Origin of the sequence: Geobacillus uzenensis (assembly GCF_002217665.1) — a bacterium.
Lineage (GTDB): Bacteria > Bacillota > Bacilli > Bacillales > Anoxybacillaceae > Geobacillus > Geobacillus subterraneus.
On record NZ_NEWL01000006.1, the window covers coordinates 1 to 55702 of the forward strand.

The following is a 55702-nucleotide window of genomic DNA, read 5'->3' on the forward strand; positions in this document are numbered from 1 at the left end:
TGAGTGTCTTATGCTCTAGCGGCGAAGTGGACACGCCTCAAAGAATAAGGATTGCTTGAAGCAGTCAAACTTCTTTGGAAGCCCCCACTTCAAATTTTCGCTAGAAAATTAAGTGGGGGTAGTTCACTGATCACGGCGACTTTGTTGTATTTGCCATTGATAAGCATACGGCAGGAGATCATTATCACCCGGAAACAAAGCTGTTTCCGCCGCATAATATCGAAGGGACGAAAGGGCGGAGGCTATACGGGGAGCTCGAGGAAGTATATCAGGCGAACAAGCATAAAGAACATGTGTACTGGATGGACAAGACGCGGTACAGCGCGTTCGCCGGGACCGATTTAGAACTGAAATTGCGCGAACGAGGGATCACGGAAGTGCATTTGGTCGGCTGCTGCACGGATATTTGCGTCCTTCATACGGCAGTCGATGCGTACAACAAAGGCTTTCGCATTGTCGTCCACCGGCGGGCGGTCGCGAGTTTTGACGCGGCCGGCCATGAGTGGGCGCTGCGTCATTTTTGCCATACGCTAGGTGCAGAAATAGTGGAATAATGGGGAAAACGTGATAGAATAGACGGTGAAAATGGTTGTAATTTGGCGGCGCAGTCATTTGTGTGTTGGGGGTTCTGCATTCATGAACGAAAAATATGCCGATGACAGTTTAATGCTCCATACGGACTTATATCAAATCAACATGGTTGAAACCTACTGGGAAGACGGGATGCATGAGCGCCGGGCCGTGTTTGAGGTGTTTTTTCGCAAGCTGCCGTTTGGCAACGGCTATGCCGTCTTTGCCGGGCTTGAGCGCGTAATACAGTTTTTGCAGGGATTTCGTTTTTCCGACAGCGATATCGACTATTTGCGCAATGAGCTTGGCTACCGCGACGATTTCTTGAACTATTTGCGGACGCTTCGTTTTACCGGGACGGTTCGTTCGATGCGGGAAGGGGAAATCGTCTTTGCCAACGAGCCGATTATGCGCATTGAGGCGCCGCTTGCGGAGGCGCAGCTCATCGAAACGGCGATTTTAAACATCATCAATTTCCAGACGCTCATCGCCACGAAAGCGTCGCGCATTAAACATATCCTCGGGGACGAACCGGCTTTAGAGTTTGGCAGCCGGCGGGCGCAGGAGATGGACGCGGCGCTGTGGGGAGCGCGCGCGGCGTATATCGGCGGGATTGAAGCGACATCGAACGTGCGGGCCGGCAAGCTGTTTGGCATTCCGGTCGCCGGGACGCACGCGCATTCCATGATTCAAGCGTATCAGGATGAATACGTAGCATTTCACAAATATGCACGCCGCCATAAGGACTGCGTATTTCTTGTTGATACGTACGATACGTTGAAATCGGGGGTGCCGAACGCCATTCGCGTCGCCAAAGAGCTTGGTGATCAGATCAATTTTATCGGCATTCGCATCGACAGCGGCGATTTGGCCTATTTGTCAAAAGAAGCGCGGAAAATGCTTGATGAGGCTGGATTCCCGAACGCGAAAATTTTTGCTTCGAACGATTTGGATGAAGATACGATTTTAAACTTGAAATCGCAAGGGGCGAAAATCGATGTGTGGGGAATCGGCACGAAGCTGATCACGGCATACGACCAGCCGGCGTTAGGCGCGGTGTATAAGATGGTGGCGATCGAAAACGAAGCCGGCGAGATGGTCGATACGATCAAAATTAGCGGCAACCCGGAGAAAGTGACGACGCCGGGGCTGAAGCGGGTGTACCGCATCGTCAATAAAATCAATCATAAAGCAGAAGGCGACTACATCGCCTTAGAAAGCGAGAACCCGCAGCAAGAAGAGCGGCTGAAAATGTTCCATCCGGTGTACACGTTCATCAGCAAATTCGTCACCAATTTTGAAGCGCGCGATTTGCATGAAACGATTTTTGACAACGGCAAACTCGTCTACACATCGCCGCCGCTTTCCGATATTCAGGCATACGCGAAGAAGAGTTTGCGCTTATTTTGGGAGGAGTACAAACGAACGCTCAACCCCGAGCAATATCCGGTCGATTTGAGCCAGGCGTGCTGGGACAATAAGATGGAAAACATCCGCAAAGTGAAAGAAAAGCTTGCGCACCCATCGGCGAACGAGTGAACGATTGCGTTTGTTTCAACGCTGTGAAAACGGAACCTGGCATCGTCTCAAAAGCGGAATATACCGTCACAAGGCGTTTTGCCGTCATAAGAGACAAGCCCCCGTCGAAGGAGAGGTGAGAGAATGGCGCTGTCATGGAAAAAGTGTCCCGCGGTGAAGCGGGGCACTTTTCCGTATCACGGTGATGGTTGTTGGTTTTGCAGCTGTTTGTCCAGTTCGTCAACGAGTTTGGCGAAATGGCGCAAGACGCGCTCGACCGGTTCAGGGCGTGTCATATCCACTCCGGCTCGCTTGAGCAGGCGGATCGGGTCGTCTGACGTTCCGGAACGCAAAAACTGTTTATACCGTCTCACTGCCTCGCCGCTTTTGTCAGTTTGAATCCCGCTGACGATAGCATACGAGGCGGCGAGGGAAGTCGCATATTTGTATACATAAAATGCGTCATAAAAATGGGGGATGCGCAGCCAGCCGCGTGCGGCTCCCGGGTCGGCGGCATATGCCGGGCCGTAATACGTTTTGAGCAATGTAAGCCAAAGATGGTTGAGCTCATCGGCCGTCAAGCTGCCTCCTTGGCGCACGTGATCATGGATTTGCTGCTCAAATTCGGAATACATGACTTGCGTGTACAGCGTGCCGCGAATTTGTTCGATTTGTTCGATCAGCAGGCGGAGCTTTTCCTCTTTTGTTTTCGCCTGCTTGTACAAGTAATCAAGCATCAGCCATTCATTGGCGGTGGAGGCCACTTCCGCGGTGAAAATCGAATGGCCGGAATAATGGTACGGCTGTGTGCGGTTCGTGTACACGGAATGCATGGCGTGTCCAAGTTCATGGGCCATTGTCAACACGCTGTCAAGCGAACCGTTGTAATTGAGCAAGATGAACGGATGGGTGTCGTACGCTCCCGTATTGTAGCCGCCGCTGTATTTTTTCGGGCGCGGGTAAATATCAAGCCACCGTTCGGCAAACGCGCGGCGCACATGTTCGATATAGTCGTCACCAAGCGGCTGAAGTCCTTGCAACAAGAGTGTTTTTGCCGTCTCAACCGGGATGGATTCCGCCGTTTCGCCAGCGAGCGGCACATATAAGTCATAGCTATGGACACGGTCGAGACCGAGCGCTTGTTTTCGCAGTTCAATATAACGATGAAGCGCCGGCAAGTGGCGATGGACGGCGGTGATCAAGTTGTCAAATACTTCCTTTGGCACATCATCGGCAGCGAGTGCGGCGTCTAGGCCGGACGGGTAGCGGCGTACGTCGGCATACAGCTCGTCCGCTTTGACGGATGCGTACAGCGTCGCCGCCGCTGTCTGTTCGAGCGTCTCATAGCTTTTGGCTTTCGCTTCAAACGCGGCTTTTCGGTAACGGCGGTCGCGATGCTGAAGGAGGGCGGCATAGTTATGGTCCGTCAGCGTCACTGTTTTTCCGTCCGGCATGCGGACAGACGGCGGCTCGTAGTCGCCGCGGGAAGCGTGGTCATAAATGTTTTCCGCCTCGCCAAGAGCCGGTGATAGTTTGGCGAGCAGCCGTTCCTCGCGTTTGGTGAGCGTATGCGGCTTTTGTTCGCGCAGTTCGGTGAAGTAATAACGATACGGCTTGAGCGGTTCGCTGTTTTGCAGCTTCTTGAGCGTCCGCTCCGGAAGGGCGAGCAGCTCCGGTTCGATAAATGCGGTCTTTGCCGCATATTGGGCGGCGAGCGCTTCCACTTTCGCCCCAAGCCGGGCGGCTGTGGTGTCTTCGATGTTCAAGTCGCGTTTTAAATGGGCGTAAAGGGACAGTTTTTCAAGCTTGCGGGCTGTTTGCTCGTTTAGGGCGAACAGCTTGGCGATCGTTTTCGCATCGTCGAGTTTGCCTTCAAAGGCTTCCAGTTTCGGCAAGGCGCTGTTCACCGCCTGATAGTCGCGCATCCATTCCGCTTCGGACGGATAAATATCGGCCAAATTCCATTCGTATGCCGTTTCGGCAGCTGACGTCGGCCACGGGATGACAAAAAGAAACATCGCGAACAGCGAAACGAGCCGGCGCTTCATGCGATCACATCCTTTCCGTTTTTTTCCTCTCGTCTGTAGTATGTGCAAACCGGAACGTTTTAGCCAAAAAAGAAGAAAGGAAGAGGATGATGGAACGAGTTCAATTAGCAGATCACTTATCTTTTTCCCGCGTCATTCACGGCTGTTGGCGGCTTGCCGACTGGGGCTATTCGGCCGGGCAGCTGCTTTCACTGATTGAATTTTGCCTTGAGCGCGGCATCACCACGTTTGACCATGCCGATATTTATGGCAACTACACGTGCGAATCGCGCTTTGGCGATGCGCTCGCGTTAAAGCCAAGCTTGCGCGGCCAGATGGAGATCGTGACGAAATGCGGCATTAAGCTGCCATCGAAATACGGAATGAAGTCGTATGATACAAGCAAAGATCATATCATCGCTTCGGTCGAGCAGTCGCTGCGGAATTTCCGCACCGATTATATCGATGTGCTGCTCATTCACCGCCCGGATCCGTTCATGAACCCGGAGGAGGTGGCCGAGGCGTTTTTGAAGCTGAGACGGGAGGGAAAAGTGCGTTATTTTGGCGTCTCGAACTTTAAGCGTTCACAGCTTTCGATGCTTGAGTCGTATTTGCCGTTTCCACTTGTCACCAATCAAATCGAAGTATCCGCGTACCGGCTGGAAAATCTCGAAGACGGCACGGTCGATCTTTGCTTGGAGAAGCGGATGCCGCCGATGGTATGGTCGCCGCTAGCCGGTGGAGCGATTTTTTCCGCTAACGATGACCGGGCGGTGCGGTTGCGAGCCGCCTTGGAACAAGTGCGGCAGGAACTTGGCGCCGAGACGGTCGATGAAGTGCTGTACGCGTGGCTGTTTGTTCATCCGGCGCGAATGATGCCGATTGTCGGCTCAGGGAAACGAGAACGCATCGACCGGGCGGTGCGGGCGTTGTCTTTGCCGCTTTCCCGTGAGCAATGGTTCGCCATTTTGCAAAGTTCGATGGGGCATGAGGTGCCGTAAGGGGAGAAGCCGATGAAAATCATTATCGCGGAAAAACCGGATCAAGGGGCGACGCTCGCCTCGATTTTCCGGACGAAAAAACGACAAGGCTATATCGAGATTTTGCCAAACGACTTGTTTCCGGATGGGGCGTACATGACATGGGCGATCGGGCATTTGTTCCAACTCGCCCCGCCCGAGCGGTACCGCCCGGAATGGAAGCGGTGGTCGCTGAAGGCGCTGCCGATCATTCCCGAACGGTTTGAATACGAAGTGGAAAAGGCGAAAGCGAAGCAGTTTCGCATTGTGAAAGAACTGCTGCGGAAGCCGGAAGTGACGGAAATCATCCATGCAGGAGACGCCGGGCGCGAAGGGGAGCTCATTGTGCGCAACGTGATCCGCCTGAGCGGCGTCCACAAACCGATCAAGCGGCTTTGGCTGTCGTCATTAACCCCGAAGGCCATCGAGGAAGGGTTTCGCCGTTTGCTTGATGAGCGAACGACGCGCCCGCTCTATGAAGAAGCGTACGCCCGCGCCTGCGCCGATTGGCTCGTCGGCATGAACGCCTCGCGCGCCTACAGCTTGTTGCTGAAGGAGCGCGGGATGAACGATGTGTTCTCCGTCGGGCGCGTGCAGACGCCGACATTGGCTCTCATTGTCCGGCGCGAGCGGGAAATTGAACAGTTTCGCCCTGAACCGTTTTGGGAAGTCGTCGCTTCGTTTGTCATCGGCGATAAGCGCTATGAAGGAAAATGGACGGATGAAAACGGCCAAACGCGCCTCAAGGACGAAGCAATGGCGAAACAGATCGCGGCTTTTTGCCGCGGGAAGCGGGCGGAAGTCGCCGCCGTCCGTACGGAGCGAAAAACGTTTCAACCGCCGCCCTTGTTCAATTTATCGACGCTGCAGGCGACGGCGAACAAGCTGTACCGCTTTTCGCCGAAAAAAACGCTCGATGTGCTGCAGTCGCTCTATCAAAAAGGCATCGTCTCCTATCCGCGCTCTGATTCGATGCATGTGACTAGGGGAGAGGCGGAAACGTTCCCGGCCATTTTACAAAAGCTGTCGTCGTTTCCGGCGTACGCTTCGTATTTTCCGGTGCCGCATCCCTCCATTTTACACAATAAACGTTATGTAAACGAGAAGAAAGTGACTGACCATTACGCCATCATCCCGACCGAACAAGTCATTGATCCGGAAAAGCTGTCATCCGACGAGCGGAACGTGTATGATTTAGTCGTCCGCCGCTTGATTGCCGCCCACTACCAGGCGGCGATCATCGACTATACGACGGTTGCGACGTTGGTTGATGGACGGGCTCGTTTCATCACGAAAGGAAGACAAGTCATTGAGGAAGGATGGCGCGCGGTTATTCGCCCGCATGAAGAGGAAAAGGAAACGGTGCTTCCATTGCTCCGTCAAGGTGAAGCGGGCAAAGTGGCGGACGTCCAAGTAAAGGAAGGAAAAACGGAGCCGCCGAAACGGTATACGGAAGGGCAGCTCATTACGCTCATGAAAACAGCCGGAAAGTTTTTAGATGACGAAGCGCTTGAAAAAGTGCTCGCCAAAACGGAAGGGCTCGGCACGGAGGCGACAAGGGCGGCGATCATTACGATGCTGAAGGAACGAAAATATATTGAAGTCAAAAATAACCTTGTCTATGCGACCGACAAGGCGAAAGTATTGATCGAGGCGCTCGGCGGCACGATTCTCGCCTCGCCGGAAATGACGGCGAAATGGGAGCAGCGCTTAAGCGAAATTGGCGAAGGAACGGCCTCCTCGGCTGCGTTTATGGAACAGGTGAAAAAGCTGGCGCAAAAAGTGGTCACCGATGCCATCGCCGCTGCGCCAAGCTGGAATTTCAGCGGGCTTGACACCGCTTCGATCCAGCGGACGAAAACGAAAAAAACGGTCGGTGAGCCGCTCGGGCGCTGCCCGCTTTGCGGCGGAACCGTCATCGACAAAGGAACGTTGTACGGCTGTGACCAGTACGCGAAAACAAAATGCTCGTTTACGATCTCCAAACGCATTCTCGGCCAATCGATTTCGGCGGCGAATGTGAAAAAGCTGCTGGCACAAGGAAAAACAAATGTCATCAAAGGATTCAAAAAAGGCGGAAAAACGTTTGACGCTGTCCTTGTGTGGGATGAAAACGACAAGAAGCTGTCTTTTCAGTTTCCAAAACGGTGACGGAAGGCAACAGAGGAAATAGGGACGGGACGCCTGACCCAAGGGTGGACCGATGGCGTCCCGCTTTTTTTGCCGGTTACTCCGTTTGCGGCTCTTGAACCCGTTCCATCAACCGCTCCGGCTCGCTTGGCGCGGCAAAACCGAACCGCATGATCCGGCCTCCTTTTTCATAAATGATACACCGAATCGGATCAGATGGAAACGATTTTGCTTTTAAACAATAATAGTATTATGTAAACAAAAATCCCGGCCGTCTCCCTGAAGGCTAGTCAATGGTCGGGCGGCCGGCGGCAAGCGGCGATGCGAGCTGGGCGGTCGGGATAGTCGGTAAAGATCCCGTCCACGCCCATGGCGCATAGGCGCGCCAGATCGTGCGGTGCATTGACGGTATAGACATGCACGATGAGCCCGCGGCTATGAGCGGCATTCACCCACTCTTTACTGGCGAGCGAAAGCGGCAAGCCGATGCCATCGGCATAGACGGCGACCCGCTCTAGCAGCTCGTCCGGGCTGATACGGGCCGTCTCGCGTTCTCCGATGAGCTGAATGAGCGGAATGCCGCGCGGGGTGAGGGGCCTTAGCGCCTGCAAACTCTCAGGATGAAATGATTGAAATATGATGCGGCCGCGCTGTAAATCATGATGTTTTTGCAGTAGCTGTACGACCGCTTTTTCGATGCCGGGCTGCTTTAATTCAATATACAAAGGGGCGTCGATTCGTTCTGCTTCCAACGTGTGTATGATCTCCTCAAGGGTCGGGATCGGTTCGCCGGCAAAGCGCTTGCTAAACCACGAGCCGGCATCAAGCCGCTTCAGCTCGGCGAGCGAAAAATCGCCAACGTGCCACGGTGAACGGTGAGGGTAGACGGTTTCGGCATTCGTCGTCCGGGCGAGCGTTGTATCATGCATGGCGATGAGCTTTCCGTCTTTCGTCATCCGCACGTCAACCTCAATATAATCAGCGTGCATGCGGCCGGCAAGCCGGTAGGAGGCAAGTGTATGTTCCGGTGCATGCCCGGAAGCGCCGCGATGGGCGATGATGATCGGCTCACGGGCGACAGACGGCTGTGGAGCAGCCGAAGAAGCTAAGCCTAGCGGCAGCCATAACAGGAATCCGACATAGAGCCATATTCGGCGCAACGTCGTTCCCCCTTTCTGTTTGCATCATACCTTATTGGAATGAAGCGATTGTGAAGAGATGATGAAGATGTGGTAAAACGTGCGGAACATGAATCCTTATCGGTATTTTGCCGCCTGTTGCAAAATGATATTCGTTTTGATGCATAAAGGGAGACCTCTTGCTGCATACTGTAAGTGACAACAAAGACGTTGGGCTATAGCCAAGCGGTAAGGCAACGGACTTTGACTCCGTGATGCGCTGGTTCGAATCCAGCTAGCCCAGCTGAATAAGCCGGCTAGGGCGGATCGGCCTTTGGCTGGCAAAAACGGTCTCTGCCACTTCGGCACGGGGCCGTTTTTTCGTCTGAAAGCAGTTCCACGCCGGTAGGACAAAGAGGCGGATGATGCCATTCGCGATGCGAAGTTAACGAATGGTTGCTAAAAAATCGTCACGGCAGCAGGATTTTGACGAATGGTGGCGAATGTAAAACGAACGAAGGGAGAGGAATGATGATGAAAACGGCTGATTTATGCGATCAATTTCTTGACGAGCTGCAAGTGTGCGAACTTGCCTTCCAATCGTACGGCGGAAAGCGGGCGTTTTCTGGACCGATTGCCACTGTTGACGTGTTTGAAGACAACGTGCTTGTCCGCGAAGCGCTCGAGACGGTGCCGCCGGGCACGGTGCTTGTTGTTGACGGAAAAGGGTCGCGCCGCGTCGCGCTATTAGGCGACCGATTGGCGCAAATCGCCTGCGAGAGAGGGCTCGCTGGCGTCATCATTCACGGCTGCATTCGCGATTCCGCAGAAATCAGCGCGATGCCGATTGGCGTGATGGCCATTGGCACTTGCCCGGTGAAAAGCAAAAAAGAGGGAAAAGGCGCCCGCGATGTCGTGCTTGAATTTGGCGGCGTCCGTTGGGAGCCAGGCGCGTATGTGTATGCGGATGCAGATGGCATTGTCATTGCGCGAACGAACTTGTCGGAAAAAAACGGTTGACGATGAAGCCATCGTTGTACTACGATGAAAAAGGATGCTTGTTCCATGACAGCGTATATATTGGCGAAAGGCAAACAAGGTGCCCGGCCTGCTTAGGGCTTGGGTGAAAAGGGAAGTACGGTGAAAAGCCGTCACGGTACCCGCCACTGTGATGGGGAGTTTTGCGGCAACAAGTCACTGAAGGATTCTTCGGGAAGGCGCCGCAAAGCGATGATCCTAAGTCAGGAGACCTGCCTTGTTTGCATCGGACGGATGCCTACGGGAATATAGGCAGACGTGCGGGAGAATGATGGCTGAATGAGGCTTCGTTTGGCTTATTTTTGGCTTCGTACGCATTTTTCTGCACCTCTGCGCTAGAGGTGCTTTTTTATTTTTCTTTGAGCGAAGCTGAAAGGTTTTCATTTCTACCAATCTTGCAAAAGGAGGAATTGGATGGCGACGTGGGATTTGCGGGGAATGAGGCATCATCTGTTGATTTGCAACGGCGGGACGTGCCTGCGCCATGGCGGGGAGGAAGTGACGCTGGCGGTGCGTGAAGAGATCGCCCGCCTTGGATTGGACGATCTCGTTCATACGACAAGAACGCGCTGCAACGGCCGCTGCCAGGACGCGTGCGTGCTGATCGTCTACCCGGATGGCGTCTGGTATCGGCTGATGACACCGGAAAAGGCGCGGGAGGTGGTGCGCATCCATCTTTGCGAAGGGGCGCCGATTCGCGAATGGGCGACGTATGAGTTTGATGAGGAGGCAGGATGCAGATGGACGCCAGCAGGGGAAAGCGAAGCGCCGGTTGGGAAGCGGAAAACGGCCAATGAACAGAAGGAGGTGAATCGATAAACGATGCGAACAAGACGTTGGCTTGCCATCGCGGCGTTATTGGCGGGTTATTTCTTCGTGACGAATGAACAAGAAGCGTACGCGATGCACATTATGGAAGGGTTTTTGCCAGCGAAATGGGCGCTGTTTTGGTGGGGATTGTTTCTTCCTTTTTTCTTGGTTGGTTTACGTCGTCTTGTCCGCACGCTGAAAGAGCATCCGGAGCAAAAGCTGCTCATGGCATTGGCCGGGGCGTTTACGTTCGTGCTGTCGGCGCTGAAAATTCCGTCCGTCACCGGCAGTAGCTCCCACCCGACCGGCATCGGCTTCGGGGCGGCGTTGTTTGGGCCATGGGTGATGGTTGTTATCGGCACGATGGTTCTTCTGTTCCAAGCTTTGCTGCTTGCTCATGGTGGATTGACGACATTGGGGGCAAACGCTTTGTCGATGGCGGTCGTTGGGCCATTGGTTGCGTTTACTGTGTATCAGCTGCATCGCCGCCGTTTCGTATCGCAGCGGATGGCGCTGTTTTTGGCCGCTTGTTTGTCCGATTTGGCCACGTATGTGACCACATCCGTCCAGCTGGCTTTGGCATTTCCGGCCCCAGAGGGCGGCGTGCTCGCTTCGTTTTTGAAATTTGCCGGTATTTTTGCCATCACTCAAGTGCCGCTGGCGGTGACAGAAGGCATTTTGACGGTGATGGTCTGGAACTGGCTTGCTTCATACCAAGCCTCTCCGCTATTCCAACGAGAAAAGGGGGCGTGATTCGATGAAAAAAAACCGGTGGCTGTTCGCTTTCGTCTTGGTGTTGATCCTCCTTCCGCTTTGGTGGGCGCGCGGCTCGGAATTTGGCGGCACCGACGACCAGGCGGAACGGGCGATTCAAACGCTCGCTCCGCATTATCGGCCGTGGTTTGAATCGATTTTCACCCCGCCGGGCGGCGAAGTGGAAACGCTGCTGTTCTCGCTGCAAGCCGCTCTTGGCGCCGGCGTCATCGGCTACGTGATCGGCCTGTATAAAGGGCGATCGGAACGGAAGAACGGGCATGATTCGCGAGTTTGATCGGTTCGCCTACGACAATCGGCTGCGAACGTGGCGAGCGGAATGGAAGTTCGCGATGGCGGTGATCTTGTTGGTGCTTGGGATGATGAGCAGCTGGCGCGAACAGTTGCTCATGATGGCGGGGATGACGTATTGGATCATTGGCCGGGCCGGTGTCCCGTTTTCACTGTATGGAAAAGCAATGGCCGCCGCTTCGGTTTTTTTAGGAGTCAGCTTATTGACAATGATCGTTTCTATTTCTTTTCCTCTTCGGTTATCCATTGCCTATAGCCAGCTGCGGCCAGCCGCTGAACTGGCCGTTCGCTCTTTGTCGGCGTGGTCTTGTTTGTTTTTCCTTCTGATCACTACGCCGGCGCCGGAATGGTTTGCCGTCCTGCGGCGTTGCCGTCTTCCGGCGGCAGTCATCGAGCTTTGTTTTCTGATGTACCGCTTCATCTTTTTGCTTGAGCACGCAGCGGTTGAGCTGTGGCTGGCGTTGCGCGCCCGCAATGGAGGAACACATTGGCGGCATGGGGGGATGCTTATGTACCAATTGTGGCTGAAGGCCGGGCAATCGTACGAAGCGCTCGGGCGTGCGCTTGCCGCTCGCGGGGGAATCGATTCGTTTGTCTATCGGCATCAGCCGTTGGAAACAAAACCACACACCATTGACATGACAGCCGGCGCCGCGTTGATCGTGCTGCTGCTCGGGTTGATTTGGTGGAAAGGGTGAAAGAGTTGCTGCTGCGGATGGAACAAGTGTGCTATGCCTATGATTCCTCGCGTGATGTGCTCAACGGGGTTGATTGGGAAATTCCAGCAGGAAAAAAATACGCGCTCATCGGCGCAAACGGCTGCGGCAAAACGACGCTGTTTCTTCATCTGAACGGATTGCTGCGGGCGCAGTCAGGCGCGCTGTATTGGAAAGGGAGCAACATGTATGAACGCGGGGCCGATTGGCGGCGCTGGCGGCGCGAAGTCAGCCTCGTTTTTCAAAATCCGGAACATCAGCTGATTGCGCCGCTCGTGCGCGATGAATTGGCGATTAGCCTCGCTCACGCTGGGGTCAATGAAGAACAGATGAGAACCGCTTTGTCGACGCTTGTTGATGAATACGGGCTCGGTGATTGGCTCGATCGCCCCACCCACCAGCTTAGCCTCGGACAGAAAAAATGGCTGACGCTTTGTTCGGCGATGGTGACAAAGCCGGACTTGCTTGTGTTGGATGAACCGACAGCGTATTTGGACCAGCATCAAACGAAACAGTTTTTGCGGCAAATCAATGTCATTCATCAAAGGGGAACGACCGTGCTCATTGCCACGCATGATATGGATTTCGTCTGGCAATGGGCCGATTGGGTCGCCGTCATGCACGAAGGCCGGATTGTCAAGCAAGGAGCACCGGAAGACGTTTTTGCTGATCGCCGTCAGCTGCTCGCTGTCCGTTTGGACGTGCCGCTGTTTGTTCGATTCTGGAAGGAGTGGGGACCGAAGGAAGTCTCGATGCCGCGGCCATGGCCAGAAGAAAAAGGAGGGGAAACGCATGGGGGGTAAGTTGTTGATTGTCGGCTTCGGCCCGGGAAGCGTCGATCATATGACGAAGCGGGCCCGCGAAGCCATTGAAGAAAGCGACGTCATCATTGGCTACAAAACATACATTGAGCTTGTGCGCGATTTGATCGCCGGAAAGGAAATCATCAGCACCGGCATGACCGAAGAAGTAAGCCGCGCCCAAGCGGCGGTGAAATGGGCCGAGCGCGGCAAGACGGTCGCCGTCATTTCCAGCGGCGACGCCGGGCTGTACGGCATGGCCGGGCTCGTCTACGAAGTGCTGATTGAAAAAGGCTGGACGAAAGACGATCCGATTGAAGTGGAAGTCATTCCGGGCATTTCCGCCATCCATTCATGCGCGGCGCTGCTCGGGGCGCCGGTGATGCATGACGCGTGCACAATCAGCTTGAGCGACCATTTGACGCCGTGGGCGCTGATCGAAAAACGGCTCGAAGCGGCGGCGGCCGCTGATTTTGTGATCGCGTTGTACAACCCGAAAAGCGGGCGGCGCACGCGGCAAATTGTGGAAGCGCAACGCATCCTGCTCCGCCACCGGGCGCCCGAGACGCCGGTCGGGCTTGTGAAAAGCGCATACCGCGAACGCCAGCAGATCGTGCTCACCGATTTGGCCCATATGCTTGATCATGAAATCGGCATGTTGACGACGGTCATTATTGGCAATTCGACGACGTTTGTGCATGACGGATTGATGATTACGCCGCGCGGCTATCAACGCAAATACCATTTAACCGCGGCCGTCCAGCCGCTGAAACCGCACGAGCGGCTGCGCAAAGAAGCGGAGCCGTGGGCGTTAGAATCGATGAGTCCGCAGGCAACCGGTGATGTTGAAGGGAAGCGGACAGCTGTTTCGAACAATCGGGCTTCCTTGGCGTTAGCCGGCATCCCGCCATTTCCAGATGAAACGCAGCAAACGGCGGCTAGGCCGGCGAGTATGGCCGGTTCAACCGCCGTCGCCGGGCAGACAGCGGTCGAGCGGCCGGTGGTTCATATAGCGCGACAGCAAGCGAAAGAAGCCGCCGAAGATGCGCTTGCGGCGCTTGAAAGCCGTAAACGGCGAAAAGCGGAAACCGTCCTGTTTGAAGCGGCAGTGAGCCCGGGGGTGGCCAACAAACAGTTCACGGCGGAACAGTTGCTTGTTCTAGCGGAGACAGTCGGCCCCGATGGAAAAATGACGTACACGCCAGATCATTACATAAAAATCGAACGGATGACTGATGACCCGGATGGACTTGTGGCTAAACTGACCGCCGCTGGGTTGACGGTTACGCCGGTCGGCGAGGTCCTGACCGTGAAAGCGTGCGATTTTTGTGACGGGGAGAAAAAAGACGCCATTCCGTACGCGGAGGAATTGGCGCGGCGATTCGGCGGGATGGCGCTGCCGAAAGAGCTGAAACTTGGCATCAACGGCTGCGGCATGGCGTGCTACGGAGCGGTGCGTGAAGATATCGGTCTTGTGTACCGAAAAGGAAAATTTGATTTGTTTTTGGGCGGAAAAACGGTCGGCCGCAACGCCCATCCCGGCCAGCTTGTCGCCGAAGGCTTGCCGCCGGAAGAGATCGTCGCCATCATGACTGAGGTGATCGAGCAATACAAAGAACATGCCTACCCGAACGAACGGTTTCATAAGTTTTTCAGTCGGGTGAAACAAGTGGGCCGGTTTCGCCATGAAGAAGCGAAGGCCGCTGCTATGGTGGAAACGGCGGCTTGCGGCGACTAGCGGCAAACGCACTGCTGCGGATGGCGCAGGGAACCGGCGATGAAGCATGTGCCTGCGGGCCAACTCCCGTTGCTCACCGCAAGATGGATGCGATGCGCCAAAAGCGCGAAAGCCAACGCAATGGGGCAAAAAAGAAGATAAGGAGAGGAAATCATGAAGGCGATTTTGTTTGTCGGACACGGCAGCCGTGATCCGGAAGGAAACGAGCAAGTGCAGCAGTTTGTCGCCGGACTGCGGCCGCGCATTGATGACGCATTTCATATTGAAACAAGTTTTTTAGAGTTTGGGCGTCCATCGATCAGCGAAGGCATCCGTCTTTGTGCAGAAGCCGGGGCGAAGGAAGTGATCGTCCTCCCGCTCATTTTATTGCCGGCCGGGCATTCAAAGCTTCATATTCCGGCGGAAATCGATGAGGCCAAGCAGCGCTATCCGCATCTGACGTTCCGGTACGGACGGCCGATTGGGATTCATGAGCAGACGTTGGCGATTTTGCATGAACGGTTGCAGGAAATCGGCGAGCAGCCGGAAGCCCCCGGCCGCGAGACGGCGGTCATTTTGCTTGGGCGCGGCGGGAGCGATCCAGATGCGAACAGCGACTTGTATAAAATCGCCCGCCTGTTTTGGGAACAAACCGGCTATGCGTTCGTTGAGCCGGCGTTCATGGGTGTGACGACACCGTCGCTCGATGACGCCGTCCGCCGCTGTATCGCGCTTGGGGCGCGGCGCATTGTTGTGCTGCCGTATTTTCTATTCACCGGCGTGCTCATCAAACGGCTTGAACGGCAAGTCGAGCAGTACCGCGCCGACCATGCCGGCGTTTCATTCGCCTTGGCCGGCTACTTCGGATTTCATCCACAGTTGGAAACGATTGTGCTTGACCGGCTGAACGAAGCGCTCGGCCAAACGGCGGCGATGAACTGCGATGTTTGCCAATACCGGTTGCACGCCGCCCATCATCATCACCACCATCATCATCATTAAGGGGGAAATGCCAATGATTTTGCTGCTCGCCGGTACGAGCGACGCCCGCGAACTGGCGGTTACGGTGCAAAACGAAGGATATGAAGTGCTGGCTACAGTCGTCACCGATCATGCGGCCGAACAGCTAGAAGCCGCCGGCGTGCGCGCCCATGTCGGCCGCTTGGATGCCGCCCAGCTCGCCCGGCTTGCCAAAGCGAACGGAGCGAGAGCGATCGTGGACGCCAGCCATCCATTTGCCGAAGAGGCGTCAAAAAACGCCATGCAAGCGGCGACCGAAGCGGGACTTCCGTACATCCGCTATGAGCGGCAAGCGTCTTCGCTGGCGTCCGGCACGGTAACGTTTGTCGACAGCTATGAAGAAGCGGCCGAGCTGGCGGCCGAAAAAGGCGGCGTCGTCATGCTTACGACTGGCAGCAAAACGCTCGATATTTTCGCCGCCAAGCTGCTTGGCCGGCCTAACGTGCGGGTGATCGCCCGGATGCTGCCGCGCAAAGACAATTTGGAAAAATGCGAGCGGCTCGGATTTTCGCAAGAACAGCTCATCATGATGCAAGGGCCGTTTTCCAAAGAGCTCGACCGGGCGCTGTTCCGCCATTTTGGCGTCACATTAGTCATCACGAAAGAGAGCGGCAAAGTCGGGTTTGTTGATGAAAAGCTCGCTGCCGCCGAGGAACTTGGCATTGAAACGATCGTCATTCGCCGACCTCGACTGGCATACGGCACAGTGTATACCGATTTTGCCGGCGTCCTCGAGGCGTTGAAACAACAAGCGCCGGTTTCCACCCGTTCGCCGCTGCAAATGGAAAAGGCGGGAACATCTGACTAAGATGCCATTCAATATGGAAACAAGACGGCTAGTATATGCCGCCCGCCTCGCTGTTCTAATGAATGATGAAAGGAGAGAAACAAATGGATTTCCATACGACGTTTCGTCCGGTGACCGTCCAGCCGGAGCAAATTGAAGCGCGCAGCTTTCAAATCATTGATGAAGAAATGGGAGAGCATTCCTTTACAGCTGAGCAATACCCGATCGTTCAGCGCGTCATTCACGCTTCCGCCGATTTTGAGCTCGGAAAAAGCCTTCTCTTTCATCCCGACGCCATCCGCGCCGGTATCGACGCCATTCGCCGCGGCAAGCTCGTCGTCGCCGACGTACAAATGGTGCAAGTCGGCGTCAATAAAGCGCGCCTTGAGAAATTTGGCGGGGCGGTGCGCGTCTACATTTCCGATGAGGACGTCATCGCCGAAGCGAAACGGCTGAACACGACAAGGGCGATCGTCGCCATGCGCAAGGCGGTGAAAGAAGCGGAAGGCGGCATTTTCGCCATCGGCAACGCGCCGACCGCGCTGCTTGAGCTCATCCGCCTAATTAAGGAAGGAGAGGCGCGGCCGGGGCTGGTGATCGGCCTGCCGGTCGGGTTTGTGTCCGCGGCGGAATCGAAAGAAGAGCTGACTAAGCTCGATGTGCCGTTTATTACGAACCGCGGCCGCAAAGGGGGAAGCACAGTGACGGTCGCCGCCTTGAACGCTTTATCGCTCTTGGCGGAACGAGTGTGATGGACGATGGAAGCGAAAAAAACGCTGCGGGAAGGATATACGACCGGGTCATGTGCGACGGCGGCGACGAAGGCGGCGCTCACGGCGCTCATTACCGGCCGGGTGCAGACGGAAGCGACGATTCGGTTGCCGATCGGACGGGCGGTGACATTTTCCGTTCAGTCGTGTACATATGATGGATCAACGGCGACAGCCGCTGTCGTGAAAGACGGCGGCGATGACCCGGACGCGACGCATGGAGCGTTGATCGTTTCGACCGTCTCATGGGCATCATCTTCGGGCGTGCATCTTGACGGCGGCGAAGGGGTCGGGCGCGTGACGAAGCCGGGCTTGCCGGTGCCGGTCGGCGAGGCGGCGATCAATCCCGTGCCGCGGAAGATGATTCGCGAAACCGCGAAGGAAGTGCTCGAGCAATACGGCATCGACCGCGGGGTGAACATCGTCATTTCCGTGCCGGGCGGCGAAGAGATCGCTAAAAAGACGTTAAATGCGAGGCTCGGCATCATCGGCGGCATTTCGATTTTAGGGACGCGCGGCATCGTCGTTCCGTTTTCGACCGCGGCCTACCGAGCGAGCATCGTGCAAGCCATTCAAGTGGCGAAAGCGAGCGGCTGCCGCCATGTCGTCATTACGACCGGGGGGCGGAGCGAGAAATACGCCATGCGGGAATATCCCGGTTTGCCGGAAGAGGCGTTTATTGAAATGGGCGATTTTGTTGGCTTTACGTTGAAGCAATGCAAGCGGCTCGGCATTGAAACGGTGTCGATGGTTGGGATGATGGGGAAATTTTCGAAAGTCGCCCAAGGAGTCATGATGGTTCACGCCAAGAGCGCGCCGGTCGATTTCGGCTTTTTGGCTCGGTTGGCGGAACAAGCCGGCGCTCCGGCACCGCTCGTTGCCGCTGTCCGCGAGGCGAATACGGCGGCGCAAGTCGGCGACATGATGCAGGAAGCGGGCTGCACAACATTTTTTCAGCTATTGTGCGAAGCGTGCTGCCGGGCGGCGCTCAACGAAGTTGGCGGCGGCATGACGGTGGAGACATCTATTTACACGATGAACGGACAACGGTTAGGAAAGGCGGTGCAGACGAATGGGAACGATTAAGCTGATCGGCATCGGCGCCGACGGTCCGGCGGGCTTGCCGGCTCTGTACAGGCGCTGGATTGAGGAAAGCGAGCTGCTTGTCGGCGGCAGGCGGCAATTGGCGATGTTTCCGGACTACAAAGGTGAAACGATCGTCGTCCGCAGCAAGCTGGCGGAACTCGTCGAGCAGCTCCGAAATGAGACGAGAACGACGGTCGTATTGGCTTCCGGCGATCCGCTCTTTTACGGGATGGGCAGCTATTTGGCGAACAAGTTGCCAATTGAGGTATATCCGGCGGTCAGCTCGGTGCAATGGGCGTTTGCGAAAATGGGGGAGTCATGGCAAGATGCCGCGTTCATCAGCGTCCACGGCCGGCCGCTGACGGGGCTTGCCCAACGCATTGACGGGCGGCGCAAAGTCGCCGTTTTGACCGATGAAACGAACTCCCCGACGGCAATCGCCCGCTATTTGCTGGAGTATGGCATGACCGAGTACGAGGCGTTTGTCGGCGAGGAGCTCGGCGGGCCGAATGAACGATGCCGGTTTTTCAAGCTCGAAGAAATGGCCGAAACCGAGTTTCTTCCATTAAATATAGTCGTGTTGAAACAGGTGGCGCCAAGCCCAACCTGGCCGCTTGGCATTGAAGATGATGAATTTTTTCAGCGCAAGCCGGATAAAGGATTGATTACGAAAAAAGAAATTCGCGTGCTGAGCTTAAGCGCTTTGCGTCTCCGCCCGGACAGCGTCGTGTGGGACATCGGCACATGCACCGGTTCAGTGGCGATTGAAGCGGCGAAAATCGCCCGTGACGGGGCGGTGTTTGCCATTGAAAAAAATGAACATGATGTCGACATTTGCCGACAAAATTTGCGCAAATTCCGCGTCGACTTGACGCTCGTTCACGGCAAAGCGCCCGATCGGCTCGACGAGTTTGCCGACCCGGACGCCATTTTTATCGGCGGCACATCGGGAGCGATGGCGCCGCTGTTGGACGTCTGTACGAAACGGCTGAAAAAAAACGGGCGCATTGTCATCAACGCGGCGACGGTCGAGACGCTCGCCGAAGCGTGCCGCGAGCTGCGCGCACGCGGGTTTCATGTCGACATTGCGCTTGCACAGGCAGCCAGAAGCAAGCCGATTTTAGAATTGACGCGCTTTGAGGCGCTCAATCCGGTATACATCATCACTGCGAAACGGGAGGGAGACGAATGACCGGCACGTTGTACGGCATCGGCGTCGGCCCGGGCGATCCGGAGCTGATGACTGTGAAGGCGTACCGCCGCCTCAAAGAAGCGGATGTGATCGCCTATCCGAAAAAAGGGCGGCAAAGCAAAAGCTATGCCGAACAAATTATTGATGCTTATTTTGCCCCGGACGAAAAACGGCGGCTCGGGCTCCATTTTCCGATGACGAAAGACGTAAGTGTGCTCGAGCCGAAATGGAACGAAGCAGCGGACGCCATTTGGGCGGAGCTGGCAGCCGGGCGTGATGTCGCCTTTGTCACGGAAGGCGATCCGTTATTGTACAGCACGTTTATTCACCTCATGAACGTGATGGAACGCCGTTATCCAGAGACGGCGATCGAAGTGGTCCCTGGCATCAGCTCGGCGAATGCCGCTGCCGCCCGTCTCCGCCTTCCGTTGGCCGACGGCGACGAGCAAGTGGCCATTGTGCCGGCGCGCGATGATTACGAAGCGATGAAAGCGGCGCTCCTTGGGCACGATTGCGTCGTCTTTTTCAAAGTAGCAAAAGTGATTGATCTCATGATTCGTCTGCTTCGCGAACTCGATTTGCTTCAGCGCGCCGCGGTCGTGACGAAAGTGACATCAGGAGAGGAAGTCATTTGGGATGCAGGGCAACTTGAAGGGGTGGAGCTTGAATATTTGACATTGTTGGTGGTGAGAAAGTGAAACTGTATATCGTAGGGGCGGGACCGGGGGCGCCGGATTTGATCACCGTCCGCGGCGCTGAACTCCTTGCCTCGGCAGACGCCATTTTTTACACGGATTCGTTAGTGAGCGAGGAACTGATTGAGCGCTACCGGAAGCCGGAAGCAGACGTCTTCCATACGGCCGGCATGCATCTGGAACAACTGGCGGCGGCCATGATTGAACAAGTGAAACAAGGACGGCTCGTCGTGCGCGTCCATACCGGCGATCCATCGATTTATGGAGCGACGCTCGAACAAATCGCCTTGTTGAAACAAGAAGGGGTTGAGATCGAGATCGTGCCCGGCGTCAGCTCGGCATTTGCCGCTGCCGCCGCCGTGCAGGCCGAACTTACCGTCCCGGAGCTGACGCAGACGGTCATTTTCACGCGCGCCGAAGGGCGGACGCCGGTGCCGCCGCGCGAAAGATTGCAAGAACTTGCGAAACATCATTGCACCCTTGTTTTCTTTTTAAGCGCCACATTGGCTAAAAAAGTGGCCGCCGCCTTGCTTGAGGCCGGTTGGAGCGGTGACACCCCGGCCGTTGCCGTGTATAAGGCGACATGGCCGGATGAAATTATCGTCCGTTCGACTGTGGCGACACTGGCCGATGATCTGCGGCGCCATGGAGTGACGAAGCATGCCATCATTTTCGCCGGCTGGGCGCTTGATCCGTACATCCATGAGCGCGGCTACCGCTCGAAACTGTACGACCGCACGTTCACGCACGGGTACCGGAAAGGGGAGAAGTAACGTGTATGCCGTTGTTGCCATTACAAAACACGGGGTAGAAATTGCCCGCCGGCTCGGCCGTGAGCTGGACGGGGCGGACGTCTATTATACGGAGAAGTTCGCCCGCGGAGACGAAGACCGATGCGGCATCCGCCTGTTTTCCGGCAATGTAAAGGCGCTGTTGCCGGAGCTGTTTGCCCGTTACGACGGCCTCATTTGCATCATTTCCCTTGGCGCGGTCGTCCGCATGATTGCTCCATTATTAAAAGATAAAAAGACCGATCCGGCGGTCGTCGTCATCGATGATAAGGCGGAACATGCGATCAGCGTTCTTTCCGGCCATTTAGGAGGGGCGAACGAATTGACGCGGCGCGTGGCTGCGATCCTTGACGCCCGACCGGTCATTACGACTGCTTCGGATGTGCAGCAAACGATCGCCGTTGATTTATTTGGCCGCGCGTTCGGCTGGGAGTGGGAATCGGCGGACAAGTTGACGCCGGTCAGTGCGGCGGTCGTCAACGAAGAGCCGGTCGCCGTCGTGCAAGAATCGGGCGAAACCGGCTGGTGGCCGGAAGGGCGTCCGCTGCCGAAAAACATTACGGTATATGACTCTATCGCTTTGGCGATGGCCGCCCGCCCGGCGGCGGCGCTTGTGGTCACCCACCGGCTGCTCGAACCGGAAGAAGAGGCGATTTTGCAAAACGGCGTGCTGTACCGTCCGAAGGTGATTGCGCTTGGCATTGGCTGCAACCGGGGGACACCGGCTGAGGAAATTGAAACGGTCATCCGCGAGACACTGGCCGAGCTCCGTTTTTCCATCAAAAGCGTTAAGGCGGTATGCACGATCGATCTGAAAAAAGATGAGCCCGGACTTCGAGAAGTTGTCGGCAAATACGGCTGGGAATTGGTGACGTACACGCCGGAACAGTTAAACGAAGTGTCGATCGAAGCGCCGTCGGAGACGGTGTATCGCTACACCGGCGCCTATGGGGTGAGCGAGCCGGCGGCGAAATTGTACAGTGGCGCCGAGACGATGGCGCTTGTCAAAAAGAAGTCCGGCAATGTGACGATTTCCGTCGCGCTCGTCGATCATCAAGCAAAGGCAAGGATGCGAAGAAAGGGGGGAGAGGCATGCGGCGATTGGTCATTGCTGCAACCGGAAGCGGCGCCGGCAAAACAACGGTGACGCTCGGGCTGATGGCGGCGCTCAAGCAAAAAGGCTACACGGTGCAAGGGTTTAAATGCGGACCGGATTACATTGATCCGACGTACCATACGGCGGTCACCGGCCGGCCGTCACGCAATTTGGACAGCTGGATGACCGGAACCGAAACGGTCCGGACGGTGTTGGCGAACGGCTGCAAGGGGGCGGATATTGCCATCATTGAAGGAGTGATGGGGCTGTTTGACGGGAAACAGCCGCTGTCCGACGACGGGTCGACGGCGGATATCGCCGCCAGTACGAAAAGTCCGGTTCTCCTTGTCGTCGATTGTTCCGGCATGGCCCGCAGCGCCGCTGCCATCGTCCGTGGCTTTCAGACGTTTCACCCTGATGTGCACATCGCCGGCGTATTTGCCAACCGCGTCGGCGGCGAGGGGCATTTCCGGCTCATCAAAGCGGCGGTCGAGCAAATGTGCGGACTGCCGGTCATCGGGTTTTTGCCGAAAGACGATGCGCTGTCGCTGCCGGAGCGCCATTTAGGGTTGGTGCCGTCCGTGGAGCGCGGAGAGCTGGATTCGTTTTTTGCTGAATTGGGACGAAAAATCGCGGCCGCGATCGATTGGGAGACGCTGCTTTCGATCGCTGAGGCGCCCGCCCTGGCGCCGTCCGCCCCGCTCATTCGCCCTTCGCGGCTGTATCGCGTGCGCGTGGCAGTGGCCAAGGATGCTGCTTTTCACTTTTACTATCCGGAAAACCTCGAGATGCTTTCTGCTTGCGGCGCCGAGCTTGTTTATTTTTCCCCGCTCGCCGGTGAACCGCTTCCCGACGGGGTGGACGGCTTGTATATCGGCGGCGGCTTTCCGGAAGAATTTGCCGCTGAATTGGCGCGCCAGACCGCGGCCAAGCAGTCGATTCGCGCCGCCATTAGGCGCGGGCTGCCGACATTGGCGGAGTGCGGCGGGTTTATGTTTTTGACCGAGCGGCTGATGACGGCCGACGGCGCAGAATACGAAATGGCCGGCGTCATTCCGGGGCGGGTGGTTATGCAGCGGAAGCTGGCCGCGCTTGGATACCGCGAAGTGTACGGAAGGAAAGGAAACTTTCTATTGCCGGAAGGGGAGCGGGCGCGCGGGCATGAGTTTCATTACTCGACGTATGAGCCGCGCGGTGACGTGCCGTTTGCCTATGAAACGAGCGGGCGGCTCGGAGCGAAGCCGGACGGCTACCTCACCCACCGGCTTGTCGCCGGCTACGTCCATTTCCATTTTGCGTCCGCTCCGGCGATGGTCGAACGGTGGCTTTCGGAATGCGAGAAGGTGAAGCACGATGGCTGACGCGCTGCCAATCATGTTTCAAGGCACTCATTCCGACGCTGGAAAAAGCGTCATTGCGACAGCGTTTTGCCGCATTTTTGCCCAAGATGGCTGGAAGACAGCGCCGTTTAAGTCACAAAACATGTCGTTAAACTCGTACGTGACACCGGACGGAAAAGAGATCGGGCGGGCGCAAGGCATTCAGGCCGAAGCGGCCGGGGTGGCGGCCCGTGCCGAGATGAACCCGATTTTAATTAAGCCAAGCCGCGAGCATGAGTCGCAAATTGTCGTGTTAGGCAAACCGTATGCCACTATGCAGGCGTTCGCCTACCGGAATGAGTTTTTTCATCGAGGGCTGGCTGTCATTCGACAGTCGCTCGAAACGTTGATGAACGAATACGATCGGATCGTCATCGAAGGGGCGGGAAGCCCGGCTGAAGTGAACTTAAACGACCGCGAGCTCGTCAATATGCGCATCGCCCGCCTCGCCGACGCCCCCGTTGTTTTAATCGGCGATATTGAGCGGGGCGGAGTGTTCGCGAGCCTCGTCGGGACGCTGACGCTTTTGGAACCCGAGGACCGAAAGCGGGTAGTCGGCGTCATCATTAACAAGTTTCACGGTGATGCGGCGTTGCTTAAGCCGGGTCTTGATTGGTTTGAACGATATACGGGCGTACCGGTGCTCGGCGTTGTCCCGTATTTGCCTGATTTGGCGATCGATGCCGAAGATTCGCTGGCGCTTGAACGCTTTGCCGCGTCGTCCGATGACAGGTGGGCGATTGACATCGCTGTCATCCGCTGCCCGAAAATCGCCAATTTTACCGATATCGATCCGCTCGTCGCCGAACCGGACTGCCGCGTCCGCTTAGTGACACACGCAGGTGAACTCGGCGAACCGGATGTCATCGTGCTGCCGGGAAGCAAAAATACGATCGAAGATCTCATGTATATGAAAAAACGGGGGCTCGCCTCCGGCATTGTGTCACTTGTCAACGAAGGAAAAACGACGGTTGTCGGTTTGTGCGGCGGCTACCAAATGCTTGGCGCTGTCATCCGCGATCCGCATGGGGTCGAAACGCCGTTTCCGGAAATGAAAGGGCTCGGGCTGTTGCCGATTGAGACGACGATCGAGCAGACGAAAACAACGGTCCGCTCGGAAGGCGTGCTCACATGGGCCGGAGAACGGTTTGCCGTGCGAGGGTACGAAATTCATATGGGCCGCTCGACGCCGCTTCCCGGCTATGCGCCGCTCATTGAGATCGGCGGCCGCGGCGAAGGAGCGAAGCGCGGCGATGAGCGGGTGTTGGGCACGTACGTGCACGATTTGTTTCATAACGATGCGTTCCGTACCGCCTTTTTCAACGCCATTCGCCGTGAAAAAGGGCTCGCCGTTTCCGGCGTCAGGCCGTTTCATTCGCTCAAAGAGATCGCGTTTGACCGGCTTGCCGCCCACGTTCGGCAGCACGTCGCGGTCGAACAGATCGAGCAGATTATGCGCCAATTCCAGAAAAGGACGGTGGAATGATGAAGATTTTCGTTCCGGCGGCCAACTGCCAGATAAAGGAAGACGCGTGTGCTTATATTGACCAGTTAACCAAACCCCCCGGCAGCCTTGGCCGCCTCGAACAGTTTGCGGCTGAACTCGCCGGGATGACCGGGAACTTGTTCCCGGAAGTGACGCCCCCGGGGGTGCTTGTTTTTGCCGCCGACCATGGCGTCGTCGTTGAAGGCGTATCCGCCTATCCGGCGGAAGTGACGGCACAAATGGTGTATAACTTTGCCCGCGGCGGGGCGGCCATCAACGTGTTTAGCCGTCGGATCGGCGCGCTGCTCGAGATCGTCGATGTCGGTGTAGCTGTTCCGATTGATAACGAGCGGGTCATTGGGAAAAAAGTGCGCCGCGGAACGGACAATTTTGCCAAAACAGAAGCGATGACGCCGGCTGAAGCCGAACAGGCGCTTCACGTTGGCTATGAGCAGGCGGTATCGATCATTGGGCAAGGCGCTCGCACGCTGATTGCTGGTGAGATGGGAATCGGCAATACGACGGCGGCCAGCGCCTTATTGGCCACCTTGACCGATGAGCCGCTCGAACGCATCGTCGGCAAAGGAACCGGCATCGCCGCCGAAAGGCTCGTCCATAAACAGGAAGTCATCCGCCAAGCGCTGGCGCTTCACCGGCCCGACCCGGCGAAGCCGCTTGAGTGGCTGGCGAAAATCGGCGGGCTCGAGATCGCTGCGATGGCCGGTGCCATGCTTGCGGCTGCCGAGCGGCGCATCCCAATTTTGCTCGACGGCTTTATTTGCACCGTTGCCGCCCTTGTCGCCCGCCAGTTTGCCCCGAACGTCGCCGACTATATGATCGCCGGTCATCGTTCCGAAGAGCCGGGGCACGGCATTGCCCTTGGTTTGTTAGGGAAAGAACCACTGATCGATTTGCGCATGCGGCTTGGTGAAGGAAGCGGAGCCGCGGTGGCGTTCCCGCTTTTGGCAGCGGCGGCGGCGATGGTGAGCGAAATGGCGACATTTTCTTCAGCGGGCGTTTCCACCGCAGAAGCGAAAGGGGAGAAGGAACGATGACGGTCGGCAAAGTGTATTTAGTGGGCGCCGGGCCGGGTGATGAAAAACTGATCACCGTTTATGGACGCGAATGTCTCGAACGCGCTGATGTCGTCATTTACGACCGGCTCGTCAATCGGAAGCTGCTCCGGTATGCGAAGCCCGACGCCGAGCTTCTTTATTGCGGCAAAGAGCCGGGAAGGCATGACACCGTTCAACAACAAATCCATGAATGGTTGGTCGAACATGCGCGTCGAGGCAAAACGGTCGTCCGTTTAAAAGGCGGCGATCCGTGCGTCTTTGGCCGCGCCGGCGAGGAAGCGGAAGTGTTGGCGAAGGCTGGGATTCCATTTGAAATCGTTCCAGGGGTGACATCGGGCATCGCAGTGCCGGCGTATGCCGGCATTCCGGTCACCCACCGCGATTACGCCGCATCATTGGCGATCGTCACCGGGCATCGGAGCGAGCGGATGGACTGGAAGGCGTTAGCCGAAGGATGCGACACAATCGTCGTGTATATGGGAGCGGCCAACTTGTCGGACATTTGCCGCCGGCTAGTTGCCGCTGGGAAGCCATACGATACACCAGCCGCCATCATTGAATGGGGGACGACCGAACGGCAGCGCACCGTGGCGGCGCCGCTTGCCGCGCTGCCGGCAGAAGCGGAAAAGGCCGGCATCTCCCATCCGGCCATGATTGTGATTGGCGATGTTGTCCGCCTGCGCGAGGTGCTGCAATGGTTTCCGGAACATCAAGGGGGCGAGTCGGTTGTCTATACGGAATCGTAACGGACGGGTGATCGTCTACACGGGTGATGGCAAAGGGAAAACGACGGCTGCCTTTGGGCTTGTGCTGCGCGCTGCCGGCCGCGGCATGAAGGTCGCCGTTTTGCAGTTTATTAAATCGCCAGAGCGCACGTATGGCGAGCAGCTGGCCCTTCGCCGCCTCGGCATCGAGGTGCATCAGCTCGGCGCCGGCTTTACATGGACGAAAACGCCCGATGTTCATCGCCAAGCGTTACAACGAGCATGGACATTGGCGAAACAGTATGTTCATTCCGGGCAATATGATCTGATCGTGCTAGATGAATTGAACAACGCTTTAGCCATCGATCGATTCCCGGTCGATGACATCTTATCGATCGAAGAGGTGCTCGAACTGATTCGCACGCGCCCGCCGTCACTCCACCTTGTCATCACCGGGCGCGCCGCCCGTCCGGAGCTGATTGCTGCCGCCGATATTGCCACTGAGATGACGCTTGTCAAGCACGACTATGAACAAGGGACGGCGGCTGCGAAAGGCATTGAATTTTGAGCGGAAACGGTTGACGGAGAAGTCTTTCCTGCTAGTCTGCCAGCGTGTAGTCCATGATAAAAAGCGGCCGAATTCGGCCGCTTTTTTGCGTCGGACTCTCCCGCTATGAGCGGCGCCGTTTGCCTTTAGGCGGAGGAACTGCTCATGGCGGCTTTCCCTATGCATCGGTGTCCGTTTTGTCGTTTTGTTCCTTATGTTGCCGCCGTCCTTTGCTGTTGTCGCCGGATGCCGGACCGTGAAGCAAAGCCATCGGGTCTTGCGTCGGCGCATTTTGATTTCGGCTTCCGCTGTTCGGTCGTTTCGTCACAGACCACACCTCCTTTAGGCGTATGACCATATCATTAGCATAGGCTGCCGAACCGTTTTTATTCGGCGGCAACCAAAAAAAACGGGAAGCGCGTTTGCGGCGCTTCCCGTATGCAATACGGCCGGATGCTGGCAAACATGGCGGCCGGAGGACGGCGGGAGTCAGCGATTAATAAACGAACGCCGTTCCCACAATAATCAACAAAATAAACAAGACGACAATTAAGGCAAAGCCGTTGCCATGCCAAGCGCCCATCCCGTTCACCTCCCTGCAAAATCTACTATATGGTATGCCATTCATTGCACGAAGGAACGGGACAACTGTCGGAAAATGACAAAATAAGAAAAACGCCTTGCTAGGAAAAGCAAAGGCGTTGTTGTCGAATGATAGTTTCTTTTTATTCCCAAATGTAGGGCGTTTCCTGATACACGTAATAGTTCAGCCAGTTGACGAACAGCAAATTGGCGTGCGAGCGCCATGTGTTGAGCGGCGGCTGGCTCGGGTCGTCATTCGGGAAGTACGACTCCGGAGGCTGGATCGGCAACCCTTTGGCCAAATCGCGCTCATATTCATCTTTTAACGTGGTGGCATCATACTCCGGATGGCCGGTCAAGAAAATGCGGCGGCCGTCGTTCGAGGTGACGAGGCAAACGCCGGCTTTGTCGGCGACCGATAAAATCATGAGCTCCGGCACTTTTTCAATGTCTTCCCGCTTGACGTCCGTATGGCGGGAGTGCGGCATGCGGAACACATCGTCAAAGCCGCGCAAAAGCTTCACATTTTTGACTTCCAGCGTATGGTTAAACACGCCGAAACATTTTTCCGGCAGCGGGTATTTCGGAATGCCGTAATGGTAATACAAGCCGGCTTGCGCTCCCCAGCAAATATGGAGCGTTGATGTGACGTTTGTTTTCGTCCATTCCATAATGTCGGTCAACTCGTCCCAGTACGTCACCTCTTCAAACGGCATTTGCTCGACCGGCGCTCCGGTGATGATCATCCCGTCAAATTTCCGATGGCGGATGTGCGGGAAAATTGTGTAAAATTGATCCAAATGATGTTTGCTCGTCGTTTTCGGTTCGTGGGTCGCCGGGCGCAAAAAGGTGACGTTCACTTGCAGCGGCGAGTTGCCGAGCAGGCGCAGCAGCTGCGTTTCCGCTTTTTCTTTTTCCGGCATTAAGTTTAAAATGACGATATTGAGCGGACGAATGTCTTGCGAATACGCCCGTTCTTCGTCCATGACGAAAATGTTTTCTTGTTCGAGTATTTCTTTAGCGGGCAAGTCTTTTGGAATGTTGATTGGCAACGATGTCCCCTCCGTTTCGTTCTCCTTTTTTAAATAATTTCATTATAAAAACTTTATGGAATTTATTCAATTCATTTTTTCCATGCAAGGAAATTTAGTGCTTGAGGTGAAAAAAGGAGGTGAATTCCGTTACAGAAAAACAAACAATATAAAGAAGTTGGAATTCCTTGTTCGAAAGACCTATCGAAGGCTGAAACACATCAGGCACAATTCTATTCATCAAATCACTGCATCTTTGGTGAAAACCAAGCCAGAGTATGTAGTCATGGAAAGTTTAAACACTCATGGAATGCTAAAGAACAGAAAGCTATCGAAAGCCATCCAAGAACAAACATTCCATGAGTTCACGAGACAGATGGAATATAAATGTGCTTGGAATGGGATCAAGTTGATACTTGCCGATCGATTCTTCCCTTCGTCTAAAACTTGTAGCCATTGTGGGGCTGTAAAAGAGAAACTTTCTTTGTCAGAAAGAACGTTTGTATGTGATGAATGTGGAAATAAAATAGACAGGGATGTGAACGCAAGTAGAAACTTAAAAAAATATGGCAAGTCAATAGCCTAGCACGTAAAGCGGCTATTGATATGTACCCTTTCGTTAGTGGGGAATTGAAGCCTTCGGAGCACCACATCCAACGAGAGTAGCTTTGGCGAAATCGGGTGCGATGAACAAGGAAAGAAACATAAACTTTTATAAAGTTTGACAAAGGCTTTATAAAAGTTTTATAAGTTTTCTGTAACGGAGAATGCATGGATCCAACAGCATTTGACAATTTGAAAACGGTGTTGGAAGGGGCGGTGTATGACGCCGACTTGCAAGGGCGCATCGCTGTCGTCGACCGCCGCGATCTCGCTGATTTGGCCCGCCTGTCGCGAGAGTATGCCATTTCGTTTCAGCTCAATGGCGTGTCCAATCCGCCAGTCACTTGTACGGCGCAGCTTTCCATTGACTTTGCTGAGCTCGTCAATGAACGGCTTCATCATCACCGGGCTGGTTGTCGGCTCGCTGTCGTGTTCACCATGCCGATCCGCCGCTCGTCCGCATGCGCCATCGTTGAAGGAACGTTGCGGACGATTTGGGGGAAAGAACGGATCATTCGACAGACGCTCAGCTGGCAGTTTCCGCATGAAGGCGGTCCATACAAAAATGAAGCGATGGTCGAATTTGCCCGCCTCATTTACGAGGAAAACGCTGCCGACTTGCCGGAGATGGTGCCGTATATGATTTCTTCGCTCGAACAGCTGCAGCCGTTATCTAGTCAATAACAGTGTAAAAAGTGGAAACCAAGCGGGAAATCAGCTATGATGGGGGTGAGGTGAGAACGATGAGCGTATACGAATTCAGCGCCAAGACGATTCGCGGGGAAGAGCAGCCGCTGTCCGCCTATCGGGGCCATGTGCTTCTCATTGTGAACACGGCCAGCCGCTGCGGGTTCACTCCGCAATATCAAGAACTGCAGCAGCTGTATGACGAATATCAAAACCGCGGGTTTGTCGTGCTTGGCTTTCCGTGCAACCAATTCGGCGGCCAAGAGCCGGGAACAGAAGAGGAAATCGAACAGTTTTGCCAGTTGAATTACGGTGTGACGTTTCCGCTGTTTGCAAAGGTGGATGTTAATGGCGGCAACGCTCATCCGCTCTTTCAATATTTGAAAGAACAAGCGCCGGGGGCGCTTGGCACGAAGGCGATCAAATGGAATTTTACGAAATTTCTCGTTGACCGCAGCGGTCAAGTCGTCGCCCGCTTCGCTCCGCAAACGAAGCCGAGCGAGTTGAAGGAAGAAATGGAACAACTGTTGTGAGGCAGCAGAAAAGAAAAAGGAGGGGATGACGGTTGCGCATTCAAGCGATTGAACCGACGCCAAGCCCGAACACGATGAAAATCTTGCTTGATGAAGAATTGCCTTCCGGCATGCGCCATAACTACAAACCGGACAACATCGGCGAAGCGCCGCCGCTCATTCAAGCGTTGATGCGCATTGATGGAGTGAAAGGCATTTACCATGTCGCTGACTTTTTGGCGATTGAGCGCCATCCGAAATACGACTGGCGCGACATTTTGGCGAAAGTGCGTGAAGTGTTCGGCGAAGAAGCGGATGACGAAGCTGAGGCAAAGCCGAAGGTGAATGAACATTTCGGCGAAGTGAAAGTGTTCGTGCAAATGTTGTACGGCCTGCCGATGCAAGTGAAGCTGATCGATGGGGAGCGCGAGCATCGTGTCGGGCTGCCGCAGCCGTTTGTTGACGCGGTCATTGAAGCGCAAAAGTACGCCGGCAACATTGTTCTTGAACGCAAATGGGTGGAAAAAGGGGTGCGCTACGGCACATTTGAAGAAATTGGCCGCGAAGTGGTGGATGAGCTGTCGGCTGCCTATCCGCCCGAGCGGCTCGAGCGGATCGTCAACATGTTCCGCCGCGGCGAGCAGGAAAAAACGGCGCAGAAGCGGCCAGGCATCAAAGTGACGAGCGAGATGCTCGACGATCCGGACTGGCGCAAACGGTACGCCGCGCTCGAGCAAATGGCGGAGCCGACGGAAGATGACATCCCGGTGCTGGCCAAAGCGTTGAAAGATGAAAAAATGGCCATCCGCCGCCTAGCGACCGCGTATTTCGGCATGATCGGCGGCAAACAGGTGCTGCCGTATTTGTATGAGGCGCTGAAAGACCCGGCAGTTGCGGTCCGCCGCACGGCCGGCGACTGTTTGTCCGACATCGGCGACCCGGAAGCCATTCCGGCGATGATGGAAGCGTTAAAGGACGAAAGCAAGCTCGTCCGCTGGCGCGCGGCTATGTTTTTGTACGAAGTCGGCGATGAATCGGCGCTTCCGGCGTTAAAAGCGGCGGAAAACGATCCGGAATTTGAAGTCAGCTTGCAAGTGAAAATGGCCATTGAACGGATCGAGGGCGGTGAAGAGGCGAAAGGCTCGGTTTGGAAACAAATGACCGAAAGCCGGAAAAAAGAAAGCAAGACAGGAGAATAAAATAGGCGCGCAGTTGGGCGCGCCTGGTTCTTTGGTTAAAAAGGTTGCTTCTTGTTAGGTCGTCACGGTTGTGTTGGAGGTCGGAGCGAATTGGACAATTTCGAGCACAATAGGGGTATTTGCTGGAATGGATCCACTTCCGGTCGGAACGGTAATGGCTAACGACCCAACGCCGGTTGCTCCCGGGGTGTATGTGGAAATGTCTGCCATTTGCAAAACGCCGTTAACATATACATTAAAGTAGCTATTATTGGTTGCTAGTGTCGGCAATTCCGTCGCTTGGCTGCCATCATCCTGCAAAAAGCTGGCCGCATCGATGGTCAATGTTGCTCCTTCTGCTGTTTCAGCTGTCGTGATATAGAAAAATCTCGTGGTGCTTGGTGCCGCTTCTGTTGTGGTAGTTGCGGCGACAAACAGCTTAATTAATTGTAAAGCCATGACAATCCCCCTTTTTATTTACTTTTCATGTTACCGCTAACCCGAAGCCAAGTGAATGCCCTTCTGTTTCTCTCATATCTGAGGCTCATTGGTCATCGGTCGGCATCATACGTTCATTTGTATTGTATGGATTGGCTAGAACGGTCGACCCGACGATTGTCGTAATGAGGGGGAAATGATAGTTTCATACTATGTATATCGGTCTGCTTCACTGATGATTTTGAGTGTGAAATGGGTAGTTTGGACTATTTTTCTGTTCTGTGATCCATTGTAATCATTGGAATGGAAAGGAATATAGTGTTTCGGGCTATCTCCTGTTGTTCTGTTGTCTTGTTTGCCATTCACTTTGTAGACAGGGGTGAATATGATAATGCTGAATCCTTTGCTGATTTAGATGATCACAAAACAATCTTGGGCGTTTGGGTGAGCAAACTAATGAAACGAGCCTCTTCATCAGAAAAACATGTGATTGCCGTTCCAAAAATATACGATTGGACTCATGCGGTACTGACCGTTCCTCTTCATATGGTGCTCCACTTTCCTCCACGCGTTTTGTCGGCGGAAACGTACCAGTACAACGCGGTATCGGATGGGATCAAAATGGTGTATACGAATGACGATGAATTGAAGGAGTATGGTGATCGTGGCATTTTAGACCCAAAAAACGTATCATGGGTCAACTTGTTTATTAACGGAGTGTTGCAGCCGGAAAAACTGTATGACGTTGCGGAAGGAAAATTGACGTTAAAAACAACGGATCCGCCGCCGAAAGGAGCGCCGATCATTCTCCAATTTATCACTATCAAAATGGGGTTTTGATCGTCCCAGGATGCGGCGGCAAAATGTCCCTTGACGCAACAAAGCCTTGGAGTCGATTCTCCAAGGCTTTGTTTGTCAACGGACGAAATAATGCTCGATAAGGTCTTGAAAGAGCGGAGAGAGCTCGTTTGGCAATGCATGAAGAGGGAAAAATTTTACCTCAAGCGATTCTTCTCCGTCTTCTTTCAGCTCGCCGCCGCGGATATCGCGGGTGCGGTACACCACGGTCACCGGATAATATTGGTCGCCGTTTGGCAGCTGAACAAAATATTTTTTGCCAGAAAACACATCGATCAATTCAAGTTCACCGATTTCAAGGCCGGTTTCTTCCAACACTTCCCGCCGGCCTGCTTCCTCTGTCGATTCGCCGAGCTCCAACAAGCCGCCGGGGATTCCCCACCGTCCGTCGCGGCGCTTTTGCAGCAAAATCCGTCCACCATCATCAATGACAGCGACGCCGACGCCGACTAAAATGACCGGCCGGGTTCCGACCATTTTTCGCAGTTCTTCAATGTATCCCATCCGCTGCGCTCCTTTCGTTTCCCTCTCCGTTCGGTTATTTATTCTATGTTCGGCGGCGGCCGGCGGCCGCGGCGGCTGCTAGAGGGCGGAAAGAAATTGATGAATGTAGAGAGCCCTTTCCATCGGTCGCTTTTGAAATTCGGCAAATCCGGCTTCCCCATTGGAGAAGGACGTTTTCGCGCCGCATCGGCGCTGCATTGCCGCTGTTTAGATAGCGGGCGGACGAGCGCTTTGTTTCGCTGCCGGCGCCAAAAAAGAAGAACATAGTTTTCGCTGCCGCCGACAGCCGTCTTCGTTGATTTTTCTGCTTGAAGTATAGTATGCTGATAGCACAGCAACGATCAGAGGGAGGAGTGATGGCCATGTCGATGGCGTACGAAGAATATATGCGTCAGCTCGTGCAGCCGATGCGTGATGAGCTCGTCCGCGCTGGCTTCCGCGAACTGCGCACGAGCGAGGAAGTGGAACAGTTTATGGAGAAAGCGGAAGGAACGACCTTTGTCTTTGTCAACTCGGTGTGCGGATGCGCTGCTGGGTTGGCGCGCCCGGCGGCGACGCAGGCGGTGCTGCGGAGCGAGAAAAAACCGGATCATTTAGTCACGGTGTTTGCCGGCCAAGATAAAGAGGCGACAGCGAAAATGCGCGAGTATTTTGTCGGCTATCCGCCGTCCTCGCCGTCGATGGCGCTTGTAAAGGGAAAAGAAGTCGTTCATTTCATTCCGCGCGAAGACATCGAGTTTCATTCGATGGAAGAGGTCATGGAAAACGTGTTAGCCGCATTTGACAAACATTGCGGCTGATCGATACGCACTCTGTCATCGCGAGCTGTCCGCCCGGCGGCTTGGCACCGCTGCTTTTTCAGCCTGGGCGGGCAAGAGGTTGCCTTTTCGAAATGTCCGAATGGGTTCGCATACAACAGCGCGCCGGCGGGAACGATAAAGGCGGAGGTGATCGGCGTGCCGAAGCGGAAAAAAGACCGTTCGAAAACGGGCGTCAGCGCCCCGAATGTGAGAGGGCAAGGGACGACGGAAACGGAGACCGGTGCGTTCGCGCTTGACTCCGCCCGCAAAAAAACGAAAATTGATTAAAAAGGAGCTCCTTGTGCGGAGCTCCTTTTCCTTCATCGCCGTTAGGCGTTGGCGATGCAGCTGTAAATAAAATAAAGCAACGTAATGAGGCTGGCCGCAAAAAAGATGGTCGTCATGTTCGTTTTCCCGCCTTTCTGTCTATATTTTCCCCTTGAACATATGGTACACTATTCATATAACCATAGTATATACCAATAAAAGCAAGAAGGAAAAGCGGTTTTTGCCTTGGCAAGGGAGAGGAAGGACAATGAAAAAAGCGAAACGAATGAACGCGTTCTCCGCGTCCATTTTTGCCGAACTGGCAGCGTACCGCCAACAGCGGCGCCATCTTCATGACGAATGGATCGACTTAAGCGTCGGCAGCCCGGATTTGCCGCCGGCGCTGTTTGTGCGCGAGGCGATCGCTCGCTACGCCGGGGAGCCAAACGCCTACGGATATACATTAAAAGGCATTCGCGACTTTCACGAGGCGGTCGCCGATTACTACCGGACGGCGCACGGGGTTGTGTTGAATCCAGAGACGGAAGTGACGTATGTCATCGGGTCGCAAGACGGCCTTGTCCATTTGCCGATGGTGTTTGCTGACCCGGGCGATGTCATTTTGGTGCCGGACCCTGGATATCCGGCGTACGCTGCTGGTGTGGCCATGGCCGAAGCGGTGCCGTATTTTATGCCATTGAAGGAAGAAAACGGCTTTTTGCCTGATTTGCATGCCATTCCAGAGGGGATCGCCAAACGGGCGGCGATCATGTTTCTTAACTTTCCGGGGAATCCGGTGCCCGCCGTTGCGACCGAATCGTTTTATCGCGACGTGGTCGAGTTTGCGAAGCGGTACGACGTGCTTGTCGTCTCCGATTTTGCTTATGGCGAGCTGTATTACGACGGAAACAAACCAGTGAGCTTTCTTTCCATCCCCGGGGCGAAAGACGTCGGGGTGGAAATCAACTCGCTGTCCAAAAGCTATCACATGGCCGGCTGCCGAATCGGCTATTTGTGCGGCAATGCCGACGTGATTCGCGCGTTTGCCGAGTTTAAATCCAATTTGGACTACGGCATTTTTTGGCCGATTCAAAAGGCGGCTGCGGAAGCGCTTCGTTATGGTGCTGATTTTTGTGCGGAAAGCCGCGCCATCTATCAAGCGCGCCGCGATGCGTTCATTAACGGATTGACGGAGATCGGCTGGGAAGTGGACCGTCCGCCAGCGGGCATGTTTGTTTGGGCGAAAGTCCCGGACGGCTGGACATCGCTCTCGTTTGCGAAGACGCTGATTGACCGTGCCGGGGTTGTGGTGACGCCCGGACATGCGTTTGGGCCGAGCGGCGAAGGCTATGTACGTATTGCCCTCGTCCAGCCGAAAGATGTGCTATGCCGTGCCGTCGAGAAACTGCGGGCGAGCGGCTTGTTCGAGCGGCTGGCCGCCGACCGACGATAACGGAGGTGGGACGCGATGAAGCTGCCGGCATGGCTTCGGAAAACGCTTGTTGCCGCGATCACCGTTTGTACGTTTGGTCTTGTGACACCGCCCGCGTCGCTTCTTGCGGCCGAGGAGCCGCCAGCTGACGATGCGCCATCTTCCGATTGGCAACATAATGCTGCAAGTTCGGCGGCGGAGGCGGCTTCGCTCACCCGCGCCCAATTTGTCGAGCAGACGGTGGAAAAAGCGATGGTTCAGTCGCATGAAAAGTTTGGCCGCAAAATCGCTCCCGTGATTGAGGATGAGTTTCGCGCCGTCATTTTGCCGCGCATTGAGGAAGTGATCGCCGAGCTCGCCGGGCGCTATCCAGAAGAAGAGCTTCGCTATTTAGCCGTATCAGAAAATCCGTCTGGCGGGCAAGGCGAACGCATTTTCCATATTTACCGCGCCGATACGGGAGAAGATGTCATTCGCTTCCACGTCCGCCGTGAACATCCGCCGCAAGACGGGTATTGGTTCCAATTTCATTACCATACGCGCGATGACGGATTTCAAGCCCATTATGAATTAGGAAAAATTTATTGGTCAAAAAATACGCCGCCGAACTGGCGGACGTAGCAGGCCGCGGTTCTTTCCTTATTTTGCGCGTTTTTCCCCGCTTCTTCGTATGTTATCATTTAATAGAATACGAGATTGAAAGAAGCGGGGGACAACGATGAAACGGTTACTGATTAGTTTGCTGGCGGCGCTGTTCGCCGTTCCGCTTCTGTCGCTTTCGCCGTACCCGGCCGCGCACGGTGTGCTGCTTGAAGAAAGCGGCCTTGATGTTCAGTCGGTCCCATCGTATGATGTGCTTAGCCGCATCGTCATCGTTCCGGAGGCGGACTTTTCGCCTGAGGAAGCCAATGAGACGATTCGGACGCTTGCTCGTATTGACCGCGGCATTTTAGAGCGGGCGGCGAACCACCATATTTATATTCAATTGTTGACAGGCCCGATTACCGATGAACCGGCCGCCCGCCATTTGCGCGGGAAAACGCCGCGCGGCTATGCGCCGGGGTCAAAAACGTGGGATGAGGTGCCGGGCCTTGGCGGGTCACATTTAGTGCTCGTCCGCCTCGGCCATAGTGAAAAAGGAAAAGGGCACGGCTCGGTCAACTTAGAGCTGCATGAATTTGCCCATTCGTTAGATCACATCGTCTTTGAGCGCATTCACGAAACGGACGAATTTCAAGCGATTTGGCGCGAGGAAGCGCCGCGGCTGTTTCCTGGCGAATCTTATTTTTTAACGTATCCGGAAGAGTATTTTGCTGAATCGTTCGCCTATTATTATGCAAGCGACGAGACGCGGGAAACGCTGCGGACGGCGGCGCCGGACACATACGCCTTCATCCGCCGGCTGGCGGAGCGAGCCTCATAAGAAGGCTCTTTTTTTTCGTGATGAGAGCGGCGCTTTATGATATGATAAAGCGTGAGGTGAGGACATTGCGGCAATATTTGCAGCTATTGGAGGATATTTTGGAAAACGGCGTCGAAAAGGAGGACCGGACCGGTGTCGGCACGCTGTCGGTGTTCGGCCGCCAGCTGCGGTTTAATTTACAGGACGGATTCCCGCTCGTGACGACGAAAAAGTTACATATCCGCTCGATCATTTATGAACTGCTTTGGTTTTTAAAAGGAGACACGAATGTCCGCTATTTGCAGGAAAACGGCGTGACGATTTGGGATGAGTGGGCCGACGAAAACGGTGATCTTGGGCCTGTGTACGGGGCGCAATGGCGGTCATGGAAAGGGGCGGACGGGAAAACGGTCGACCAAATCGCCTGGGTCGTTGAGGAGATCAAGAAAAATCCGAACTCGCGCCGGCTGCTTGTGAGCGCCTGGAATGTGGCGGAGTTAGACGAGATGAAGCTGCCGCCGTGCCATTATGCGTTTCAGTTTTATGTGGCGGGCGGCCGGTTGTCGTGCATGTGGCAGCAGCGCTCCGTCGATACGTTCTTAGGCTTGCCGTTTAATATCGCCAGCTACGCGCTGTTGACGCATATGATCGCCGAGCAGTGCGGGCTTGATGTCGGCGAGCTGATTTTCACCGGCGGGGATGTCCATTTGTATAAAAACCATGTTGAGCAGGCCAAACTGCAGCTGACGCGCGAGCCGCGCCCGCTGCCAAAGCTCGTGATCAAACGGAAGCCGCCATCCATTTTTGACTATGAATACGACGATTTTGACATCGTCGGCTATGATCCTCATCCGGCGATTAAAGCGCCGGTGGCGGTGTAAAGGAGCGGAAGCGATGATCTCGCACATTGTGGCGATGGACGAAAATCGGGTGATCGGCAAAGACAACCGGCTGCCGTGGCATTTGCCGGCCGATTTAGCGTATTTCAAACAGGTAACGATGGGGCATGCCATCGTGATGGGGCGCAAAACGTTTGAAGCGATCGGCCGGCCGCTTCCCGGCCGGGAAAACGTCGTCGTGACGCGCAACCATCAGTTTCGCCCGGAAGGCTGCCTCGTGCTCCACTCCCTTGAGGAAGTCAAGCAATGGATCGCGGCGCGCGGTGATGAAGTGTTTGTCATCGGTGGAGCCGAGCTGTTTGAAGCGACGATGCCGATCGCCGATCGGCTGTACGTGACGAACATTTTCGCTTCGTTCCCCGGCGATACGTTTTACCCGCCCATTTCCGAAAAAGAGTGGAAAATCGTCTCCTATACGCCGGGAATCAAAGATGAAAAAAATCCGTATGAGCACGCCTTTCTCATTTATGAGCGGAAAAAAGCGGAATGAGTGCGGGGGCCGGTGAGCGGGAAAACAGGGCGCGTGTTGCCAAACGGCAAGGCGCGCCTTTTTGCATAGAAGCGGGGCGAAAAAGGAACGATAACCATATACAACAATGTTGGAAATGGAGGAAGACGATGAGGCATATCGTTCCGTTTATCGTCAAGCTTGCCGCTTGGAGCGTCGTTTTATTTTCGATGTTTACAATTTTTAATGCTCCGCTTTCTTTGATTTCAGTCATGACGATCATAACGGCGCTCGTTTCCTACGTCGTCGGCGATTTGTTTGTGTTGCCGCGCGTTGGAAACTTTGTCGCCGCCGCCCTTGATGTGCCGCTCTCCTTTTTGCTTGTATGGCCTGTGAGCTTTGCGTTGTTTGCCCCGACAGTCAATATGGCGTACGCCGCCTTTTTCAGCTCGCTCGCCATCGGCGCGGTCGAGGCGTTTTTCCATTTGTATATGGAAAACCATGTGCTCGAGGAGGCAGGGCGGGAAGAGGCGTATCGCTGGTATGATGAGGGAAGGTGGGCAACGGAGTTCGCCGAGGAACAGGAGTTCAAAAAAGAGGACGACCGGACGTAACGCCGGTCGTTTTCTTATAAAGAACAAAAAACTTTTCGAAAATTCCCTTTTCTTTTTGCGGATTTGTGATATAATCTACAAATCAAAGACAACTTAGAAAAGAAAGGGAACGAGAATATGGAACAACAACTAAAACGGAAACAAGGGGCGGTGTACGTCGAGGACATTTTGATCGCGTATCATACGCTAAAAGACGTTGTTTTCCATACGCCGCTGCAAAAAAACCCGCTTTTGTCCGAGCGCTACGGGTGCAACGTCTACTTGAAGCGCGAAGACTTGCAAGTCGTGCGTTCATTTAAGTTGCGCGGAGCGTACAACCGGATGAAGCATTTAACCGATGAGGAGCGAAGCAGCGGGATCGTATGCGCCAGCGCCGGCAACCATGCCCAAGGGGTTGCCTATTCATGCCGGGCGCTCGGGGTGCACGGAAAAATTTATATGCCGGCGACAACGCCTCGGCAAAAAGTGTCGCAAGTGCAGCTGTTTGGCAAAGACATGGTCGAGATCGTCCTTGTCGGCGACACGTTTGACGACTCATACAACGAAGCAGTGAAATGCGCGGAAGCCGAAGGGCGCACGTTTATCCACCCGTTTGATGACGAATACGTCATCGCCGGGCAAGGAACCATCGGTGTTGAGGTGTTAAACGACTGTGACGAACCGATCGACTTTTTGTTCGCCAGCATCGGCGGCGGAGGACTGATGGCCGGGCTGGGGACATATGTGAAAAGCATCTCGCCGGCGACCAAAGTGGTCGGCGTCGAGCCGGCCGGCGCTCCGTCGATGAAAGCGGCGCTTGAACAAGGTCATGTCGTGACGCTTGGGGAGATTGACAAGTTCGTCGACGGCGCCGCGGTCAAAACGGTCGGGGAAAAAACGTTTGCCCTATGCCGGGAAGTGCTCGACGATATCGTTGTCGTTCCAGAAGGAAAAGTATGCACAACGATTTTAGAACTGTACAACGAAAACGCCATCGTCGCCGAACCGGCGGGAGCGCTCCCGATTGCCGCCCTTGAGTTTTACAAAGAGCAAATCCGCGGCAAAACGGTTGTTTGCGTCGTGAGCGGCGGCAACAACGACATCGACCGGATGCAGGAAATTAAAGAGCGCTCGATGATTTATGAAGGGTTACAGCACTATTTCATCGTCAACTTCCCGCAGCGGGCCGGAGCGCTGCGCGAGTTTTTAGATGAGGTGCTCGGTCCGACCGATGACATCACTCGGTTTGAATATACGAAGAAAAACAATAAAGAAAGCGGACCGGCGCTCGTCGGCATCGAGCTAAAACGGCGCGAAGACTATGCGCCGCTCATTGAACGGATGAAGAAAAAAGGGTTTCCGTTCCAAGAAGTGAATAAAGATCCGAACTTATTCCATTTGCTGATTTGAACAAAAAAGCGCGAAAAAAGTCGGAAAGATTTCGCTGTATTCCGACATACTTTTTCACCGGATTGGTGTATAATATAAGTAAATCGGTGAAAAAAGAGGATTGATATTTTGCTATTCAAAAGCCTCGAGTTTCAAAACGCGTATGGGCAGAAAGTGAAGATTATCGAAATTCCTGTATTGGAGGAAGAGAACACGTACCGATTTATGATCCAGCTTCGCTTGGAGGCGTTTATTGCCAAAGTGTACCGATCAAGGACCAACCGTTCTGTTTACTCGTTCCGCGAACATTTGAAGAAAGTGCTGAAATGGCCGGTATATGAACAAATCTTTAAAGAAACAGTGTTGAAACATAACGCGTAACGATGGTTGTTTTGCCCATTGCGGCAAAACAACTTTTTTTTGGTGGGATTTTGGCCGGTTTCATTATATAATGGAAACGAGATGGCGCCGGGCATAAGAGTGAATAAAAAACAGCCGGACAGAGAGGAAAGGCAGTTTGAATGCAAAACAATGAAGAAGAAGGATGAGCGATCAATGTGGAAACGGATCATGATGATCATCGCAGTTTGTTTGCTTGCCGCGTGCGGAAAAACGATCCCGGATGCAAAAAACTGGCCGGTTGCCGATTTTACGTTCGTCGATCAATCCGGTGAACCGTTCGGACTTCGCGATTTGAAGGGAAAAGTATGGGTGGCCGACTTTATTTTTACGAACTGTGAAACGGTTTGCCCGCCGATGACCGCCCATATGGCCAAATTGAAGGAGAAGGCGGAAGAAAAAGGGCTGGACGTCGAATTTGTTTCGTTCAGCGTCGACCCGGAAGTTGACACACCGGAAAAATTGACCGCCTATGCGAAACAGTTTACGGACGACCTAGCAAACTGGCATTTGCTGACCGGATACAGTCCGGCTGAAATTAGCGAGCTGGCGCAAAAAAGCTTTAAAACGATCGTGCAAAAGCCGGTCAACGACGATCAAGTCATCCATGGCACAAGCTTTTATCTAGTCGGCCCGGACGGCAAGGTCGTCCAAACGTACAACGGTGTGCAAGATGTGCCGTACGACACGATTTTAGAGCATATTGAGATTTTGCAATCGTCGCGATAAGGCAAAAACGGCCGCAACCGTTTTGCCTTCTTTTCGTCTTTTCCCCTGTTGCGTCAAAAGGCAGGTGTCAAACATGAAACGATGGGGATGGCTAATCGCGGTGGGTTTGTTTCTTGCCGGCTGCACCGCTTTTTCAACCGGCGGGAAGCCGGAGCGTCCGCATGAAGCCGCTGTCACACCGTCAGAGGCCAAGCCGCTGCCAAAAGACATTCATCTCGTCGCCTTAGGCGACTCGTTGACGGAAGGGGTTGGGGACGGTGAAGGAAAAGGGGGGTATGTCGGCCGCCTTGTCCCGCTCCTTGCGGCAGAAGATCGAGTGCGGACGGTAACGGTGGCGAATTTCGGCAAGCGCGGCCGGCGTCTCGCTGAACTCGAGCCCGTCGTTGCCGCCCATCAAGGGGAGATTGGGCGGGCGGATTTGATTTTGTTGACGATCGGCGGCAACGATGTAATGAATGTCGTCCGCTCGCATTTTTTTGACTTGTCATATGAGCGGTTTGCCAAAGAGAGCAAGGCGTTTGCTGACCGGCTCGACCATCTGTTGATTTCACTGCGCATCGCCAACCCGGATGCGGTCATCGTGCTTGTCGGCTTATACAATCCGTTTTCAACGACGCTGCCGAACATTCCAGAAATCGATGACGTCATTGCCGATTGGAACAAGACAAGCGCGGCGGTGCTTTCCCGTTACGACCGGACGATCTTCGTTGATATTCAAGATATCTTCGCCGATCGTGATGAGCTGCTCCACCGCGATGAATTTCATCCGAACGCCGCGGGGTATGAACAGATTGCTGTGCGCGTGTACTACGCGTTGAACGAGCGAAAAGCGTGGTGGGTGAACTGATGGAAGAAAAACAGGTGAGAATAAGGAGCATGTCGTAATGAATTGGAAACGAGCGTTTTGGCTATTAGCGGTCGTCAACGCCGCTATCCTCATTCTTGCAGTTGTTTGGCTGTTTCAGCCGTCTCCGCCGGTCAAACGGCCGGTGCGCCCGCACGTAGAAGGGGCCTCATTTACCGTGTACTCGAAAAAAGCGCATTTGAACGCCGTCATTAATGATTATTTGGCGGAAAAAACGAAAGACCATCCGCTGCAATACAATGTTTGGCTTGCCGACCGCGTCTTCGTCTCGAGCGAAATCCCGATGTTCGGCCGCAATGTGGAGCTGGTCGTCTCGTTTATGCCCAAAGTAGTAAAGGGCGGGAATGTTGAGCTTATAGAACCGGCGATCTCGCTTGGCGATTGGAAACTGCCGGTGACGTACGTGCTTCGCTATTTGCAAAAGCACGCTCCATTACCGGATGAAGTGGTCATTGACCCAGAACGGGCCCGCGTCTATGTGGCGCTCGATGACATTCGCTTTGGCAACGGTTACCAAGTGGCGGCAAAAAAAATTGACCTAGCTGCTGACGAGATCGTGTTTACGTTAACGATTCCGACCCGGCAGCGATGACGTAAATGAGAGGCTGTTTCAAAAGGTTGCAGTCACCTTTTGAGACAGCCCCTTTTCCCCTTCAAGACAGGTTAGTCTATGCCGTTCGTTTTCGCATCGTTTTGAGAGAAGTCTTCCGCCTCAGGCGAAGCGGGCGGTTCATAAACGGCGCAGCCCTTTCGGGTAAAAGTTTTTCACCGTTCCTTTCACTTCTTTCCCCCAAGCGAACGGATGACCGTCGACGGCAACAAGCAGCCAGCCGCGGTCGCCGCCGGTCGGAAGCGTCTCCCCGCGCCAATATTGAGTGATTTCGCGGCTCGTGCTTGATAGATCAAGCACATGGTTCACTTCGTCTGTCTTCAGCGCCAAGGCGAGAGCGTGGTTCGGCTCAAACCGCTCTTTTTTCACCTCGCCAAGATGGAGGCCAGCGCGGATGACTTTCAGGCCTGACCAATCAGGGCATCGCTCCGGCAGCATGGCTAAATGAGAACCAAAAGAGACGATCGTTCCGTGCCGTTCTATTCGCAGCGCCGTCTGTTCGAATTGGCGGTACAGACGGACCGCCGCTTTTGGTGCGTTCGCCTTTCCCCATCGCCCGTTCCATAGCGGGGTCGGCCGCTGTTTTTGCAGTTTGGCGATAAAATGCCCTTCGCCTTTGATGCGGTGCGGCCAAAGGCGGACCGCATGTTCGAGCTCAGCCCGGTTTGTTTTCGTCCACTCGGGCCGCCCGGGCTCCATGCCGCCGGTTTTCGCAATCGGCATCATCCGCAAATCGTCATACGTCTCAAGCAGCCACTCGATGGTCTGCTCGTTTTCTTCCGGAGAGAACGTGCACGTTGAGTAGACGAGAATGCCTCCTTCTTTTAGCATCGCATAGGCGCTTTGCAAAATGCGCCGCTGCCGGGCGGCGCACTCTTCTACGTACGCCTGACTCCAAAACGAAGCCGCTTCTTCTTCTTTGCGAAACATCCCTTCGCCCGAGCACGGGGCGTCGACTAAAATTTTGTCAAAAAAGCCAGGGAACCGCTCAGCGAGCGCTTCCGGCGTCTCGTTGACAACCACCGTATTGGTCAAGCCGAGCCGTTCGACATTTTCCGCGAGTGCTTTGACCCGTTTCGGGTGAATTTCGTTGGCGACAAGGAGCCCTTTGTTTTCCATCATGGCGCCAAGCTGGGTCGTTTTCCCGCCGGGAGCGGCGCATAAGTCAAGCACCGTCTCCCCAGGCGCGGGACGGAGCGCTTCGGCGACCGCCATCGCGCTCGGTTCCTGAATGTAGTACAGTCCGGCCGCATGGTACGGATGTTTTCCCGGCTGCTCGTCCGGGCCGTAATAAAACCCGGTTGGGCAAAACGGCACCGGGGTGAGGGAAAATGGCGCCGTTTTCGCCCATGAATCCGGGTTGATTTTCAACGGATTGGCACGCAAGCCGTTGGCTTTTTCTTCTTTATAGACGGCCAAAAACTCGTCTGCCTCGTCTTGCAGCAACAGGTTCATTTTTTCCACAAATCGTTCCGGCAACATCGACACTGCTGGCTCCTTTCTGCATATGCCCCGCGCGGCTAGGCGGCACTAGGAGCGGCCACCCGGCCATTTGATTTTCGGTTCCGTTTTGTTCCAAATCCGTTTTATATTGGCGCGATGGCGGTAAACGATAAATGAGGCAAGCAGCCAGACGGCTGCCGTCAATGGAATATCATCCGTAAACAAAATAGTGTAAACGGCTGCGTACAGCGCCGTGGCCATCGATGAGAGCGAAACGTATCTCGAAAGGGCAAGGACAACAAGAAAAATAGCGATCAGCGTTAAAAAAAACAGCGGGGAATAAAATAGCACTACTCCGGCTGAGGTCGCCACCGCCTTGCCGCCGCGAAATTTGGCAAATACCGGATACATATGGCCGACCACAGCGACCGCTCCGGCCGCGAGCGGGTGAACAGGGACAGAAAAAAACATCGGCAAGCTCGCCGCCAACGTTCCTTTCAACATATCGCCCAAAATGACGATCGTTCCCGCTTTCGCCCCGAGCACGCGGAACGTGTTCGTTCCCCCAAGATTGCCGCTCCCGTGTTCGCGAATGTCGATCCCGTAGCCGACTTTCCCGACGAGGAGGGCAAATGGGATCGAACCGAGAAGATAAGCGATAAGCAAAATCAGTGCAGTCATTTCATTAAACACCCTTTACTGAACAAGTTTGTGCATGTTTCTATTTTATCATGCATGCGAAAAAACGGTAGACAGGAATTTTGCATTTCGAAGCGGCAACCGGTAAACTAAAAAGCGGATGGAAACGAACGGCCGGACGTTGGTTGTTCGTTCCGCAGCTAAAGCAAAAAGAGAGGGGCGACGACGATGAAAACGACCGTCACGTGGAATGGAAACATGTCGTTTAGCGGCCAAAGCGCTTCCGGTGTGACGATCCCGATGGATGCCGCGAAGGACGTCGGCGGCAACGATTCAGGCGCTCGGCCGATGGAGTTGTTGCTTCACGGGTTGGCGGGCTGCACCGGCATCGACATCATGTTGATCTTGCGAAAAATGCGCCTTGATGTCCGTGCGTTCTCGATGGAAGTGGAAGGGACGCGGGCTGAAGACCACCCGAAGCGGTTTACGAACATTCATATCCATTACGCCCTTGAAGGCGATTTGCCGGAAGAAAAAGTCATCCGCGCCATTCGGCTGTCAAAAGAAAAGTATTGTTCCGTCTCCCATTCATTAAACGCCGCCATTACGGCGAGCTATTCGATTAACGGCGTTCGCGGGAAGGAGACGATCTAAACAGGAGGCGGTTTGGCCGTTTTGCGCGTTAGCGCGAAGACGGTCTGACCCGTCGCGCCGGCTTATATGGTGAAAGGGATTGAACGGCTTATCCCTGTGAGTTTGAAAAAAGGTGTTTCGCTAAGTTAGGCGAAGCACCTTTTCTTTATTAGCTTAGAACGGATAGCGGCGATAGACCGTTTGGATGGACACCCATTTCGTGATCGTAAATTCATCGACCACCCACGGATTGCCAAAGCGGCCGACGCCGCTCGCCTTTGTGCCGCCGAATGGCACGGTCGGGCTGTCGTTGACCGTTTGGTCGTTAATGTGTGTCATTCCGCTTTCAATGCGAAGGGCAAGCTGCTCGCCTTCGGTCACATCCTCGGTGAAAATAGCCGAACTTAGTCCGTATTCTGTATCGTTGGCCATCGCAATCGCTTCTTCGTCGGAGCGGGCTTTCATGATGGTCGCGATCGGTGCGAACAGCTCCGTTTGTGCCAGTTTGCTTCGGTTGTCGACATCAATAAAGACAGTCGGTGTCAACACGTTGCCGACCCGCCTTCCCTCGAGCGCTACTGCGGAAAATTAAACGGTGAAATCGATGTGATTACGCCGAGCGGCAAGCGGTACACGCGGTTGATTTTTCCTTCGATTTCCGACGGCAACTCTTTCACTTTGGTCAATTCATCAACCATCTGGACGGCCTCTTCGACAAGTCCAATCGACAAATCAAGTTCCACATTGGCTTTAATCATGCTTCCACCTGTTTCGCGGGCAATGAGGTCGACGATTTCGCTGCGGTGGGCGCGCAAGTAATCCGCCGCTTTGCGAAGCACTGCTTTTTTCGTTGCTGCCGGCGTTTTCGCCCATTCCTTTTGCGCCTGTTCGGCCGTCAAAAAAGCGTCGGCCAATTGCTCCTTCGTCGCTAGGCGAATAGAGGCGATGAGCGAGCCGTCAAACGGATTGATATTGTCATATGTGCGGCCGCTTTTCCCTTCCGTCCATTCGCCGTTGATAAAACTTCGGTTCCATTGTTCAAACGATGTCATTGCATTCACCTCCACCGTATATTGTTCGACGTTTTCTTAGCGCTATACCCGGCCTGTGAAAATTTTCTATTTTTCCAATTTACAAAGACTTTACAAAAACAAATCCTTTTGTCCCTATTATTCTACTTATTCAAAAGATATAATCGGGAGGTGAAGGGAATTTCCATAGGGAAGGAGAGGAAACGATGAAGCGTTCGGAACGATGGGGAAAACGGATGTTGTCGGCATTGGCGGCAGCTGCTGTATTGGCCGCAACGCCGGTTGGGGCGGCAGGAGCGGAAAAGGGCGCCGTAGAGCCTGCCTCGGCGCACCGTTATATTGAGGTGCAGCTCCTCGGCATAAACGACTTTCACGGCCAGCTCAACGTGACGAGAAAAGTCGGCGGGCGGGAAGTCGGGCGGGCGGATTATTTGGCCGCTTATTTGAAGCAGCGGGAGGCAGAAAACAAAAACACGCTGCTCGTCCACGCCGGTGATGCGGTCGGCGCCAGTCCGCCGGTATCGGCGCTGCTGCAGGATGAACCGACGATCGAAGTGCTGAACAAACTCGGCTTTGATGTCGGTACGCTTGGCAACCACGAGTTTGACGAAGGGGTAGCGGAAATGCTGCGCCTGATCCATGGCGGGGATCATCCGGTGACCGGTGATTTCGCCGGGGCGGATTTTCCGTACGTGAGCGCCAACGTCGTTGACAAAGAAACGAAACAACCGATTCTTCCGCCGTACGTCATTCAGCGGGTCAATGGCATGCCAATCGGGTTCATCGGGGTGACATTGACAGATACGCCATCGATCGTGACACCGAGCGGCGTCGCGGGAGTCAAGTTCATCGATGAAGCAACAGCGATTAACAAAGCGGTCCGGGAACTGAAGAAAAAAGGGGTGCAAACGATCGTCGTTCTCGCCCATAACCCAGGCGTATCCAATCCGGATGGGACAAACGCAAGCGGGGAAATTGTCGATATCGCCAACAACATCGACGATGAAGTCGATGTCATCTTCGCCGGTCATAACCATGCCTATTTAAATGCAGTGGTGGACGGCAAACTGCTCGTTCAATCGTATTCGTACGGCACGGCGTTTTCTGATGTCGATTTGAAAATCGACCCGCGTACGAAAGACGTCGTCGCCAAAAAAGCGGAGATCGTGACGACCTATCATGACGGCATCACTCCGGACCCGGAAATCCGTGCCCTCGTCGAAAAATATGAAGCGAAAGTGGCGCCGCTTGTCAATCAAGTCGTCGGCACAGCAGCCGAAACGATCAACGATGAACAAAACGAAAGCGGCGAGTCGGCCTTGGGCAATTTGATCGCCGATGCCCAGCGGGCGACGATGAACACCGATTTTGCCTTTATGAATCCGGGCGGCATCCGCGCGGATATCGAACAAGGCGAGGTAACGTGGGGAGAGTTGTACAGCGTTCAGCCGTTCAACAACCAGCTCGTGAAAATGACGCTCACCGGCGCGCAAATCCGCCAGCTTTTGAACCAGCAATGGCAGCCGGCACAAACGCGCATGCTGCAAATTTCCGGCCTCCGCTATACATGGGACGACCGCAAGCCGGCGGGGAAAAAAGTCGTCGATATTCAGCTTCCTGACGGCACACCGCTGAACCCGGACGGCGAGTACACGGTGACGGTCAACAGCTTCCTGGCTGATGGCGGCGATGGGTTCACGGTGCTGACGCAAGGGACAAACCGCGAAGTAGGGCCGGTCGATTTGGATGCTCTCGTCTCGTACATTCGCGGCCTTGAGCAGCCGTTCTCGGCGCGGATTGAGGGGCGGATTAACCGCCTTCCGTAACACGTGTTGACTAAAGGCGAACGGTCGCCAAGCGAATGAAGAAGGTGTCCCCCAAAGGCCCGGGGACACCTTTTCTTCGCTACAAATGGCGGGGTTGCTGCCGCTTGTGCTCGGACGACCGAAAACAGATCGTTCTAGCGAGCGTTTCTACAGCTTAAGATGCTTTTTGCTCGAATAGCTTGATGATCTCGACGATCACTTCGGCCGCTTTCACCATATTGTCGGCGGAAATGTACTCGTAGCGGCCGTGGAAGTTTTCGCCGCCAGCGAAAATGTTCGGCGTCGGCAGTCCCATATAGGACAGCTGTGACCCGTCTGTGCCGCCGCGGATCGGTTTCACCTTCGGCTCGATGCCCAAGTTCGTCATCGCTTCATGGGCGATGTCGACGATATGGCGCACCGGTTCGATTTTTTCGCGCATGTTGTAATATTGGTCATTGAGTTCAATAGAAATTCGGTTGCTGCCGTATTTTTGCGCAAGCGAGGAAGCGATGTCTTTCATGTTCGTCTTGCGCGCTTCAAATGACTCGCGGTCAAAATCGCGGATAATGTAATGAAGCTTCGTTTCCTCCACGTTGCCTTGGAAGGAAAGCAAGTGGTAAAACCCTTCATATCCTTCTGTATGTTCAGGCGCTTCGTTCGCTGGCAGCTGTTGCTGGAACTCCATGGCGATTTTGATCGAGTTGATCATTTTTCCTTTCGCCGTACCCGGATGGACGTTTTTGCCTTTGATCGTGATTTTTGCTTCCGCCGCGTTGAAACTTTCGTATTCCAATTCGCCGAGCGGCCCGCCATCGACCGTGTAGGCAAATTGGGCGCCGAATTTGGCGACGTCAAACTTGTGCGGCCCGCGGCCGATTTCTTCATCCGGTGTAAAGGCGACGCGCACTTTGCCGTGTTTGATGTCCGGGTGTTGAATGAGGTAGTGCATCGCCGTCATAATTTCTGCGATCCCTGCTTTATCGTCGGCGCCCAATAGCGTCGTCCCGTCCGTCGTAATGAGCGTATGCCCTTTGTAGTGGGCAAGCTCCGGGAAATCGTTTGGCGACAAAATGATGCCTTGTTCTTTGTTTAACACGATGTCGCCGCCGTCGTACGAGTCAATCAATTGCGGGTTGACGTTGGCCCCGGTAAATTCCGGCGCAGTGTCCATATGAGCCAAAAAACCGATCACTGGCACGTTTTTGTCCGTATTGGCCGGCAACGTCGCCATCACGTAGCCGTTTTCGTCGACCGTCACTTCTTCCATCCCGATCGCTTTCAGTTCCTCGACTAACATGTTCGCCAACTCCCATTGTCCTTGAGTCGACGGGCACGTATCGCTTTCTGGATCGGATTGAGTGTTGACTTTGACGTATCGGGTGAAGCGTTCAATGAGTTCTTGTTTCAAGGTCAATCCCCCTTTTTATGTACAAATTTGAACAACAGATCAACCATTCCTCCGTTCGAGAGGAAACGCAGGCGGTGTTTTCCATTTCATTCTATCACACGTAGCCTAAACGGTAAAAAAGAAGGCACAGCTTTGCGAGGACAGCCGGGGAGCGCAAGGCGAGGGCATTCCCCGTTTATCGGCGCATTCGACACAAAAAGCGGTTCACTGTTAGAAGAACCGCTTCCGTGTTTTTGTCTCCGGCCTTTCACATGTCACATTTTTGGCGCACGCTGCTTGTTTTTTTCGCTTTCTGCCTGTTTTCGGGCGGCAAGACTCCCCGGTGTGGCTTTCGTTTCAAGATTGTTCAAGCTTTCTTTTGTTTTGTTGTCCATCGTCTTTGACCTCCTTGCCATATTTATGAAGTGGATATCGGGACGAATCATTGGTATGATCCGCCATTTTCCGACTATAGTGTTTGCTCGTTTCCCGCTATTATGCGCAAAAGCCGATGGGCTGCATATGTCAATGTGCGGTATAATGAGAAGGGCGGGTCAACCTTGCGAAAGCCGCACTTGGCCGTCCAGAACGGACAAAGTAGACGGAAAGGGGGAGGGCAAACGATGTCATTTAGTTACGTATCCCATCTTTATTGCCCGAAATGCGAACATACATATGATGTCGATCACGTGCATCAGCTTTGCGAATGCGGTTCGCCGCTTTTGGTCGCCTATGATCTGGAGGCGATGCGCCAAGAAGTGGTGAGGGAAGCGCTCAAGGAACGCGAACCGAGCTTATGGCGGTATCATGAGCTATTGCCGGTGAAACGCCCTGAACATATCGTCTCTTTAGGGGAAGGAATGACGCCGCTCGTGCCGATGCCGCGCCTTGGCCGGAACATCGGCATTGACTCGCTCTATATGAAAGACGAAGGAGTCATTCCGACAGGAACGTTTAAAGCGCGTGGAGCGGCGGTCGGCGTTTCTAAGGCAAAAGAATTAGGGGTCAAACAGCTTGCCATGCCGACAAACGGCAACGCAGGGGCGGCGTGGTCGCTTTATGCCTCTCGGGCGGGCATTCGCGCGACGGTGGTCATGCCGGTCGATGCGCCGGAATTGACGCGCAAAGAATGCGCCATCGCAGGAGCGGAATTGTATTTCGTCAACGGTTTGATCAGCGATGCCGGGCAAATCGTGGCGAAAGCGATCCGCGAATGCGGCTGGTACGATGCTTCTACATTAAAAGAACCGTACCGGATTGAAGGAAAGAAAACGATGGGGCTTGAGATCGCCGAGCAGTTCTCCTGGCAGCTTCCGGATGTCATTTTGTACCCGACTGGAGGCGGCGTCGGGCTCATCGGCATTTACAAGGCAATCAAAGAACTGCAGGCGCTTGGCTGGGTGAGCGGCAAGATGCCGCGTCTTGTCGCCGTGCAAGCCGAGCATTGCGCGCCGATCGTGAAGGCGTGGAACGAGAAAAAGCGCGAATCGGAGTTTTGGCCGAATTCCCATACGGTGGCGTTTGGCATTAACGTCCCGAAAGCGCTCGGCGATTTCCTTGTGCTTGAGGCGGTGTATGAAACGGACGGCTGCGCCATTGCGATCAGCGATAAGGACATTTTGGCGGAACAGCGGGCGGTGGCGAATTTGGAAGGGGCGTTCATTTGTCCGGAAGGGGCGGCGGCGTTCGCGGCGGCCCGCAAGCTGCGCGGGAGCGGCTGGATTCGCGACGGGGAGACGGTCGTCGTACTCAACACGGGGACGGGATTGAAATACGCCGATTTGATTCAAGTCGCCCCGCCGGTGCTCGAGCGGGGGGATGAGCTGCCAAGGAGCGGACGATAACGGAAATATGGCACTGAAAAACGAGGGTTCTTGACCAAAGAGCCCTCGTTTTTGTTTAGTCCGTTCAGAAAAGCAGTAAGGCGATGCCGAGTGGTTACCAAAAGCGGAATCGCGCCGTCGATTCGGCGAACCGTTCTTCTTTAAACGGATTGGCGGTCATCGAATACCCGCGTTCTTCCCAATAGCCCGGTTCGTCTTCTTTCATAAAGCGGATGCCTGACGCCCATTTCGCTCCTTTCCATAAGTAAAATGTTGCTGGTGGAATAAAGCGGAGCGGGTAGCCGTGTTTGGGCGAAATGTCTTGCCAATCGTGATGGTTGTCTTTCCACCGATAGACAAACAGCGCATCGTCGCTCATTAACGCGTCAAGCGGCAAGTTCGCGGAATAGCCAAACCGGTCGCCGTTTAAGTAGCCGTAAATTTTCACGTACTTCACATCGGGCTCTAATTCGACAAAGCGCAAAAATTCGCGGAAGGCAATGCCTTCAAACGTCGTATCAAATTTCGACCATGTCGTGACGCAATGCATATCGACGGTGGAAATCGTTTTGGACAGCGCCATCACTTCTTGATAGGAGAAGGAGACCTCCTTTTTGACCTCGCCGAACAATCGAAATTCCCATGTCGCCTCATCAAATTTGTACACGTCCCCTTCATGCAAAATCGGCCATTTTTCCGTCTCAAACTGGCCGGGAGGAAGTTGTTTTGTCATGGTGTGCACTCCTTTGGAATGAATGTTTTCTTGTATTTAATGATACGAAAGGAAAGGGAGAGGATGCAACGAGAGAAAGGGAAGAAGCGGAACTCGAAACAACATCCCCATGTGATCAAACGATCGTTCATTCGCCCGCAAGAATAATTTTTTCCTTTCATGCACACCGTATCCAATAGGACCTTCATCATGGAAAATGGAAGAGATAGGAGCGTGATGCCGATGGCCGTACAAAGCGAACGGCGATGGATCCTTTTTGCGCTTGGCGTCATCGCCCTTTATGTGTCCCCGCTGTTTATCCTTGGCGAGAATGCGCACATTCGCGTTCACGATAATTTGGATTCCAACATCGCCTGGTATAAAGTGCTCGCTGAAAGCGGGCAAATCACCGGGCCGCTTGATGCGAACATTCCGCAAATCGCTAACGGCGAATTGTCGAGAAACGCCCTTGGCTCGGAGTTGACCGGCATCGTCTGGCTACATGCTCTGTTTCCCACGATGACCGCCTATGCGCTCAGCCAGACGATCACAAGGGTGGTGGCGTTTTTAGGCATGTATTTGTTGTTGAAAACGCATTTCCTGCCTGAGCCGCGGTGGATGGCTGTTCGCATCGGCGTGGCGCTCGCCTTTGCGCTGACGCTGTTTTGGCCGTCAGGGATGTTAAGCACGCTCGGCATGCCGCTTGCGCTTTGGGCGTTTTTGAACATCCGGAAGGGAGAGCGGTCGTGGAAAAATTACGCCGTGCTGACGCTTCTTCCGTTTTATTCGAGTTTTGTGCTCGGTTTCTTTTTCTTTCTTGCCGCTATGGGCGCGCTTTGGCTTTTGGATGTGCTGCGCGGAAAGGGGTGGAACATCCATTTTTTCCTTTCCATCGCGTATATGACGCTGCTTTATTTGCTGGTCGAGTACCGGCTTGCGTACTCATTTTTATGGGAGGATGAGCCGACGAGCCGGGATGAGTACTTCCACGCGCGCCTGACGTTTTGGCATTGTGTCCGTTTAACATGGAAAAACTTTCTTCTCGGCCATCATCACGTCATGACCGAGCACACGTTTTTTATTTTACCGGTCTGGTTCATCGCGTTGTTCCTCATTTACGCTAACCAACGATGGAAAGAGGAACGGGTGTTTCTTTTCTTGTTTGGGCTGAATTTCGCGCTGTCGGCATGGTACGCCTTTTGGTTTTATAAAGGGTGGCTGCCGCTGACCGAGCGATTTCATTTTTTAGATACGTTTAACTTCGCCCGCTTCCATTTTTTGCGTCCGCTCATCATTTATGTGCAGTTTGCGCTGGCGTTGAAAATCATGTGGCAATCGAGCGAAAAGGGGAAAACGTGGGCGAAACGGTTGTTAGCGGCGCAAATCATTCTTGTGTTTTTGATTAACGAGGAACTCGTCTTCCGTTATGAACCGACGGTGAAACAATTTTATGCGGAAGAACAGTTTCAACAAATCAAACAATACATCGGGCTTCCCGTATCCGAGTACCGCGTCGTCAGCATCGGCCTTCATCCGGCCATCGCCCAATACAACGGGTTTTACACGCTTGATACGTACAACAACTTTTACCCGTTGTCATACAAATACGAGTTCCGCAAAATCATTGAACGTGAACTGGCGAAAAGTAAAACGATCCGCACGTATTTTGATGAGTGGGGCGGGCGCTGCTACATCTTTACGTCAGAACTCGGGAAACGGTATATGTTTACAAAACAGTCGAAAAAACGGCTGAAAAACTTGCAGTTAAATACGAGGCAGTTAAAAAAAATGGGCGGTCGCTATCTTTTCTCGGCTGTTCCGATTGACAATGCGGCTGAAAACAGGCTTGTACTCGAAAAAGTATTCACTTCCGATGAATCGGCATGGACGATTTATTTGTATAAAGTACAATAGAAAGAAAACAAAACACAGCGGCTTCCTATTGGAAGCGGGAGCCGCTGTGTTACGGAGCTTAGCCGCGAGGTTGATCGAGCCGTGCAAGCTGCCTGTCGTGCCACCTTGAGAGCAGCCATAGGGCAATCAGCGTCCCGATCAATGTACATAACATATCCCATTGCGTGTCCCAAATATCGCCTTGCGTGCCCAAAAAAGTCTTTTGATGCCTTTCCTCCTTTGGAGATCATGGACACGAGCCATTCGATGATCTCATACAGGGCGGCGATGGCGAGCGACATGCTTGTGATGATCGTGAAAAGCCAAGCGCCGCGCGGCAACGGTGTTTTCCTCAGTAAAATTTCCCGGAGGACGATCGCAAATGTCCCTTTGAGGAAATGACCAAACCGGTCGTAATGGTTGCGTTCGAAATGGAACGCCTCTTTGATCCAGTTGAAAAAGGGAACTTTGGAGTAAATGTAATGGCCGCCGATCAACATGATGATCGCCAACATGGCGACGATGACATACGACATCGTTGTCAGCCGAAAGCGTTGGTAAAGGGCGGTCACGATCACAAGCCCAATGAGCGCCGGAGTGACCTCGAGCGCCCATACCGCATAACTGGTCGGGCGAATGGCCGACCAGACGAACACGGCGGCGACAATCAGCAATAACAATCCATGAACGCGGGTTTGTCTTGCCTGCTCCACTTGTTTTCCTCCTTGGAACAGCGAGATTTGTCTATGGTCATTATTCGGAAAAACACGGATTTTATACAAATCATTTTTCGAGAGTCGGTGATTGAAGGGAGAACGCCGCTTCATGGCACTATTTCTCAAATAGAAAAACCTTGCAGCATCAGTTCTTCCTTTCACACGTTCGCTCATCGATCAAGAGAAACAGTTGGTTTTCACCGGCCTTTTCGAGCGCCTGATGAAAACGGCGGA

General features: G+C 54.3%; 56 protein-coding genes, 1 tRNA gene, 3 pseudogenes and 1 riboswitch. Of the genes and pseudogenes, 47 read left to right on the forward strand and 13 right to left on the reverse strand.

Annotated elements, in window-relative coordinates; genetic code table 11:
- Positions 1–122: 122 nt before the first annotated feature.
- Positions 123–554, forward strand: a pseudogene (locus B9L21_RS07375) (cysteine hydrolase family protein); the annotation flags it as partial.
- 82 nt (positions 555–636) lie between these two features.
- Complete coding sequence (locus tag B9L21_RS07380; RefSeq protein WP_063165819.1) at positions 637–2109, forward strand: nicotinate phosphoribosyltransferase; 1473 nt, start codon at positions 637–639, stop codon at positions 2107–2109.
- A gap of 176 nt (positions 2110–2285) precedes the next feature.
- Here the strand turns inward: B9L21_RS07380 and pepF are convergent, their stop codons facing one another.
- Positions 2286–4136, reverse strand: a complete 1851-nt coding sequence (gene pepF / locus B9L21_RS07385; RefSeq protein WP_063165820.1) for an oligoendopeptidase F — start codon at positions 4134–4136, stop codon at positions 2286–2288.
- Positions 4137–4225: 89 nt separating this feature from the next.
- On the opposite strand from pepF, the gene B9L21_RS07390 reads away from it, so the two are divergent.
- On the forward strand, positions 4226–5116 hold the full coding sequence (locus B9L21_RS07390; RefSeq protein ID WP_063165821.1) for an aldo/keto reductase: 891 nt from the start codon (positions 4226–4228) through the stop codon (positions 5114–5116).
- A 12-nt stretch (positions 5117–5128) separates the two neighbouring features.
- Positions 5129–7285, forward strand: coding sequence for a DNA topoisomerase III (locus B9L21_RS07395; RefSeq protein ID WP_063165822.1), 2157 nt, complete (start codon positions 5129–5131; stop codon positions 7283–7285).
- Positions 7286–7554: 269 nt separating this feature from the next.
- Here the strand turns inward: B9L21_RS07395 and B9L21_RS07400 are convergent, their stop codons facing one another.
- Complete coding sequence (locus B9L21_RS07400) at positions 7555–8424, reverse strand: glycerophosphodiester phosphodiesterase family protein (RefSeq protein ID WP_063165823.1); 870 nt, start codon at positions 8422–8424, stop codon at positions 7555–7557.
- Between the two features lie 190 nt (positions 8425–8614).
- Here B9L21_RS07400 and B9L21_RS07405 point away from each other — a divergent pair.
- The 21 genes from B9L21_RS07405 to cobO all read left to right on the forward strand — a co-directional run bounded on the left by B9L21_RS07405 (position 8615) and on the right by cobO (position 27178).
- Positions 8615–8686, forward strand: a tRNA-Gln gene (locus B9L21_RS07405).
- Between the two features lie 230 nt (positions 8687–8916).
- Positions 8917–9402 carry a ribonuclease E activity regulator RraA gene (gene rraA, locus B9L21_RS07410; RefSeq protein WP_063167346.1) on the forward strand — a complete coding sequence of 162 codons (486 nt, stop codon included), beginning with the start codon at positions 8917–8919 and terminating at the stop codon, positions 9400–9402.
- Between the two features lie 60 nt (positions 9403–9462).
- Positions 9463–9655, forward strand: a riboswitch (cobalamin riboswitch).
- Between the two features lie 179 nt (positions 9656–9834).
- Positions 9835–10239 (forward strand): (2Fe-2S) ferredoxin domain-containing protein, encoded by a 405-nt coding sequence (locus B9L21_RS07415; protein ID WP_063165824.1) that lies wholly within the window; start codon positions 9835–9837, stop codon positions 10237–10239.
- Between the two features lie 3 nt (positions 10240–10242).
- Positions 10243–10983 (forward strand): energy-coupling factor ABC transporter permease, encoded by a 741-nt coding sequence (locus B9L21_RS07420; protein WP_063165825.1) that lies wholly within the window; start codon positions 10243–10245, stop codon positions 10981–10983.
- Positions 10984–10987: 4 nt separating this feature from the next.
- On the forward strand, positions 10988–11281 hold the full coding sequence (locus B9L21_RS07425; protein WP_063165826.1) for an energy-coupling factor ABC transporter substrate-binding protein: 294 nt from the start codon (positions 10988–10990) through the stop codon (positions 11279–11281).
- The gene (locus tag B9L21_RS07430; RefSeq protein ID WP_063165827.1) at positions 11265–11993 is read left to right on the forward strand and encodes an energy-coupling factor transporter transmembrane component T family protein; all 729 of its coding nucleotides are present in this window, start codon (positions 11265–11267) and stop codon (positions 11991–11993) included. The genes B9L21_RS07425 and B9L21_RS07430 overlap by 17 nt, the downstream gene beginning before the upstream one ends.
- Positions 11990–12814 carry an energy-coupling factor ABC transporter ATP-binding protein gene (locus B9L21_RS07435; protein WP_063165828.1) on the forward strand — a complete coding sequence of 275 codons (825 nt, stop codon included), beginning with the start codon at positions 11990–11992 and terminating at the stop codon, positions 12812–12814. Before B9L21_RS07430 ends, B9L21_RS07435 begins: the two co-directional genes overlap by 4 nt.
- Complete coding sequence (gene cobJ, locus B9L21_RS07440) at positions 12804–14549, forward strand: precorrin-3B C(17)-methyltransferase (protein WP_063165829.1); 1746 nt, start codon at positions 12804–12806, stop codon at positions 14547–14549. The genes B9L21_RS07435 and cobJ overlap by 11 nt, the downstream gene beginning before the upstream one ends.
- Positions 14550–14702: 153 nt before the next feature.
- Positions 14703–15530: a sirohydrochlorin chelatase gene (locus B9L21_RS07445; RefSeq protein WP_063165830.1), complete on the forward strand. Its 828-nt coding sequence runs from the start codon at positions 14703–14705 to the stop codon at positions 15528–15530.
- Positions 15531–15543: 13 nt separating this feature from the next.
- Positions 15544–16356 carry a precorrin-6A reductase gene (cobK, locus tag B9L21_RS07450; RefSeq protein WP_063165831.1) on the forward strand — a complete coding sequence of 271 codons (813 nt, stop codon included), beginning with the start codon at positions 15544–15546 and terminating at the stop codon, positions 16354–16356.
- 83 nt (positions 16357–16439) lie between these two features.
- Positions 16440–17087: a precorrin-8X methylmutase gene (locus B9L21_RS07455; protein WP_063165832.1), complete on the forward strand. Its 648-nt coding sequence runs from the start codon at positions 16440–16442 to the stop codon at positions 17085–17087.
- A 6-nt stretch (positions 17088–17093) separates the two neighbouring features.
- Positions 17094–18191: a cobalt-precorrin-5B (C(1))-methyltransferase gene (locus B9L21_RS07460; RefSeq protein WP_063165833.1), complete on the forward strand. Its 1098-nt coding sequence runs from the start codon at positions 17094–17096 to the stop codon at positions 18189–18191.
- Positions 18178–19383, forward strand: coding sequence for a bifunctional cobalt-precorrin-7 (C(5))-methyltransferase/cobalt-precorrin-6B (C(15))-methyltransferase (locus B9L21_RS07465; RefSeq protein ID WP_063165834.1), 1206 nt, complete (start codon positions 18178–18180; stop codon positions 19381–19383). Before B9L21_RS07460 ends, B9L21_RS07465 begins: the two co-directional genes overlap by 14 nt.
- A complete protein-coding gene (gene cobI / locus B9L21_RS07470; RefSeq protein WP_063165835.1) occupies positions 19380–20081 on the forward strand; it encodes a precorrin-2 C(20)-methyltransferase in 702 nt (233 codons plus the stop codon). Before B9L21_RS07465 ends, cobI begins: the two co-directional genes overlap by 4 nt.
- The gene (gene cobM, locus B9L21_RS07475; protein WP_063165836.1) at positions 20078–20851 is read left to right on the forward strand and encodes a precorrin-4 C(11)-methyltransferase; all 774 of its coding nucleotides are present in this window, start codon (positions 20078–20080) and stop codon (positions 20849–20851) included. The genes cobI and cobM overlap by 4 nt, the downstream gene beginning before the upstream one ends.
- Before the next feature lies 1 nt (position 20852).
- A complete protein-coding gene (locus B9L21_RS07480) occupies positions 20853–22016 on the forward strand; it encodes a cobalt-precorrin 5A hydrolase (RefSeq protein WP_063165837.1) in 1164 nt (387 codons plus the stop codon).
- Entirely contained in the window at positions 21962–23326 is a 1365-nt protein-coding gene (locus B9L21_RS07485) for a cobyrinate a,c-diamide synthase (protein WP_063165838.1), read from the forward strand. Before B9L21_RS07480 ends, B9L21_RS07485 begins: the two co-directional genes overlap by 55 nt.
- The gene (locus B9L21_RS07490) at positions 23319–24830 is read left to right on the forward strand and encodes a cobyric acid synthase (protein ID WP_063165839.1); all 1512 of its coding nucleotides are present in this window, start codon (positions 23319–23321) and stop codon (positions 24828–24830) included. Before B9L21_RS07485 ends, B9L21_RS07490 begins: the two co-directional genes overlap by 8 nt.
- The gene (gene cobT, locus B9L21_RS07495) at positions 24830–25885 is read left to right on the forward strand and encodes a nicotinate-nucleotide--dimethylbenzimidazole phosphoribosyltransferase (RefSeq protein ID WP_063167347.1); all 1056 of its coding nucleotides are present in this window, start codon (positions 24830–24832) and stop codon (positions 25883–25885) included. Before B9L21_RS07490 ends, cobT begins: the two co-directional genes overlap by 1 nt.
- Entirely contained in the window at positions 25882–26652 is a 771-nt protein-coding gene (gene cobA / locus B9L21_RS07500) for a uroporphyrinogen-III C-methyltransferase (RefSeq protein ID WP_063165840.1), read from the forward strand. The genes cobT and cobA overlap by 4 nt, the downstream gene beginning before the upstream one ends.
- Positions 26639–27178: a cob(I)yrinic acid a,c-diamide adenosyltransferase gene (gene cobO, locus B9L21_RS07505; protein WP_063167348.1), complete on the forward strand. Its 540-nt coding sequence runs from the start codon at positions 26639–26641 to the stop codon at positions 27176–27178. The genes cobA and cobO overlap by 14 nt, the downstream gene beginning before the upstream one ends.
- A 157-nt stretch (positions 27179–27335) precedes the next feature.
- Here the strand turns inward: cobO and B9L21_RS17600 are convergent, their stop codons facing one another.
- The 3 genes from B9L21_RS17600 to metA form a co-directional block, all read right to left on the reverse strand.
- On the reverse strand, positions 27336–27485 hold the full coding sequence (locus B9L21_RS17600) for a hypothetical protein (protein WP_168157880.1): 150 nt from the start codon (positions 27483–27485) through the stop codon (positions 27336–27338).
- 168 nt (positions 27486–27653) lie between these two features.
- Positions 27654–27740 (reverse strand): YjcZ family sporulation protein, encoded by an 87-nt coding sequence (locus B9L21_RS07510; protein WP_081207337.1) that lies wholly within the window; start codon positions 27738–27740, stop codon positions 27654–27656.
- A gap of 142 nt (positions 27741–27882) precedes the next feature.
- Complete coding sequence (gene metA, locus B9L21_RS07515) at positions 27883–28791, reverse strand: homoserine O-acetyltransferase MetA (RefSeq protein WP_063165841.1); 909 nt, start codon at positions 28789–28791, stop codon at positions 27883–27885.
- A gap of 82 nt (positions 28792–28873) precedes the next feature.
- Here metA and B9L21_RS07520 point away from each other — a divergent pair, with 82 nt between their 5' ends.
- From B9L21_RS07520 to B9L21_RS07535, 4 genes are all read left to right on the forward strand, one after another.
- Complete coding sequence (locus B9L21_RS07520; RefSeq protein WP_225995651.1) at positions 28874–29356, forward strand: RNA-guided endonuclease InsQ/TnpB family protein; 483 nt, start codon at positions 28874–28876, stop codon at positions 29354–29356.
- 185 nt (positions 29357–29541) lie between these two features.
- Entirely contained in the window at positions 29542–30057 is a 516-nt protein-coding gene (locus B9L21_RS07525; protein WP_063165842.1) for a hypothetical protein, read from the forward strand.
- A gap of 59 nt (positions 30058–30116) precedes the next feature.
- On the forward strand, positions 30117–30593 hold the full coding sequence (locus B9L21_RS07530; protein ID WP_063165843.1) for a glutathione peroxidase: 477 nt from the start codon (positions 30117–30119) through the stop codon (positions 30591–30593).
- Positions 30594–30625: 32 nt separating this feature from the next.
- Positions 30626–31771 carry a conserved virulence factor C family protein gene (locus B9L21_RS07535; protein ID WP_063165844.1) on the forward strand — a complete coding sequence of 382 codons (1146 nt, stop codon included), beginning with the start codon at positions 30626–30628 and terminating at the stop codon, positions 31769–31771.
- 54 nt (positions 31772–31825) lie between these two features.
- Here the strand turns inward: B9L21_RS07535 and B9L21_RS07540 are convergent, their stop codons facing one another.
- Complete coding sequence (locus B9L21_RS07540) at positions 31826–32209, reverse strand: DUF4183 domain-containing protein (protein ID WP_063165845.1); 384 nt, start codon at positions 32207–32209, stop codon at positions 31826–31828.
- A 435-nt stretch (positions 32210–32644) separates the two neighbouring features.
- On the opposite strand from B9L21_RS07540, the gene B9L21_RS07545 reads away from it, so the two are divergent.
- The gene (locus tag B9L21_RS07545) at positions 32645–33028 is read left to right on the forward strand and encodes a DUF4183 domain-containing protein (RefSeq protein WP_063165846.1); all 384 of its coding nucleotides are present in this window, start codon (positions 32645–32647) and stop codon (positions 33026–33028) included.
- Positions 33029–33103: 75 nt separating this feature from the next.
- On the opposite strand, the gene B9L21_RS07550 is transcribed toward B9L21_RS07545, so the two are convergent.
- Complete coding sequence (locus B9L21_RS07550; RefSeq protein ID WP_063165847.1) at positions 33104–33550, reverse strand: NUDIX hydrolase; 447 nt, start codon at positions 33548–33550, stop codon at positions 33104–33106.
- Between the two features lie 362 nt (positions 33551–33912).
- Here B9L21_RS07550 and B9L21_RS07555 point away from each other — a divergent pair, with 362 nt between their 5' ends.
- From B9L21_RS07555 to B9L21_RS07615, 13 genes are all read left to right on the forward strand, one after another.
- Entirely contained in the window at positions 33913–34350 is a 438-nt protein-coding gene (locus B9L21_RS07555; RefSeq protein ID WP_063165849.1) for a BrxA/BrxB family bacilliredoxin, read from the forward strand.
- A 156-nt stretch (positions 34351–34506) separates the two neighbouring features.
- Positions 34507–34638 carry a YuzL family protein gene (locus B9L21_RS07560; RefSeq protein WP_081207586.1) on the forward strand — a complete coding sequence of 44 codons (132 nt, stop codon included), beginning with the start codon at positions 34507–34509 and terminating at the stop codon, positions 34636–34638.
- 247 nt (positions 34639–34885) lie between these two features.
- Entirely contained in the window at positions 34886–36070 is a 1185-nt protein-coding gene (locus B9L21_RS07565; RefSeq protein WP_063165850.1) for an LL-diaminopimelate aminotransferase, read from the forward strand.
- Positions 36071–36091: 21 nt separating this feature from the next.
- Positions 36092–36670 carry a YpjP family protein gene (locus B9L21_RS07570; protein WP_409071371.1) on the forward strand — a complete coding sequence of 193 codons (579 nt, stop codon included), beginning with the start codon at positions 36092–36094 and terminating at the stop codon, positions 36668–36670.
- 97 nt (positions 36671–36767) lie between these two features.
- Positions 36768–37472 carry an anthrax toxin lethal factor-related metalloendopeptidase gene (locus B9L21_RS07575; protein WP_063165852.1) on the forward strand — a complete coding sequence of 235 codons (705 nt, stop codon included), beginning with the start codon at positions 36768–36770 and terminating at the stop codon, positions 37470–37472.
- A 65-nt stretch (positions 37473–37537) separates the two neighbouring features.
- On the forward strand, positions 37538–38332 hold the full coding sequence (thyA, locus tag B9L21_RS07580) for a thymidylate synthase (RefSeq protein ID WP_063165853.1): 795 nt from the start codon (positions 37538–37540) through the stop codon (positions 38330–38332).
- A gap of 13 nt (positions 38333–38345) precedes the next feature.
- Positions 38346–38840 carry a dihydrofolate reductase gene (locus tag B9L21_RS07585; RefSeq protein ID WP_063165854.1) on the forward strand — a complete coding sequence of 165 codons (495 nt, stop codon included), beginning with the start codon at positions 38346–38348 and terminating at the stop codon, positions 38838–38840.
- Positions 38841–38968: 128 nt separating this feature from the next.
- Positions 38969–39412 (forward strand): YndM family protein, encoded by a 444-nt coding sequence (locus B9L21_RS07590; protein ID WP_063165855.1) that lies wholly within the window; start codon positions 38969–38971, stop codon positions 39410–39412.
- A 117-nt stretch (positions 39413–39529) separates the two neighbouring features.
- The gene (gene ilvA / locus B9L21_RS07595; protein ID WP_063165856.1) at positions 39530–40801 is read left to right on the forward strand and encodes a threonine ammonia-lyase IlvA; all 1272 of its coding nucleotides are present in this window, start codon (positions 39530–39532) and stop codon (positions 40799–40801) included.
- A gap of 108 nt (positions 40802–40909) precedes the next feature.
- Positions 40910–41161 carry a YpmP family protein gene (locus B9L21_RS07600; protein ID WP_063165857.1) on the forward strand — a complete coding sequence of 84 codons (252 nt, stop codon included), beginning with the start codon at positions 40910–40912 and terminating at the stop codon, positions 41159–41161.
- Positions 41162–41335: 174 nt separating this feature from the next.
- Positions 41336–41908: an SCO family protein gene (locus B9L21_RS07605; protein ID WP_063165858.1), complete on the forward strand. Its 573-nt coding sequence runs from the start codon at positions 41336–41338 to the stop codon at positions 41906–41908.
- 73 nt (positions 41909–41981) lie between these two features.
- Positions 41982–42755: an SGNH/GDSL hydrolase family protein gene (locus tag B9L21_RS07610; protein ID WP_063165859.1), complete on the forward strand. Its 774-nt coding sequence runs from the start codon at positions 41982–41984 to the stop codon at positions 42753–42755.
- Between the two features lie 37 nt (positions 42756–42792).
- On the forward strand, positions 42793–43365 hold the full coding sequence (locus B9L21_RS07615) for a YpmS family protein (RefSeq protein ID WP_063165860.1): 573 nt from the start codon (positions 42793–42795) through the stop codon (positions 43363–43365).
- 138 nt (positions 43366–43503) lie between these two features.
- Here the strand turns inward: B9L21_RS07615 and B9L21_RS07620 are convergent, their stop codons facing one another.
- Both B9L21_RS07620 and plsY read right to left on the reverse strand, forming a co-directional pair.
- Positions 43504–44865: an RsmF rRNA methyltransferase first C-terminal domain-containing protein gene (locus B9L21_RS07620; protein ID WP_063165861.1), complete on the reverse strand. Its 1362-nt coding sequence runs from the start codon at positions 44863–44865 to the stop codon at positions 43504–43506.
- 48 nt (positions 44866–44913) lie between these two features.
- Complete coding sequence (gene plsY / locus B9L21_RS07625) at positions 44914–45507, reverse strand: glycerol-3-phosphate 1-O-acyltransferase PlsY (protein WP_063165862.1); 594 nt, start codon at positions 45505–45507, stop codon at positions 44914–44916.
- Positions 45508–45693: 186 nt separating this feature from the next.
- Here plsY and B9L21_RS07630 point away from each other — a divergent pair, with 186 nt between their 5' ends.
- Complete coding sequence (locus tag B9L21_RS07630) at positions 45694–46119, forward strand: OsmC family protein (protein WP_063165863.1); 426 nt, start codon at positions 45694–45696, stop codon at positions 46117–46119.
- A gap of 153 nt (positions 46120–46272) precedes the next feature.
- Here B9L21_RS07630 and B9L21_RS07635 read toward each other — a convergent pair.
- A pseudogene (locus B9L21_RS07635) lies at positions 46273–47150 on the reverse strand (aldehyde dehydrogenase family protein).
- Positions 47151–47335: 185 nt separating this feature from the next.
- Here B9L21_RS07635 and B9L21_RS07640 point away from each other — a divergent pair.
- Complete coding sequence (locus B9L21_RS07640; protein ID WP_063165866.1) at positions 47336–48955, forward strand: bifunctional metallophosphatase/5'-nucleotidase; 1620 nt, start codon at positions 47336–47338, stop codon at positions 48953–48955.
- Between the two features lie 154 nt (positions 48956–49109).
- Here B9L21_RS07640 and pepT read toward each other — a convergent pair whose 3' ends face one another.
- Positions 49110–50345, reverse strand: coding sequence for a peptidase T (pepT, locus tag B9L21_RS07645; RefSeq protein WP_063165867.1), 1236 nt, complete (start codon positions 50343–50345; stop codon positions 49110–49112).
- 602 nt (positions 50346–50947) lie between these two features.
- On the opposite strand from pepT, the gene B9L21_RS07650 reads away from it, so the two are divergent.
- Positions 50948–52168 (forward strand): threonine synthase, encoded by a 1221-nt coding sequence (locus B9L21_RS07650; RefSeq protein WP_063165868.1) that lies wholly within the window; start codon positions 50948–50950, stop codon positions 52166–52168.
- A gap of 94 nt (positions 52169–52262) precedes the next feature.
- Here the strand turns inward: B9L21_RS07650 and B9L21_RS07655 are convergent, their stop codons facing one another.
- Positions 52263–52880: a sulfite oxidase-like oxidoreductase gene (locus B9L21_RS07655; protein ID WP_063165869.1), complete on the reverse strand. Its 618-nt coding sequence runs from the start codon at positions 52878–52880 to the stop codon at positions 52263–52265.
- Positions 52881–53102: 222 nt separating this feature from the next.
- Between B9L21_RS07655 and B9L21_RS07660 the strand changes: the two genes are divergently transcribed.
- A complete protein-coding gene (locus tag B9L21_RS07660; protein ID WP_063167349.1) occupies positions 53103–54773 on the forward strand; it encodes a DUF6044 family protein in 1671 nt (556 codons plus the stop codon).
- Between the two features lie 58 nt (positions 54774–54831).
- On the opposite strand, the pseudogene B9L21_RS07665 reads toward B9L21_RS07660, so the two are convergent.
- Positions 54832–55465, reverse strand: a pseudogene (locus tag B9L21_RS07665) (DUF2238 domain-containing protein).
- Between the last annotated feature and the right edge of the window lie 237 nt (positions 55466–55702).

Excerpts from the sequence above, each read along its gene's own strand:
- B9L21_RS07380 (WP_063165819.1), top strand. The coding sequence starts at position 637 with ATGAACGAAAAATATGCCGATGACAGTTTAATGCTCCATACGGACTTA.
- pepF (WP_063165820.1), bottom strand. The coding sequence starts at position 4,136 with ATGAAGCGCCGGCTCGTTTCGCTGTTCGCGATGTTTCTTTTTGTCATC.
- B9L21_RS07390 (WP_063165821.1), top strand. The coding sequence starts at position 4,226 with ATGGAACGAGTTCAATTAGCAGATCACTTATCTTTTTCCCGCGTCATT.
- B9L21_RS07395 (WP_063165822.1), top strand. The coding sequence starts at position 5,129 with ATGAAAATCATTATCGCGGAAAAACCGGATCAAGGGGCGACGCTCGCC.
- rraA (WP_063167346.1), top strand. The coding sequence starts at position 8,917 with ATGAAAACGGCTGATTTATGCGATCAATTTCTTGACGAGCTGCAAGTG.
- B9L21_RS07415 (WP_063165824.1), top strand. The coding sequence starts at position 9,835 with ATGGCGACGTGGGATTTGCGGGGAATGAGGCATCATCTGTTGATTTGC.
- B9L21_RS07420 (WP_063165825.1), top strand. The coding sequence starts at position 10,243 with ATGCGAACAAGACGTTGGCTTGCCATCGCGGCGTTATTGGCGGGTTAT.
- B9L21_RS07425 (WP_063165826.1), top strand. The coding sequence starts at position 10,988 with ATGAAAAAAAACCGGTGGCTGTTCGCTTTCGTCTTGGTGTTGATCCTC.
- B9L21_RS07430 (WP_063165827.1), top strand. The coding sequence starts at position 11,265 with ATGATTCGCGAGTTTGATCGGTTCGCCTACGACAATCGGCTGCGAACG.
- cobJ (WP_063165829.1), top strand. The coding sequence starts at position 12,804 with ATGGGGGGTAAGTTGTTGATTGTCGGCTTCGGCCCGGGAAGCGTCGAT.
- B9L21_RS07445 (WP_063165830.1), top strand. The coding sequence starts at position 14,703 with ATGAAGGCGATTTTGTTTGTCGGACACGGCAGCCGTGATCCGGAAGGA.
- cobK (WP_063165831.1), top strand. The coding sequence starts at position 15,544 with ATGATTTTGCTGCTCGCCGGTACGAGCGACGCCCGCGAACTGGCGGTT.
- B9L21_RS07455 (WP_063165832.1), top strand. The coding sequence starts at position 16,440 with ATGGATTTCCATACGACGTTTCGTCCGGTGACCGTCCAGCCGGAGCAA.
- B9L21_RS07460 (WP_063165833.1), top strand. The coding sequence starts at position 17,094 with ATGGAAGCGAAAAAAACGCTGCGGGAAGGATATACGACCGGGTCATGT.
- B9L21_RS07465 (WP_063165834.1), top strand. The coding sequence starts at position 18,178 with ATGGGAACGATTAAGCTGATCGGCATCGGCGCCGACGGTCCGGCGGGC.
- cobI (WP_063165835.1), top strand. The coding sequence starts at position 19,380 with ATGACCGGCACGTTGTACGGCATCGGCGTCGGCCCGGGCGATCCGGAG.
- B9L21_RS07485 (WP_063165838.1), top strand. The coding sequence starts at position 21,962 with ATGCGGCGATTGGTCATTGCTGCAACCGGAAGCGGCGCCGGCAAAACA.
- B9L21_RS07490 (WP_063165839.1), top strand. The coding sequence starts at position 23,319 with ATGGCTGACGCGCTGCCAATCATGTTTCAAGGCACTCATTCCGACGCT.
- cobT (WP_063167347.1), top strand. The coding sequence starts at position 24,830 with ATGAAGATTTTCGTTCCGGCGGCCAACTGCCAGATAAAGGAAGACGCG.
- cobA (WP_063165840.1), top strand. The coding sequence starts at position 25,882 with ATGACGGTCGGCAAAGTGTATTTAGTGGGCGCCGGGCCGGGTGATGAA.
- B9L21_RS07510 (WP_081207337.1), bottom strand. The coding sequence starts at position 27,740 with ATGGGCGCTTGGCATGGCAACGGCTTTGCCTTAATTGTCGTCTTGTTT.
- B9L21_RS07520 (WP_225995651.1), top strand. The coding sequence starts at position 28,874 with ATGCAAGGAAATTTAGTGCTTGAGGTGAAAAAAGGAGGTGAATTCCGT.
- B9L21_RS07525 (WP_063165842.1), top strand. The coding sequence starts at position 29,542 with ATGGATCCAACAGCATTTGACAATTTGAAAACGGTGTTGGAAGGGGCG.
- B9L21_RS07530 (WP_063165843.1), top strand. The coding sequence starts at position 30,117 with ATGAGCGTATACGAATTCAGCGCCAAGACGATTCGCGGGGAAGAGCAG.
- B9L21_RS07540 (WP_063165845.1), bottom strand. The coding sequence starts at position 32,209 with ATGGCTTTACAATTAATTAAGCTGTTTGTCGCCGCAACTACCACAACA.
- B9L21_RS07545 (WP_063165846.1), top strand. The coding sequence starts at position 32,645 with ATGAAACGAGCCTCTTCATCAGAAAAACATGTGATTGCCGTTCCAAAA.
- B9L21_RS07550 (WP_063165847.1), bottom strand. The coding sequence starts at position 33,550 with ATGGGATACATTGAAGAACTGCGAAAAATGGTCGGAACCCGGCCGGTC.
- B9L21_RS07555 (WP_063165849.1), top strand. The coding sequence starts at position 33,913 with ATGTCGATGGCGTACGAAGAATATATGCGTCAGCTCGTGCAGCCGATG.
- B9L21_RS07565 (WP_063165850.1), top strand. The coding sequence starts at position 34,886 with ATGAAAAAAGCGAAACGAATGAACGCGTTCTCCGCGTCCATTTTTGCC.
- B9L21_RS07575 (WP_063165852.1), top strand. The coding sequence starts at position 36,768 with ATGAAACGGTTACTGATTAGTTTGCTGGCGGCGCTGTTCGCCGTTCCG.
- B9L21_RS07585 (WP_063165854.1), top strand. The coding sequence starts at position 38,346 with ATGATCTCGCACATTGTGGCGATGGACGAAAATCGGGTGATCGGCAAA.
- B9L21_RS07590 (WP_063165855.1), top strand. The coding sequence starts at position 38,969 with ATGAGGCATATCGTTCCGTTTATCGTCAAGCTTGCCGCTTGGAGCGTC.
- ilvA (WP_063165856.1), top strand. The coding sequence starts at position 39,530 with ATGGAACAACAACTAAAACGGAAACAAGGGGCGGTGTACGTCGAGGAC.
- B9L21_RS07605 (WP_063165858.1), top strand. The coding sequence starts at position 41,336 with ATGTGGAAACGGATCATGATGATCATCGCAGTTTGTTTGCTTGCCGCG.
- B9L21_RS07610 (WP_063165859.1), top strand. The coding sequence starts at position 41,982 with ATGAAACGATGGGGATGGCTAATCGCGGTGGGTTTGTTTCTTGCCGGC.
- B9L21_RS07615 (WP_063165860.1), top strand. The coding sequence starts at position 42,793 with ATGAATTGGAAACGAGCGTTTTGGCTATTAGCGGTCGTCAACGCCGCT.
- B9L21_RS07620 (WP_063165861.1), bottom strand. The coding sequence starts at position 44,865 with ATGTTGCCGGAACGATTTGTGGAAAAAATGAACCTGTTGCTGCAAGAC.
- plsY (WP_063165862.1), bottom strand. The coding sequence starts at position 45,507 with ATGACTGCACTGATTTTGCTTATCGCTTATCTTCTCGGTTCGATCCCA.
- B9L21_RS07630 (WP_063165863.1), top strand. The coding sequence starts at position 45,694 with ATGAAAACGACCGTCACGTGGAATGGAAACATGTCGTTTAGCGGCCAA.
- B9L21_RS07640 (WP_063165866.1), top strand. The coding sequence starts at position 47,336 with ATGAAGCGTTCGGAACGATGGGGAAAACGGATGTTGTCGGCATTGGCG.
- B9L21_RS07650 (WP_063165868.1), top strand. The coding sequence starts at position 50,948 with ATGTCATTTAGTTACGTATCCCATCTTTATTGCCCGAAATGCGAACAT.
- B9L21_RS07655 (WP_063165869.1), bottom strand. The coding sequence starts at position 52,880 with ATGACAAAACAACTTCCTCCCGGCCAGTTTGAGACGGAAAAATGGCCG.
- B9L21_RS07660 (WP_063167349.1), top strand. The coding sequence starts at position 53,103 with ATGGCCGTACAAAGCGAACGGCGATGGATCCTTTTTGCGCTTGGCGTC.